At 50.9% G+C, this 57,671-nt stretch carries 56 protein-coding genes and 1 tRNA gene (1 of these 57 running past the window's edge); 17 read left to right on the top strand and 40 right to left on the bottom strand.

Annotated elements, in window-relative coordinates; translation table 11 throughout:
• Positions 1 to 50: 50 nt before the first annotated feature.
• The 5 genes from hyi to C0081_RS14300 all read right to left on the bottom strand — a co-directional run bounded on the left by hyi (position 51) and on the right by C0081_RS14300 (position 5,029).
• Positions 51 to 830, bottom strand: coding sequence for a hydroxypyruvate isomerase (gene hyi / locus C0081_RS14280; protein ID WP_101534521.1), 780 nt, complete (start codon positions 828 to 830; stop codon positions 51 to 53).
• A 140-nt stretch (positions 831 to 970) separates the two neighbouring features.
• Positions 971 to 1,756: an aldolase/citrate lyase family protein gene (locus C0081_RS14285; protein WP_245417957.1), complete on the bottom strand. Its 786-nt coding sequence runs from the start codon at positions 1,754 to 1,756 to the stop codon at positions 971 to 973.
• Between the two features lie 115 nt (positions 1,757 to 1,871).
• On the bottom strand, positions 1,872 to 3,401 hold the full coding sequence (locus tag C0081_RS14290) for a tripartite tricarboxylate transporter permease (protein ID WP_101534522.1): 1,530 nt from the start codon (positions 3,399 to 3,401) through the stop codon (positions 1,872 to 1,874).
• Positions 3,402 to 3,404: 3 nt separating this feature from the next.
• On the bottom strand, positions 3,405 to 3,854 hold the full coding sequence (locus C0081_RS14295; protein WP_101534523.1) for a tripartite tricarboxylate transporter TctB family protein: 450 nt from the start codon (positions 3,852 to 3,854) through the stop codon (positions 3,405 to 3,407).
• A 206-nt stretch (positions 3,855 to 4,060) separates the two neighbouring features.
• Positions 4,061 to 5,029: a Bug family tripartite tricarboxylate transporter substrate binding protein gene (locus C0081_RS14300; RefSeq protein WP_101534524.1), complete on the bottom strand. Its 969-nt coding sequence runs from the start codon at positions 5,027 to 5,029 to the stop codon at positions 4,061 to 4,063.
• A 691-nt stretch (positions 5,030 to 5,720) separates the two neighbouring features.
• On the opposite strand from C0081_RS14300, the gene C0081_RS14305 reads away from it, so the two are divergent.
• Positions 5,721 to 6,437, top strand: coding sequence for a FadR/GntR family transcriptional regulator (locus C0081_RS14305; protein WP_101534525.1), 717 nt, complete (start codon positions 5,721 to 5,723; stop codon positions 6,435 to 6,437).
• A gap of 113 nt (positions 6,438 to 6,550) precedes the next feature.
• Here C0081_RS14305 and C0081_RS14310 read toward each other — a convergent pair whose 3' ends face one another.
• From C0081_RS14310 to C0081_RS14330, 5 genes are all read right to left on the bottom strand, one after another.
• Positions 6,551 to 7,762, bottom strand: coding sequence for a M20 metallopeptidase family protein (locus C0081_RS14310; protein WP_101534526.1), 1,212 nt, complete (start codon positions 7,760 to 7,762; stop codon positions 6,551 to 6,553).
• 163 nt (positions 7,763 to 7,925) lie between these two features.
• The gene (locus C0081_RS14315) at positions 7,926 to 8,879 is read right to left on the bottom strand and encodes a TRAP transporter substrate-binding protein (RefSeq protein WP_101534527.1); all 954 of its coding nucleotides are present in this window, start codon (positions 8,877 to 8,879) and stop codon (positions 7,926 to 7,928) included.
• Between the two features lie 29 nt (positions 8,880 to 8,908).
• The gene (locus C0081_RS14320; RefSeq protein WP_101534528.1) at positions 8,909 to 9,724 is read right to left on the bottom strand and encodes a creatininase family protein; all 816 of its coding nucleotides are present in this window, start codon (positions 9,722 to 9,724) and stop codon (positions 8,909 to 8,911) included.
• 22 nt (positions 9,725 to 9,746) lie between these two features.
• The gene (locus C0081_RS14325) at positions 9,747 to 11,024 is read right to left on the bottom strand and encodes a TRAP transporter large permease (RefSeq protein WP_101534529.1); all 1,278 of its coding nucleotides are present in this window, start codon (positions 11,022 to 11,024) and stop codon (positions 9,747 to 9,749) included.
• Positions 11,025 to 11,028: 4 nt separating this feature from the next.
• Positions 11,029 to 11,529, bottom strand: coding sequence for a TRAP transporter small permease (locus tag C0081_RS14330; protein ID WP_101534530.1), 501 nt, complete (start codon positions 11,527 to 11,529; stop codon positions 11,029 to 11,031).
• Positions 11,530 to 11,635: 106 nt separating this feature from the next.
• On the opposite strand from C0081_RS14330, the gene C0081_RS14335 reads away from it, so the two are divergent.
• A complete protein-coding gene (locus C0081_RS14335; protein WP_101534531.1) occupies positions 11,636 to 12,529 on the top strand; it encodes a LysR family transcriptional regulator in 894 nt (297 codons plus the stop codon).
• Positions 12,530 to 12,604: 75 nt separating this feature from the next.
• On the opposite strand, the gene C0081_RS14340 is transcribed toward C0081_RS14335, so the two are convergent.
• On the bottom strand, positions 12,605 to 13,498 hold the full coding sequence (locus C0081_RS14340; protein WP_180966906.1) for a LysR family transcriptional regulator: 894 nt from the start codon (positions 13,496 to 13,498) through the stop codon (positions 12,605 to 12,607).
• 103 nt (positions 13,499 to 13,601) lie between these two features.
• On the opposite strand from C0081_RS14340, the gene C0081_RS14345 reads away from it, so the two are divergent.
• Positions 13,602 to 14,549, top strand: a complete 948-nt coding sequence (locus C0081_RS14345) for a carbon-nitrogen hydrolase family protein (RefSeq protein ID WP_101534533.1) — start codon at positions 13,602 to 13,604, stop codon at positions 14,547 to 14,549.
• Positions 14,550 to 14,679: 130 nt separating this feature from the next.
• Here the strand turns inward: C0081_RS14345 and C0081_RS14350 are convergent, their stop codons facing one another.
• The 14 genes from C0081_RS14350 to C0081_RS14420 all read right to left on the bottom strand — a co-directional run bounded on the left by C0081_RS14350 (position 14,680) and on the right by C0081_RS14420 (position 28,071).
• Entirely contained in the window at positions 14,680 to 16,251 is a 1,572-nt protein-coding gene (locus C0081_RS14350) for a GMC family oxidoreductase (protein ID WP_101534534.1), read from the bottom strand.
• A 14-nt stretch (positions 16,252 to 16,265) separates the two neighbouring features.
• A complete protein-coding gene (locus tag C0081_RS14355) occupies positions 16,266 to 16,790 on the bottom strand; it encodes a Twin-arginine translocation pathway signal (RefSeq protein WP_101534535.1) in 525 nt (174 codons plus the stop codon).
• 74 nt (positions 16,791 to 16,864) lie between these two features.
• A complete protein-coding gene (locus C0081_RS14360) occupies positions 16,865 to 17,260 on the bottom strand; it encodes a VOC family protein (RefSeq protein ID WP_101534536.1) in 396 nt (131 codons plus the stop codon).
• A gap of 89 nt (positions 17,261 to 17,349) precedes the next feature.
• The gene (locus tag C0081_RS14365) at positions 17,350 to 17,643 is read right to left on the bottom strand and encodes a ribbon-helix-helix domain-containing protein (RefSeq protein WP_101534537.1); all 294 of its coding nucleotides are present in this window, start codon (positions 17,641 to 17,643) and stop codon (positions 17,350 to 17,352) included.
• A gap of 284 nt (positions 17,644 to 17,927) precedes the next feature.
• Positions 17,928 to 19,094 (bottom strand): M20 aminoacylase family protein, encoded by a 1,167-nt coding sequence (locus C0081_RS14375; protein ID WP_101534539.1) that lies wholly within the window; start codon positions 19,092 to 19,094, stop codon positions 17,928 to 17,930.
• A 3-nt stretch (positions 19,095 to 19,097) separates the two neighbouring features.
• Positions 19,098 to 19,565, bottom strand: a complete 468-nt coding sequence (locus C0081_RS14380; protein ID WP_101534540.1) for an L-2-amino-thiazoline-4-carboxylic acid hydrolase — start codon at positions 19,563 to 19,565, stop codon at positions 19,098 to 19,100.
• Between the two features lie 14 nt (positions 19,566 to 19,579).
• Positions 19,580 to 20,887, bottom strand: a complete 1,308-nt coding sequence (locus C0081_RS14385) for an NAD(P)/FAD-dependent oxidoreductase (protein WP_101534541.1) — start codon at positions 20,885 to 20,887, stop codon at positions 19,580 to 19,582.
• 162 nt (positions 20,888 to 21,049) lie between these two features.
• Positions 21,050 to 21,766 (bottom strand): ABC transporter ATP-binding protein, encoded by a 717-nt coding sequence (locus C0081_RS14390; protein ID WP_101534542.1) that lies wholly within the window; start codon positions 21,764 to 21,766, stop codon positions 21,050 to 21,052.
• Positions 21,766 to 22,521: an ABC transporter ATP-binding protein gene (locus tag C0081_RS14395; RefSeq protein WP_101534543.1), complete on the bottom strand. Its 756-nt coding sequence runs from the start codon at positions 22,519 to 22,521 to the stop codon at positions 21,766 to 21,768. Before C0081_RS14395 ends, C0081_RS14390 begins: the two co-directional genes overlap by 1 nt.
• A complete protein-coding gene (locus C0081_RS14400) occupies positions 22,518 to 23,516 on the bottom strand; it encodes a branched-chain amino acid ABC transporter permease (protein ID WP_101534544.1) in 999 nt (332 codons plus the stop codon). The genes C0081_RS14395 and C0081_RS14400 overlap by 4 nt, the downstream gene beginning before the upstream one ends.
• Positions 23,509 to 24,423 (bottom strand): branched-chain amino acid ABC transporter permease, encoded by a 915-nt coding sequence (locus C0081_RS14405; RefSeq protein WP_101534545.1) that lies wholly within the window; start codon positions 24,421 to 24,423, stop codon positions 23,509 to 23,511. Before C0081_RS14405 ends, C0081_RS14400 begins: the two co-directional genes overlap by 8 nt.
• A gap of 63 nt (positions 24,424 to 24,486) precedes the next feature.
• A complete protein-coding gene (locus C0081_RS14410) occupies positions 24,487 to 25,599 on the bottom strand; it encodes an ABC transporter substrate-binding protein (protein WP_101534546.1) in 1,113 nt (370 codons plus the stop codon).
• Between the two features lie 169 nt (positions 25,600 to 25,768).
• Complete coding sequence (locus C0081_RS14415; RefSeq protein ID WP_101534547.1) at positions 25,769 to 26,281, bottom strand: L-2-amino-thiazoline-4-carboxylic acid hydrolase; 513 nt, start codon at positions 26,279 to 26,281, stop codon at positions 25,769 to 25,771.
• 65 nt (positions 26,282 to 26,346) lie between these two features.
• Entirely contained in the window at positions 26,347 to 28,071 is a 1,725-nt protein-coding gene (locus C0081_RS14420) for an aminotransferase class V-fold PLP-dependent enzyme (RefSeq protein ID WP_101534548.1), read from the bottom strand.
• Between the two features lie 495 nt (positions 28,072 to 28,566).
• Between C0081_RS14420 and C0081_RS14425 the strand changes: the two genes are divergently transcribed.
• Genes C0081_RS14425 through C0081_RS14435 form a run of 3 tightly spaced genes read left to right on the top strand, consistent with a single transcriptional unit; the run spans position 28,567 to position 31,550 of the window.
• Positions 28,567 to 29,571 carry a beta/alpha barrel domain-containing protein gene (locus C0081_RS14425; protein WP_101534900.1) on the top strand — a complete coding sequence of 335 codons (1,005 nt, stop codon included), beginning with the start codon at positions 28,567 to 28,569 and terminating at the stop codon, positions 29,569 to 29,571.
• Between the two features lie 2 nt (positions 29,572 to 29,573).
• Positions 29,574 to 30,530, top strand: coding sequence for a MurR/RpiR family transcriptional regulator (locus C0081_RS14430; protein ID WP_101534549.1), 957 nt, complete (start codon positions 29,574 to 29,576; stop codon positions 30,528 to 30,530).
• A 3-nt stretch (positions 30,531 to 30,533) separates the two neighbouring features.
• Positions 30,534 to 31,550: a carbohydrate kinase family protein gene (locus C0081_RS14435; RefSeq protein WP_101534550.1), complete on the top strand. Its 1,017-nt coding sequence runs from the start codon at positions 30,534 to 30,536 to the stop codon at positions 31,548 to 31,550.
• Positions 31,551 to 31,718: 168 nt separating this feature from the next.
• On the opposite strand, the gene C0081_RS14440 is transcribed toward C0081_RS14435, so the two are convergent.
• A tRNA-Ser gene (locus C0081_RS14440) sits at positions 31,719 to 31,808 on the bottom strand.
• A gap of 389 nt (positions 31,809 to 32,197) precedes the next feature.
• Between C0081_RS14440 and C0081_RS14445 the strand changes: the two genes are divergently transcribed.
• Both C0081_RS14445 and msrA read left to right on the top strand, forming a co-directional pair.
• The gene (locus tag C0081_RS14445; RefSeq protein WP_101534551.1) at positions 32,198 to 32,518 is read left to right on the top strand and encodes a hypothetical protein; all 321 of its coding nucleotides are present in this window, start codon (positions 32,198 to 32,200) and stop codon (positions 32,516 to 32,518) included.
• Positions 32,519 to 32,572: 54 nt separating this feature from the next.
• Positions 32,573 to 33,226 (top strand): peptide-methionine (S)-S-oxide reductase MsrA, encoded by a 654-nt coding sequence (gene msrA / locus C0081_RS14450; protein WP_210200517.1) that lies wholly within the window; start codon positions 32,573 to 32,575, stop codon positions 33,224 to 33,226.
• Between the two features lie 8 nt (positions 33,227 to 33,234).
• Here msrA and mepA read toward each other — a convergent pair whose 3' ends face one another.
• A complete protein-coding gene (gene mepA / locus C0081_RS14455; protein ID WP_101534553.1) occupies positions 33,235 to 34,308 on the bottom strand; it encodes a penicillin-insensitive murein endopeptidase in 1,074 nt (357 codons plus the stop codon).
• A gap of 111 nt (positions 34,309 to 34,419) precedes the next feature.
• On the opposite strand from mepA, the gene C0081_RS14460 reads away from it, so the two are divergent.
• Both C0081_RS14460 and C0081_RS14465 read left to right on the top strand, forming a co-directional pair.
• Positions 34,420 to 34,992, top strand: a complete 573-nt coding sequence (locus C0081_RS14460) for a DUF2799 domain-containing protein (RefSeq protein WP_101534554.1) — start codon at positions 34,420 to 34,422, stop codon at positions 34,990 to 34,992.
• 289 nt (positions 34,993 to 35,281) lie between these two features.
• Positions 35,282 to 36,220 (top strand): diguanylate cyclase, encoded by a 939-nt coding sequence (locus tag C0081_RS14465; RefSeq protein WP_101534555.1) that lies wholly within the window; start codon positions 35,282 to 35,284, stop codon positions 36,218 to 36,220.
• 108 nt (positions 36,221 to 36,328) lie between these two features.
• Here the strand turns inward: C0081_RS14465 and lepA are convergent, their stop codons facing one another.
• Together lepA and C0081_RS14480 are read right to left on the bottom strand one after the other, a co-directional pair.
• Positions 36,329 to 38,134: a translation elongation factor 4 gene (gene lepA, locus C0081_RS14470; protein WP_101534556.1), complete on the bottom strand. Its 1,806-nt coding sequence runs from the start codon at positions 38,132 to 38,134 to the stop codon at positions 36,329 to 36,331.
• A 166-nt stretch (positions 38,135 to 38,300) separates the two neighbouring features.
• Positions 38,301 to 39,404, bottom strand: coding sequence for a TRAP transporter substrate-binding protein (locus C0081_RS14480; RefSeq protein WP_101534558.1), 1,104 nt, complete (start codon positions 39,402 to 39,404; stop codon positions 38,301 to 38,303).
• A gap of 305 nt (positions 39,405 to 39,709) precedes the next feature.
• On the opposite strand from C0081_RS14480, the gene C0081_RS14485 reads away from it, so the two are divergent.
• From C0081_RS14485 to C0081_RS14500, 4 genes are all read left to right on the top strand, one after another.
• The gene (locus C0081_RS14485; protein ID WP_101534559.1) at positions 39,710 to 40,201 is read left to right on the top strand and encodes an Lrp/AsnC family transcriptional regulator; all 492 of its coding nucleotides are present in this window, start codon (positions 39,710 to 39,712) and stop codon (positions 40,199 to 40,201) included.
• A 258-nt stretch (positions 40,202 to 40,459) separates the two neighbouring features.
• Positions 40,460 to 40,699, top strand: a complete 240-nt coding sequence (locus C0081_RS14490) for a FeoA family protein (RefSeq protein ID WP_101534560.1) — start codon at positions 40,460 to 40,462, stop codon at positions 40,697 to 40,699.
• Positions 40,700 to 40,798: 99 nt separating this feature from the next.
• Entirely contained in the window at positions 40,799 to 43,135 is a 2,337-nt protein-coding gene (gene feoB / locus C0081_RS14495; RefSeq protein ID WP_101534561.1) for a Fe(2+) transporter permease subunit FeoB, read from the top strand.
• Entirely contained in the window at positions 43,132 to 43,368 is a 237-nt protein-coding gene (locus tag C0081_RS14500; protein ID WP_101534562.1) for a FeoC-like transcriptional regulator, read from the top strand. Before feoB ends, C0081_RS14500 begins: the two co-directional genes overlap by 4 nt.
• A 41-nt stretch (positions 43,369 to 43,409) precedes the next feature.
• Here the strand turns inward: C0081_RS14500 and C0081_RS14505 are convergent, their stop codons facing one another.
• From C0081_RS14505 to infC, 6 genes are all read right to left on the bottom strand, one after another.
• On the bottom strand, positions 43,410 to 44,072 hold the full coding sequence (locus tag C0081_RS14505) for a nucleotidyltransferase family protein (RefSeq protein WP_180966908.1): 663 nt from the start codon (positions 44,070 to 44,072) through the stop codon (positions 43,410 to 43,412).
• Positions 44,073 to 44,209: 137 nt separating this feature from the next.
• Positions 44,210 to 46,633: a phenylalanine--tRNA ligase subunit beta gene (pheT, locus tag C0081_RS14510; protein ID WP_101534564.1), complete on the bottom strand. Its 2,424-nt coding sequence runs from the start codon at positions 46,631 to 46,633 to the stop codon at positions 44,210 to 44,212.
• Positions 46,630 to 47,712: a phenylalanine--tRNA ligase subunit alpha gene (gene pheS, locus C0081_RS14515; protein ID WP_101534901.1), complete on the bottom strand. Its 1,083-nt coding sequence runs from the start codon at positions 47,710 to 47,712 to the stop codon at positions 46,630 to 46,632. The genes pheT and pheS overlap by 4 nt, the downstream gene beginning before the upstream one ends.
• Before the next feature lie 196 nt (positions 47,713 to 47,908).
• Entirely contained in the window at positions 47,909 to 48,268 is a 360-nt protein-coding gene (gene rplT, locus C0081_RS14520; RefSeq protein WP_101534565.1) for a 50S ribosomal protein L20, read from the bottom strand.
• 37 nt (positions 48,269 to 48,305) lie between these two features.
• On the bottom strand, positions 48,306 to 48,503 hold the full coding sequence (rpmI, locus tag C0081_RS14525) for a 50S ribosomal protein L35 (RefSeq protein WP_101534566.1): 198 nt from the start codon (positions 48,501 to 48,503) through the stop codon (positions 48,306 to 48,308).
• A gap of 354 nt (positions 48,504 to 48,857) precedes the next feature.
• The gene (gene infC / locus C0081_RS14530; protein ID WP_101534567.1) at positions 48,858 to 49,394 is read right to left on the bottom strand and encodes a translation initiation factor IF-3; all 537 of its coding nucleotides are present in this window, start codon (positions 49,392 to 49,394) and stop codon (positions 48,858 to 48,860) included.
• A gap of 404 nt (positions 49,395 to 49,798) precedes the next feature.
• Here infC and focA point away from each other — a divergent pair, with 404 nt between their 5' ends.
• Positions 49,799 to 50,653: a formate transporter FocA gene (gene focA / locus C0081_RS14535; protein ID WP_101534568.1), complete on the top strand. Its 855-nt coding sequence runs from the start codon at positions 49,799 to 49,801 to the stop codon at positions 50,651 to 50,653.
• Here the strand turns inward: focA and C0081_RS14540 are convergent.
• A complete protein-coding gene (locus C0081_RS14540; RefSeq protein ID WP_101534569.1) occupies positions 50,622 to 51,803 on the bottom strand; it encodes a glycosyltransferase family 4 protein in 1,182 nt (393 codons plus the stop codon). The two genes, focA and C0081_RS14540, sit on opposite strands and share 32 nt — an antisense overlap.
• An 86-nt stretch (positions 51,804 to 51,889) precedes the next feature.
• Between C0081_RS14540 and C0081_RS14545 the strand changes: the two genes are divergently transcribed.
• Positions 51,890 to 52,693 (top strand): alpha/beta hydrolase, encoded by an 804-nt coding sequence (locus C0081_RS14545; RefSeq protein WP_101534570.1) that lies wholly within the window; start codon positions 51,890 to 51,892, stop codon positions 52,691 to 52,693.
• Here the strand turns inward: C0081_RS14545 and C0081_RS14550 are convergent.
• Entirely contained in the window at positions 52,649 to 53,611 is a 963-nt protein-coding gene (locus C0081_RS14550) for a 5'-nucleotidase (protein WP_101534571.1), read from the bottom strand. The two genes, C0081_RS14545 and C0081_RS14550, sit on opposite strands and share 45 nt — an antisense overlap.
• Before the next feature lie 99 nt (positions 53,612 to 53,710).
• The gene (locus tag C0081_RS14555; RefSeq protein ID WP_101534572.1) at positions 53,711 to 55,087 is read right to left on the bottom strand and encodes a tryptophanase; all 1,377 of its coding nucleotides are present in this window, start codon (positions 55,085 to 55,087) and stop codon (positions 53,711 to 53,713) included.
• A 449-nt stretch (positions 55,088 to 55,536) separates the two neighbouring features.
• Here C0081_RS14555 and C0081_RS14565 point away from each other — a divergent pair, with 449 nt between their 5' ends.
• On the top strand, positions 55,537 to 56,607 hold the full coding sequence (locus C0081_RS14565) for an acyltransferase family protein (RefSeq protein ID WP_101534574.1): 1,071 nt from the start codon (positions 55,537 to 55,539) through the stop codon (positions 56,605 to 56,607).
• A 53-nt stretch (positions 56,608 to 56,660) separates the two neighbouring features.
• On the opposite strand, the gene C0081_RS14570 is transcribed toward C0081_RS14565, so the two are convergent.
• Positions 56,661 to 57,101 (bottom strand): MmcQ/YjbR family DNA-binding protein, encoded by a 441-nt coding sequence (locus C0081_RS14570; RefSeq protein ID WP_101534575.1) that lies wholly within the window; start codon positions 57,099 to 57,101, stop codon positions 56,661 to 56,663.
• 34 nt (positions 57,102 to 57,135) lie between these two features.
• Positions 57,136 to 57,671, bottom strand: the 3' portion of a protein-coding gene (locus tag C0081_RS14575; protein WP_101534576.1) for a LysR substrate-binding domain-containing protein. 373 nt of this gene lie beyond the right edge of the window; 536 of the gene's 909 nt are visible here — the last part of the coding sequence; the start codon falls outside the window, past its right edge; it ends in the stop codon at positions 57,136 to 57,138.

The raw sequence follows: 57,671 nt of genomic DNA on the forward strand, positions 1-57,671 counted from the left end.
ATTTTGCTCATGTCAAAGTTCCTTTCATACTGCGCGCGTCGCGCATCTATTCAAGATTGATAGGGAGCCAACCAACCGAGCCCAGCTTCGGTGCCATTGGCAGGCGCATATTCGCAGCCGATCCAACCGTCATAACCAATTTGATCGAGGAACCTGAACAGGAATGAATAATTGATTTCACCAGTCCCCGGTTCATGCCGCCCAGGATTATCAGCTAGTTGGATATGCCGGATGAGGGCCAGATTGGCCTGCATGGTATTGGCCAATTCCCCTTCCATACGCTGCATGTGATAAATGTCATATTGCAAAAAGAGATTGTCCGAGCCAACCGCACTGATAATCGCTAGTCCCTGTGTGGAGGTGGTGACAGCAAAGCCTGGAATGTCGAAATGATTGATAGGCTCGACCAACAGCTTAATGCCTGCTTTGGACAATTCTTCAGCGGCAAATGTCAGGTTGGCAACCAATGTGCTGTGTGCTTCTTCTGGGCTCACTCCATCTGGAATTTTTCCTGCAAGGCAGTTGAGTTGGGGGCATCCTAGGGCCTTGGCATAGTCGATTGCCTGCCCAACACCATCCTTGAATTCTCCCACTCGGTCGGGCAAGCAGGCGATTCCTCGCTCTCCAGCCGCCCAATTACCGGCTGGGAGATTGTGTAGAACCTGTTTCAGGCCATTGGCCTTCAAGAGGCCTGCCAGTTCGTCTTTATCAAAGTCATATGGAAATAGATATTCAACACCCTTGAAGCCGGCTTTGGCTGCTGCTTCAAAGCGATCGAGGAAATCAAGCTCGGTGAACATCATAGATAGATTTGCGGCAAACTTTGGCATGATTGCTTCCTACTCCTGTGAGGCAGGTAGATGGACCCTTTCCAACACAGCAATGTGAGCTGAAAAGGATCTGTTCCATTAGTTGAAAGGTGGGGTTCTTAACCGAAGAAAACACGGCAACGGGAGTAGCCCGTTTCCAATTAGGCTTTCTTGAATGCGGCCAATTTCTCTGTTGCCGCAACCCGCATCAAACCGAGATCGGCTCCAACCGCAACAAAGTTATACCCCCAGTCGAGATATTTTTCGGCATTGGCCTGCGCAGGTGCCAGCGTTCCAATAGGCATACCCAGTGTGCGACAGGTGTCGACGCAATGACGCATTAAACTCTGCACGTCTTTGTGACCAGGGTTTCCCAAATGCCCCATGCTGGCAGCAAGATCGGCGGGCCCAATAAAGATGCCGCTAAGATTTGGTACTTTGCAAATCGCTTCCAGTCGCTCCGCAGCACTTTGGGTTTCCACCTGAATGATGGCACATGCCGTTTCATTGGCGGTGGCAAAATAGTCTGCGTTTGCGCCAAACGAGCAAGCGCGATGCAACGTAGCGACACCGCGCACGCCTTCAGGCGGATAACGCATGGCGGCGACTGCAGCTGCGGCTTCTTCTTCATTTTGAACATACGGAAATAGAATTGTGCGGAAACCGATATCCATAAAACGCTTGACCAATACGTGATCATTCCATGGGGTGCGTACGATCGGTTCACTAAATGAGCCACGCAATCCCTGGAGTTGAGGCAACAGGGTTCCAAGGTCATTTGGGGCATGTTCCGCATCCAACAACAACCAGTCATAGCCAATCTCACCGATCATTTCCGTAGCAAGATTGCTGGTCAGAGAGCACCACAGACCAATTTGGGTTTCGCCGTTGGCGATGGCTTTTTTAAAGCGGTTTTCTGAAAGCATTTTTGTGTTGGAAGTTGACATTGTGAACCTCAATTCGAAAGTTAAATTGCATGTAAGGCGGATCAAATCGGATGAAAATGATCGGCGTTAAACACAAGGCGTGCAGCGACTTGAAGACTGCGGCACGCCTTGTCCGCTATTTGTCAGCGCTGGAAGCAACAGGGCTCTTCTTGGGCTTCCTGATCGCCAGAAAGTAAATGAATATCATCGTCAATATGATGAAGAACAAACTGTCCAGATTGGTAAAGAAAGTCATTGGATCGCCGTTCGAAAGCGCCAGTGATCTACGAAGGAATTCTTCAAGGTTTGGCCCCAGAATATAACCCAACAGCATAGTAATGACCGGAAAGCCGTTGCGGCGGAGATAAAAGGCAAAAACGCCCATCCCCAGCGCCATAAACATCTGGAAGGATGAATAGGTGGAGACATAGCTTCCAACGACTGCGAGCAGTGCGATGACGCCGTAAAGCACATCCTTACGGATCGCCACGATCTTGATGAAGTACGGGCCAAGCAGAAACAGGGTCAACGGGATCAACACAACGGCACTGAATAGAAGCGCGGCCAGCATCGGGGCGATCAACTCGGCTTGACCCGCCATCAATTGCGGTCCCGGCTGAATACCATTGATTACCAGCACACCCAACATGATTGCTGTGATGGGGTCGCCTGGAATTCCGAAGGTCAGCATAGGAACCATAGCGCCGCCACACACGGCGTTGTTTGCACTCTCTGCGGCAGCAATTCCTTGCGGGTTGCCTTTACCGAAAGTTTCGGGGTTGGGGGAGGTGCGCACAGCTTCAGCATAGGCAAGAAAGGCACCCATCGACCCACCGGCACCAGGGAGAGTTCCAACAAAATAGCCGATCAAGCTTGACTTCAAATAACACGCCAAACCAATCTTGCGGATATCTGCAAGCGGCGGGAAGAAATTTTTCCGTTTGATTTTTACCTTATTGAACGCTTCCGTGGCTTTAATTGCGTCAAACGGAGAGTTGGCCTGAATCAAGACTTCGGCAATGGCAAATGTTCCAATAATGACAGGCATCAAATCGACACCTGCGGTCAGATCACTGTAGCCAAATGTGAACCGCGTTACCGGTTCCATTGTATCCAGTCCGATTGTCGACAGCATCAAGCCAACACAAGCCGCCAAACCGGCTTTAAGCATACGTCCCTGTTGTGCGATGACGATAACAATAATCGCAAAGGCCAGAAGGGAGAATTTCCCCGTTGTCTTAACCAACAAGGATGCTTGGGCAACGAATGGTGCCACGGCGATCAACAATAGAGCACCAATGGCTCCTCCGATCATAGAACCGATAGCGGCATGCCCCAGTGCCAAGGCCCCTTTGCCCTGTTGCTGCATGGGATAGCCATCCAGAGCTGTCATCATGGATGATGGTGCTCCGGGAATATTAATCGTCGTTGCAGTGATGCTACCGCCGCACATTCCAGCCATGTAAATACTTGAGCATGCCATCAGAGCCGTCGTAACGTCGAGCGTATAGGTCATCGGCAACAGCAGTGCCATTGCAAGCGTAGCAGTCAAGCCGGGAATTGACGCAAAGATGGTTCCGATCAAAAAACCAGCGACAATATAAATCAGGTTTAGAGGATCGAACAGCAAGGAAAAACTGCTTGCAACTAGATAAATGAAATCCATGATTCAACCCCATAGAGCCGGAAGACGGACACCAAACAACTGTTCAAACATTGCGTAACCCAACACAACGATCGTCACAGAAATGGCAGCCTTGTGAATGTATTTTTCCCAAGAGGAGAAAATTATTATCACCGCGAAAACAAAAAACGCCGAAGAAATGAAGTAACCCAACATTTTGAATGCAAAAATATAAGTAAATATTGCCAATATCACCCAGAAATGCGCTCGACTTTCCTTTTTCTCATCAGCAACAATCAGCCCAGATGCGATAAATTCTTTATACAGCAAGATAGAACTAAACGAGACTGATGCACCTCCTAATAAAATTGGGAAAAAGGAGGGTGTCAATCCGCCGTCAGATATAGGAACACCAATATTAATGGCTGTAATCAAATATCCGACAGAAACAGCAAAGAGAAAAGAAAGGAAAACTATTTTTTTATTCAAGATCATCGTCGTCTCCAAGATCTCAGGATCGATGAGATTTTCCGCAGTGTGATCTAATTGGCTCTCTGAAATTAAGGAGGGCCCCCTCGCCCGTGCCTTACGCAGGCGTCACATAAGGAGAGGACACTCAATCAAAGACCACCTGGATAAGCCAAGAAAACCTCAAAGCAACACACCTCCGCCATTGGACGGAGGTGTGTTCCATTTGTGCGTTACAGTTTCAAGTCATCCATGAGTTTGAATGTGCTTGCCTGTAAACCATCCATCCAACCTTGGACTTCGCCAGACCCCAGCCAATCGGGTGTTACGCCGACTTTTTTCAGCCATTCCTGGAACTCTTCGCTGTCATAGGCAGTTTTGAACGCGGCTTCCAGAGTGGCAATTGCCTCTTTGGGTGTGTCTTTTGGAGCAGATAACACAATGAAGCTACCTGTTGCCAAATTATAGCCCTTGGAGCTGATCGTTGGCACGTCGGTGTAGGTCAAGTTCTGTACAGACGTCAATTCGACGACACCCTTAACGTCACCTGATTCAATAATACCGCTGAAATCACCCAGACTGGAAATCGCTGCGTCAAGTTCACCGGACAACAAAGCTTCAGCTTCAGCGCTGGAAGAACCGGCATAGGTGATAACGTTGAATTTAACACCCAGCTGCTGCTCCAACTGACGTACCGACAGATATGGCCCAGATCCTTTAGGAGCAACACCAATGCGCACGGTATTTGGCTTGGCTTTTGCTGCTTCAATCAACTCTTCAAAGCTGTTGATGCCAGAATGCTTGGACACAACAATTGCATCAGCTTCACTGGTAATACGAGCGATAGGCGTCATATTGTCCAGAGAGTAACCATTGACCATGTTCCCGCGTGGCAGAGTAATCACGCTATCATATGTCAGAACACCCACAGTATGCCCATCAGGGCGCGAACGTGTCATCTGGATAAGACCAGTCGCAGTCACTGCGCCAGCAATATTTTCAACATAGATGGATTTTGGCAGTTGTTTTTCAGCAATATTACTAATTTTTCGCGAGATAGAATCAGCACCACCGCCAGCAGGCCATGGAACGATCAAACGAATATCGCGCGTTGGAAAATCCGCAGCTGCGGCAACCGAGGCACTTATAAGGCAAGCACCAATTGCCAAAACAACTTTATTTCTTAAACCTTTGGAAAACATCGAACTTCCTCTCCCTTGTTGATGTCATCACTTGAGAATTCAAGCAATCAAAATAACAAGTATACTTCATAAAAAGCATACCTCTCATAGCTAATCTTAGAAATCATCAACCAAATAGAATAATTCATCATTCAATTTTTAATATTGGTGATTTCTGAGCTGATTTAGCCACCATTTTGATTTTATATATTGAGTAAAGCACCTCCCGAACATCGCGCATTACTAGACCAAGGCCAAGATTCGTTACGACAGTGTTGCCGTTAACGCCCTCCAATCTCGACACGGCTAAACTTAAACACGCCTGCCAGCAAGAGACTATTGATGACCTTTTGTAGATTTCAAAAGTTACGCTAACAATTTTTACAAATCAATTCTTTTTTACTAATTTTAACAAATTGATCTTTATACCTACCTCAAATGCGGCTAAATACGTAACATACTTTTACAAAGCCTGTTTAGTTGTAAATATATTTTACTAATTGATATTGACGGCTGGATATGGGCAAATGCGATAAGACACGCAAAAAGAGCTTAAAAACCCGCGCTTTGACGGTCAAGAATGCGACAAGACCGGCAGCATAAGGGGTTCTTGAGTCATTCAAAGGTTGCCTGTAGAGTGGTTGTGCAATACGCCTTGGGCCAAGAAACGAGCAAGTTGTTTAAAATATCTATTTAGGCGGTGATAGAAATAATGAATCCTAGTAACACGCGAACGGATTTGCCCCGGCAGTCCTTGGGTGCAGTTGTTTATGAGCGGATACTTGCTGGTATTATAGACGGCACCTATGCACTGAATTCAAAGCTTCCCCCAGAGGCGCAGCTATCCAAGACACTGAGTGTTTCACGCCCGATTTTGAGGGAAGCACTGTCGCGATTGCGAGAAGATGAACTGGTTGCCTCCCGGCGTGGATCAGGGACCTATGTCATCAAGAAGCCTGATAATATTGTACTACAGCTTTCTCCGCTTTCCAGCATCTCTGATATTCAACGATGTTTTGAATTTCGTGCCAATATGGAGGCTGAAGCGGCTGCATTGGCGGCGGATCGTCGCACGAACGCGCAATTGGCAACCATCATTGATGCCTATGAGAAGATGAATATCGCCAACGAGACCAGTCAGCTGGCAACCAGCGAGGATTTTGTCTTCCACCTGGCCATTACCGACGCGGCCAACAACCGGTTTTTCAGCACCGTTCTAGAATCATTGGAGAGCAGCATTAAAGAAGGGATGAATATCACGCGGAATTTGTCCCTACGCCATTCTGATTCTCGTCTGCAACTTGTGCAGAATGAGCACGCGGCGATTATCGCTGCCATCGAAAATAAAAATCCGGCGGCGGCTAGAAATGCAATGAAAGACCATTTGAACAAGGCACGTATCAGAATGTTTGAAGGTGACTTGGCGTAACGGCCCGATTGCCAATTATTTCGAGCGGTGCTGCTAGGCACTCGCCATGCCATATCGTTTCCTTCCTCGGCAACAAAACCAAATCTGTTCACCGAGGATGGAAACGCCTTAGTTCAAGCCACCGAAGCTGCGTGACTTTCTTCGAGCATCAGGGAAATCATCGCTTCACAAAGAACCTGCACCGCGGTCGGAATACAGTTTTCATCGAGATCGAAATCACTGCGATGCAACATTGTATTGAGGGCTTTATGTTGAGACCCTATGCGCAGGTGAGCTGATGGCTTGAGGTTCGAATATTCAGCAAAATCCTCGCTGCCCATAGTGCCTTGTGGCAACTCGATGACATTTTCGGAACCAAGTGAATGTCTGGCGGTCTCGACCACTTTGGCGAGGACCTCCGGTGTATTGACGACAGGTGGAACCCCCTGAAGAAATTTGACCTCAATTTCCATGTCAAACTGTTGTGCGATCCCTTCGGAAATCCGGAAAATGGCCTGCTTAACAAGTTGGCGCACATCCTCAGACTGCGTCCGAACGGCGCCTTCCAGGGTCACAATGTCTGGAATTTGATTGCGCGCTGTCCCACCATGGATAGACCCTACCGTGACGACAGCAGCATTGAGCGGGGCCACTTCTCTGCTAACGATATTTTGCAACCCAGCAACCAGTGCGCCTGCTGCCACAATGGGATCCTTTGCAAAATGAGGATGAGCACCGTGGCCAGACTTGCCTTTGACAACAATATCAAACGGATCAGATGAAGCGAAAGCCGTCGTTGGATGCCAACCGATGGTACCAGCGGGCAGTGGTGGCCAATTGTGATACCCAAGGACGACATCAGGATCACAGTAACGGAACAGACCATCTTCGAGCATGGCTCGAGCGCCTCCCAAAACTTCCTCTGCCGGCTGGAATATGAACATCGCCTTGCCGGGTAGCAAATCAATCTGTGACAAGATACGAACCACGCCCAAAATGATGGCCGTATGGGCATCATGCCCACAGGCATGCATTTTTCCCGGAATTTTAGATTTGTAAGCAGGATTACCCGTCTCTTGGAAAGGCAAGGCATCAAAATCGGCACGCAGAGCAATGCAAGGCCCTTTGCCACCGTCGATCGTTGCACAAACACCGGTTTTACCAAAGCCCCCTTGCCATGATACACCGGCCTTGTCCAGTTCATGCTGGATCATGCCTGAGGTTTCAATTTCTTCAAAACCCAGTTCCGGATTCTCGTGCATCCATCTACGGATGGCAATCAAATCCGGGGTGATTTGACGATTCAGTTTTTGAATTATTGCGACAATTTCTGGAGGACAAGACATTTATCAAACCAATTGCATAAGCGGCCTGTTGGTGGATAACGACCAACCATCAAGCGTCAGATTTATATAGAAGATTGGGAGGCCTACAGCGGTCGAGACCTGCGGCCGTCATTGTGCAGCAGTAGGGCGCCACCACTTGCGCGCGACGCCCTCTTTTGGCTGATTAGTATTGCGCACCAATTGCTTTGATTTGTTCGTAGATTTCTTTACCCCAAGCTTTCACGCCGAGTTCATCGCGCACGGACTGAGTGGCATCCATAAAGGGCGCTTTATCCGGGTAGGAAATGGTAACACCGGCATCCTTCATCACCTGAATGTATTTTTCCTGCTGGATGGGCAAAAGCTTTTCGACAACGGCAGTTGATGCGTCATTTGCTTCGATCAAGACAGCTTTATCAGCTTCAGACAAAGCATCCCAGAAAGGGGCAGAAATCGTTACATAGGCCGGTTTTGCGATGTAATCGACCATCGCGACACCTTTCTGCACTTCGTAAAACTTTTGAGCATAGATTGTTTCGATCGGGTTTTCCTGACCATCAACGACACCAGTCTGTAGTGCGGTATAGACTTCAGCAAATGCCATCGGAGTCGGGTTGGCACCCAGTGCAGACAAGGATTTTACATAATAATCACGCTCAGGCGCGCGCAATTTCAGACCTGCTAGATCTTCCATGCTCTCGATTGGCCGATTTGCACTGATCTGACGAGGGCTTCGTGGCATAAAACCGAGAATACGAACCTTACGGTCGTTGATCAATTCTTGGTTCCATTCCTCTGCGAAATCGGTTTTCAGGACGGCCTGATAACTTTCGATGCCGTTGAGCAAATAGGGCAACGCAAGATACTCAATCACTTTGAGTCCGGGGTCGCCGGAGGCAAGGACCTGCGTTGTGCCGAAAGCCATCTGGGTATAGACCTCTTTGGGTTTACCTAGCTGATCTCCCGGAAAGATCGTCACGGTATGATCCGTTTTTTCTTCCACCACACGTTTGAATTCTTCAGCACCGGCGTACTGTGCTTCGCCCTGTTTGGCCCAAGTGGCATAGCGGATTTCGTCGGCCTGAGCGGCGGGCGCAAGAAACGCAAATAATGCTGCGAGTTGAATAATTCTTTTCATAAGGATAATTCCTCTTCTGGTTTTGGTGATTATTTTTTTGGGTCGGAAGGATCAGTGTTTCGGAAGTGGGTAACAAAATCGGTACAAAAGCCAATCAGATGCTCAGCAATCTTCTCGCCCTTGTCCGCGGAAGAGCGATTGGGATCTCCAGCGACAATCCCGTCAGGGCACCGGTCGTCAACATTGATTGGCATTCCAATTTCAATATCTTTAAATTTAACGCCACTAAGGCCCATGACCGGAAGGCCCACCATTTCACCCGGAGTTTCAGGCAATTTGGCTCGGTCTGCGTGTGTCAGTTCCGGGAAATAATGCATATAGGTCGAGGTGACCGGATCTCCACCGTGAGAAAAAGCCTTCTTGCCATATTCACCATGGATTTCTGCCCAGACCTCATCAGGGATTGAGCGCCACAAATTGATGCAGGGAACGATGAGTCCCGTTTCGCGACGAACGGCACGAATGACTTGATCAATTAGGGAGTAGTTGCCGCTGTGGCCATTCAGAATGACAAGACGCTTGAAGCCATGGTTGAGAAAATTATCCAGAATGTCGCGCAGAACTCCTTTGAAAGTATCTGCTGAAAGGGCAATGCCTCCTGGTACGGATCGAAAATATTCGGCATAACCAAATGGCATGGTTGGCGCAGCAACTGCGTTGGATCGTTCTGCGACCTCTTCGGCAATTTTTCGCGCAAGCATAAAATCGCCCATTGGCACGACTGGGCCTTGAATTTCTTGCGAGCCAAGAGGGATTAGAATAACCGGGCAGTCATCCTCCTCACTCCATTGGCGAAACTCTTCGAAGGTCATATTTTCTAGGAGATGATTTTTTATATGAGACATTATTTGTGGTTTCTCCACTTAATTAGGAACCGAAGACGAGATTGGGCAAGAACAGACTGATCTGCGGGAACAGAACGAGAAGAATGACTGCGATAAAGATGGGCAGATAATAGGGGAGCATCGCTTTGACCATCTGGCCGTGATTGATTTCTGCAATATCCTGAGCGATGAACATCAACACGCCAACTGGCGGTGTTGCACCACCAATGATAAGCGTGAAGACCATCAGAACACCAAAATGCACGGGATCAATGCCGAACTGCAGAATCACAGGGACCAATATTGGTGTCAGGACGATTTCCGCAGAAGAGGCGACCATCAAGAGCCCCACAACCAGCAGCATGCCAATAATGAGGAAGAAGGCGATTGTCGGATCTTCCGAAATACCAGAAATTGTGTTGGCAATGGCCAGTGGCACACCCTCCCGAACCATGATCCAGGAAAAGGCAGAAGCAACGGAAATAATCGCCAAAATACGTGCAGAGCCCAGTCCTGTTTTGACAAATGCGTCAGCGATATCCTTAAGCTGCACATTCTTGTAAAGGAAACCTAGACAGAGGGCATAGAGCACAGCGACGGCTGCCGCTTCCGTGGGGGAGAAGATTCCCCCCAAAATCCCCCCAACAATGATGACCGGAAAAAGAAGCGCTGCCCCTCCTGCCTTGACTGCACCACATGTTTCTCGCAGCGAAGCTCGCTCGTATCTGGGGAATTTTTTGTAGCGGGCGTAGAAATAGGTGAAGATCATCTGGGTGGCGATGATAACGACGCCGGGCATAATCCCCGCCAATAACAAGCGCCCGATGGACACATCAGCCAGAGTGCCATAAATCACCAACGCCACCGATGGCGGCACCATCGGCCCAACCATAGATGAAGCCACGGTGACCGCGGCAGAGAAAGCCGCTGGATACCCTTCTCTCTTCATTGCCGGAATTAGAACCGAGCCAAGGGCCGTGGTGTCCGCGGTGGGAGACCCGGACATGCCCGAAAAAATCAAACTGGCAAATATATTGACCTGAGCCAGCCCGCCATGAATATGCCCGACAAGCGCACGGGCCAGATTGATTATGCGATCTGTCAGTTTGCAAGCGTTCATCAACTCGCCCGCCAAGAAGAAAAAGGGAATGGCGAGAATGAGAAAAGAATCTATGGCCCCGCTCATGCGCTGTCCCATCAGCGCCAGATTGATATCGGCCATCCAGAAATAGGCCATCGAGGAAATGCCTATGGAGAAAAACAAAGGCAGCCCGCAAGCGATCAAGACCAGCAGCAGCAAAACAATCGATACTGTCAACATGGGTTTACTCCGTGCCTTTTGATGGTGTCAGTGGATCGCCGTTATCAGAGCTGCGATATTCGGGAGCGCGCGCATAAAAGATGCGCAGCAGAACAGCGGCAATCATCAAAAAGCTTCCCAACGTCACAGCAAGGCGCAAATGCCCCAGAGTGAGCGGGAGAGCGGAGAGATCGTACATCATGTCGATCTTTACCAATTTGATGGAGGTCCATCCCAAAACCGTCAAGAAGCCGAAAGAGGCGATTGCATTGAACCAATGTAAGACACGTTTGATTGGCGCTGGAGCTTTTAGCAAGAAGACATCGACATTGAGATGCCGTCCGTCGTAACAGACGACTGCCGCGCCCAAGAAAGTCATCCATACGGTAACAAACCGGACAAATTCCTCGCTCCAGATTAATGGCGCATTGAATAGGTAGCGAAGCGCTATCTGCAATAGCGTTACACTAACAACGACCGATAGCATCGATGCGGTCAACCACCGCAAGGGTAGAAAAAGATCCATGGTTTCACTCTGGTTGGGTTATTTTTGTTTTTTTTAAATAAAACACTGGCAATTAAAGTTGTCCAATATATTAATCAGCACAATTATTCTGTTTGGCGACATAATCATGCATGGCATCGAAATAAGACATCTAAGATATTTTTTGCGCGTGGCAGACGAACTGCATTTTGGACGTGCAGCCGAAATGCTCGGCATAAGTCAGGCCCCTCTCAGTCAGCAAATCCGACAATTGGAGGATAGGCTGGGTGTGCGCTTGTTCGATCGCACCACCCGCAGTGTTCAGTTGACACCGGCCGGCCGGATCTTCGCGAACAAAGCAGAGACGCTGATGGCGTCTTTTTCCGATGCAATAGACGAAACGCGCATGGCCGGTGGTCTAGGCTCGGGAGTCTTGCGGATCGGTGCCATGGCACCAGCGGTGCATTCAGTCCTGCCAATGGCCTTTTCGACTTTTAATCGCAAATTCCCTTCAGCACGACTGGATATGCGTCTGCATACAACAGAAGAGCAACTGGAATTACTGGCTTCCCGTGCCATTGATATTGCGCTTATGCGCCCTCCAAGGGTCGCCAGTGGGTTGGAGACCCGGGAGATTTTCCGCGAAGGTTTTGTCGCAGTCATTCATGAAACGTCCGATCTGGCCAAATTGAAACAGTTGACCGTAAAGGACCTAAAGGAAGAGAGCTTTATCAGTTACACCGAAATTCGCGGCATCGGGTATCAAGATATTGTCAACCAGCATTGTAGGAAGGCAGGCTATCTGCCGCGGGTGGTCCAAAGGGTTTCCCACACGATCGGTGTCATCACGTTGGTGGCTGCAGGGTTGGGCGTTGGCATTGTCCCAGCCTGGGTCATCAACGAGCCCGTGAAGGGTGTGTGCTATCGACCTTTGACCGAATTGCCCCGCGCGGTAACGCTTGTCTGTGCTTGGCGCTCTGATACAATGAATCCACTCGTAGCCCCCTTTGCAAGAGAGCTTTTGTTGGCGTCCGATAACTGAGGCTACAGGCTGGAAACACATTTCATAAGATAATCAAAACAAGATTTTCAAGCCTCCCAAAGGGACAGGTGGCAGTTAGTGCAACAGGCTTTTCTTAGCAAATGTGCGTTCAATTAAGAGGCGCATTTCTGCCATCACCTCATTGCGGAGTGTTTCATATCGCCAACTCAGCTCTACCGACGTAGCGGGAAAAGGCACGGGACAGGGCGTGTTACGTAAGCCGTAGATCCGTGCAAGCGTTGTAGCTGCATGAGAAGGCAATGTGGCGATAATATCAGTGCCTGCGACATAAGATGGCACCATAGAAAACTGTGACGTTGCAGCAATGATATTCCGCTGATGGCCAATTTCCGAGAGAACTTCGTCAACCACACCTACAAGGCCGTTGTAAGAGATCAAAAGATGCGGCCGCGCCAGATAGTCCGGCAAAGAAATAGGCTCCGAAGTATCTTGCGAGGCATTAGCAAGGACACAGCCATACCCAGACTGACCCAATGTGGTTTTGCCGATCCGCCGATCTGAAATTCCTCCAGCAGTCAAAGCAAAGTCAAACATACGGTCAATCAAACCAGCTTCGACAAGAGCGCTGTTGGTCTGTTGAAATATAATACGAACACCCGGAAGCACCTCGGTTTGCTCTTTAATCAATTCTGGGCCGAAGGCCAGTTCCAGATCATCTGATAAACCAATCGTCACAATTTGCTTCAGGTCGACGCCAGCGTCAGTGGATGGCAACGTTGATTGCATGAGCGCAAGTGCGTCCGCGATTCTTGGATGTAAAAGGATAGCCTGCGCGGTTGGTTTCAGTCCCCTCTGGGTCCGTTCAAACAAAGGGTCGGCATAAATACGCCTAAGCTTGCGCAAGGAAGCGCTGACAGCAGACTGACTGATGCCAAGCCTTTCTGCGGCAATGGTTGCATTTTGTTCGCTATAAAGCAGGTCAAAGACTTTTAGCAGGTTCAAATTCATCTTGATATAATTATAAGTGATATCTGAATTTCCTGTAAGTTGTTTCAGTTCTGGAAGATGGCCTGCTACGCTGTTTCTGTCAATTATAATGAGAGAGAAGCCCATGCCTGTTATTGCCGCCCTCCAAATCGGAAGTCATCCTGACGGAACCCAAGCCACCCTTAACCGGATTCAGTCTTTTATGGGTGAACTCAAAAATGCAGGCACCGACGTCGTCGTCCTGCCCGAAGCGACCCTTGGCGGCTATCCCAAGGGGGCTGATTTCGGAACCAAAGTCGGATTTCGGAAACCTGAAGGGCGCGCGGAATTCCGCTCTTACTGGGAACAGGCAATTGCGGTTCCCGGGCCGGAAACGGATGCGTTGGCAGAATTATCCGCAAGTGTCGGATCAACGATTGCCATTGGCGTAATCGAGCGTGATGGCCACACCCTCCATTGTGCAGTGCTGTTTTTCGATCCAATGAATGGCCTTGTCGCCAAACACCGCAAATTGATGCCAACAGGAAGCGAGCGGCTGATCTGGGGTAAGGGTGACGGATCGACCATGCCAGCAGTGGAGACCTCTGTGGGCAGGATCGGCGCTGCGATATGCTGGGAAAATTATATGCCGCTCTTTCGCACGGAAATGTATTCCAAAGATCTATCGGTCTGGTGTGCACCTACGGTGGATGAACGTGAAATTTGGCAAAAAAGCATGGCGCATATTGCATATGAGGCCCGAACATTCCTTGTCAGTGCGTGCCAATATGTTCCTTCTCCCAAGGAGTTTGGCATCGAAGTCGCCGATTGGGAAGCTGATCGTCCATTAATTCGTGGGGGCAGCGTTGTGATGTCGCCTTTGGGGGAAGTGATTGCCGGACCTCTTTACGGGGAAGAGGGACTAGTGGCTGCAGAAATCAATTTGGCCGAGATCGCTGAAGCACGGTTTGATCTCGACGTGAACGGGCATTATGCGCGGCCTGATATCTTTACGCTGCATGTAGATCGTCGTGAAAAAAAGAATGTGGTCGCCATTGAGGACCCTATTTCTGTGGCGCCGTCGGAAAACTGAGAAGACAATATCCCTGATGCAGTGAGACAAGAAAGTAAATCACACGGCATGTTGGTTTCTGGTATTTAAAATACAAAATGGCGCCCCTATGTTGAGGCGCCATTTTTTCTTACGGGAACAAGAGAAATTCCTATAGGTTGCCTGCGCTCATTTCGCGCGCAATGTGATCGGCCTGACGGATGGCCAATGCCACAATGGTCAATGTTGGGTTTTCCGCGGCACTTGTTGTAAATTGCGATCCATCAGAGACAAAAAGATTGGCAATATCATGCGCCTGTCCCCATTTGTTGACCACACCATCACTTGGATTTTCCGACATCCGGTTTGTACCCAGATTGTGGGTTGAAGGATAAGGTGGTGTCGGATAGGTCTGCGTCGCTCCTACGGCATCATAGATTGCCATACCTTGTTTGAAGGCATGATCGCGCATGGCACGGTCATTAGGGTGATCGTCATAATGCACATCCGGCGCAGCCACACCATACTGATCCTTGACAGTTTCACTCAGTGTGATCCGGTTGGTTTCTTGCGGCAGATCCTCACCGACGATCCACATGCCAGCCATATTCTCATAGCTGTCCAACGCAGATGCGAACTCACGACCCCAGCCACCCGGATTGAGGAAGGCGGCCATGAATGGAAGTCCCAAGCTCAGTGTTTCAAGCTCATAGCCACCAACAAACCCGCGTTTGGGGTCATGGCCCGCTTCATCTTGAACGATACCGGCCATAGTCGTGCCACGCCACATTTTGACAGGTTTATCAAAGACAGCATAAACTGATCCTGTGGTATGGCGCATATAGTTTCGCCCGACCTGACCTGAACTGTTGGCGAGCCCGTCTGGGAACATGGTGGAGGCAGAGTTCAACAAAAGCCGCGGGCTTTCAATCGAGTTCCCGGCAACACAAACAATTCGGGCTTTTTGGAATTGTTGTTTGCCATCCTGATCCACATAGAGCACGCCAGTCACCTTACCCGCATCATTGTGCTCAATCTTGAGCGCATGGCTTTGGTCGCGCACTTCAAGATTTCCTGTGGCTTCGCCTTGAGGGATATCGGTGTAAGCGGCTGACCATTTGGCACCCCATTTACACCCTTGAAAGCAAAACCCCGTTTGCTGACAGGCGAGGCGATCATCTCGTTCCAGACTGTTGATTGCCATGTTGCCGGTGTGAACTTCCTTATAGCCCAGCGTTTTTGCGCCTTTTTCCAACACTTTGTAATTGTTGTTGCCCGGCAGACCCGGACGATCGCCTGTCCGTGTCACGCCAAGTTTTTCTTCTGCTTTATCGTACCACGGTGCCATTTCGTCCTGATCAATCGGCCAGTCCAGCAGATTGGCTCCCTCGACATCACCATAGGTGCTCTGCGCTTTCCATTCATGTTTCTGGAAGCGAAGCGATGCACCGGCCCAGTGAATAGAAGTGCCGCCCACGGCCTTGACAATCCAAGCAGGCAACCCGGGGAAATCTTTTGCAACGCGCCAGTCGCCAGAAGTCGTGCGAGCATCCAGCCATGACAATTGGCCAAAGGCGTCCCATTCGTCATTGATATAGTCCTCAGGGAGGAGGCGCTTGCCTGCTTCCAGAGAAACAACTTTGACGCCTTTTTGCGCCAACTCATTTGCAAGAACACCACCACCGGCACCCGTGCCCACGATAACGACAACAGAGTCGTCATTCAGATCAAATTTTGCAACCATTTCAGACGCCTCCCTTAAAGCCAATTGATGTCATCAAAACCGCGTTCGATATATCCGCCTTTGCTGAAACTCTCGCCCTCATAGCCAAACAATGGCCAGATTGCTTTTTGATTGTAGAGTCCAGTAACAAGCCCACCGCGCACTTTCTGGAAAAACGCGCTGCCTTCCATAGCACGCAGAATTTCGACCCGATCACGCTCCCAGCCCATATCAAGATATGAAGCATGTCCCTTGTCACGCGCGGCGGCATTGAGTGCCGCAACCCCTGCTTCAATGTCGGACGCGGCTTCAGCCGTGTCATATGCTTTGACAGCAATGGCATAATATTCGTCTGCCAAACGGTCATGCGGATAGATGTCGCGCGCCATTTGGACGAGCGTTGCCATCGAAGCAGGTTTGATTGCGGTTGTGCTCATGGCCCATGCAGCGTCGATCCCTGCGATAAAGCTCGTCCCCACAATAAAGGCTGTGCCTGCTGCCACGGATCGTGAAAGCAATTGACGGCGGGTCATTGCCTTTTGTTTTTCTTGAGATGTCATAGTGGTCCTCCCTTGGTAACATCTTTAGCGTCGACCAGTCCGGTTCCTCCTCCCGACTGGAACGCGAACTTCGGTTAGAGATAGCGACCGGTGCGTTGGAGTATCTCGATTTGGTATCCGTCCGGATCTGCTATGAAAAAGAAACGTGCGATCACCTCACCTGAGGGCGCGAAGTCGACAAGTTTGCGTGGGTTTAGACCCAGCGCTTTCAGACGTGCGTGTTCACCATCCAGATCTGAAACTGAAAACGCCATATGCCCGTAACCATCACCCAGTTCGTAGGGTTCCGTTTGGGTCTTGTTGACGGTCAGTTCGAGCTCAAAGCCTGTTTCTGAATTGCTCAAATATATGAGGGTGAACGCGTCAAAATCCAGTCGATCGGCCACGTCCAGACCAAACGCTGTTTTATAAAATTCTACTGATCGCGCTTCATCAAGCACGCGAATCATCGTGTGAATGGCTTTGGCCATGCTAGCTCCCGTATTGCTAAAACACATGACGACAAGTCTGAAGTCAGTGGGGGCTAGCTGGGTAGTAGATTTATACTACGGTTGATTTTTCATTCAGCAGCGAACAATTCGTCGCCCTCAATGCTGTTATTTTCAAGATAAACAAGGCAGCAGCAACGCAATAGAGACGCGAAATTTTTTGGCTCTCCATGCAGTTCCAGCACTTCAGAGTGCAGTTTGGACATAAAAACAGGCGGCGTCATACCTTGCGATGCTGCCAGTTCATCGAGAATTGCCCAGAATTTTCGTTCAAGTCGAATCGACGTACTTTGACCATTTAATCGGATCCGCCGCGTGATTTGCTCATACCGCGCTGGATCCTGGCCTGCAAACATTTCACACATCTTGGTTCCTCCCCCATTTGGCTTTTCAATGATTGGTGCACCAAACAAGCGGTCAGTTTGCCGTATTTTTCACCCTTTTGCCAAGGCCTGTTGTTTGATTACTCATAAAGTCTGAGGTGCGTTCAGCCGAATTGGTCTCGCAAATCGTTTTGAATTCACTCAAACAAAGAGCCGCAGCTGATGCTGATTTTATCACTTGAAGATCAAGAAGTATCACGCCCATATCGCCATCCGAGCGGTCTGCCTTTTGATAAAACCGCAGGCAGACCGTCCAGAGTTTGCTATCAGGCAGGCAAGCGATCACGCACCAATTGCGCCCAGTAAGAACAGCCCCAACCGATCACTTCGTCGTTGAAATCGTATGCGGGGTGATGCAGTCCTGCAGAAGGGCCATTGCCGATATTGATCATTACGCCGGGGACCTTGTTGAGCATGAAAGCAAAATCCTCACCGCCTAGCGTTGGCACCATCTCAAGGCTGACATTGTCATCGCCTGCAACAGTCCGTGCGGCCTTGGCGGCAAATTCGGTCTGGGCTTCATGATTGACGAGCACCGGATAGCTGCGAATATGTTCGATTTCTCCAATGCAATCGTGCCCGTCAGCGATCTGGACCACAATCTTTTTGAGTCGGGCTTCCACATAGTCGCGAACGTCTTCATTAAGGGTTCGCACCGTTCCTTTGATTGAGATTTCTTGCGGAATGACATTGTGGGCGTTGCCGCCTTCAATGGCGCACAGCGAAACAACATGGGACTCGAACGGATCAACGCTGCGCGCACTCATGCCATGGATGGCCTGAATGATGCCAGCGAGAGCGGGGAATGGATCAATGCTCTTGTGTGGCTGAGCGGCATGCCCCCCTTTGCCCTTGATCGTAATGTTGAGAATGTCCACTGCGCCCATATTGGGACCGGATGCTGTGGTGAAGTGGCCCACCGGAAGGTTTGGCATATTGTGCATGCCGTAGACTTCATCACAGGCCCAACGATCAAACAATCCGTCATCGATCATCGCCTGCGCACCTGCGCCCCCCTCTTCAGCGGGTTGGAAAATGACAATGACGGTGCCGTCAAAGGCGCGCGTTTCGGCCAGATGCTTGGCAGCCCCCAGCAGCATGGTGGTATGTCCATCATGGCCACAAGCATGCATCTTTCCCGGTGTTTTCGAGGCATAAGGAGCGCCCGTGATTTCATCGATAGGCAAAGCGTCCATATCGGCACGCAACCCGATGATGCGGCCAGACCTATTGGTTTTGCCGTGAATAACGCCGACAACGCCGGTTTCACCCAAGCCTTCAACCACTTCATCCAGGTGTGCGGCACGCAACGCTTGGGCCACTTTGGCCGAAGTACGATGCACATCATAAAGCAGTTCAGGATTTTCGTGCAGGTCGTGACGAAACGCGGTCAACGCCTCAATTTCGCGTGAGACCCAATTTTCAACGGCCATAGTCTAGTTGTCCTTCATTTTATAACGAAAATCACAGTGGGACGCACCCTTCATGATTGTCTGACTGCGCGTCAGTTCAATGTCAGGATTGTAACCGATACAAAAGTCACCATCCCGGTTACAAGACAAAAGATGTCCAATGTCGCCCATGCCCATTTCTTTATACATTTCAGCATAACGACAACGGGTGACATTAAATTCCATACGCTCGGGTTCGGTGACCAGCGTCTCGATTTCAAGCGCATCTTCTTTTGTCCAGTTGGGCAGAATGTCGGCGAAGTCACTAAGATTTGGTGCATGACCCAAGTCAGCAGCAAGGGCTTTCCCCTGCTCAATGGCAGAGCGAGAACAGGTCTCCCCGATTACCTCTTCGGCTTCTTGCTGCCCGGAGCGTTCACAAATAACCTCGAATACATGTTTGAGGATCATTGCCTCAATGCGACGACGTTCGATGATGGGGATGTCTTTCATGAGGTGGTCCTTTCTCAGAGTTTGGGCTCGACATGGTCTTTGAGTTTCATCCAGGCAAGATAATAAGGGGCAATGCGCCGTGCGATCGGGTGAAACGGCAATGCATGCGATTTGGTGACTGGAAGGGCCAAACCTGCGGTATCCTCACCATCGACGGCGCGCGCCATTTCGCGGCCGAGTGCGCTGCCAAGGGCAACACCGCGACCATTGCAGCCAATCCAAGCCCAACCATTGGGGCCAAGCGAGTGAACACGCGGAAACCGATCCCAATTCATAGATAGAAAGCCGTTCCAGACATGGGTCATTTTGGGAGGGGATTTGAGCTGTGGGAAGCTCGCCATCAGATTGCTGGCCGCTTTCTTGGCCATGCGCTCTTGGACGTTCCATTCTCCCAGAATGGCTCCACCAGTAATCAGCCGGTTGTCTCTGTCATAATGGAAAAAACGCAGATCGCCACGGGTGTCCGATACCGCCTGACGCCCCTTCAGAATGGTGCTACGAACTTCATCGCTTAAAGGCTCAGTCGACATTTGCCAAGAGACGACCGGTACGATGGAATGGGCGATACGTTTTGCAAGGCGAGGTGCCAATTCGCCCGTATAGGCGTTGGTGGCAAGGATCAATGCCCGAGCTGTCACCGTGCCATGCTTGGTTTTGACCACCCATTTTATGCCGTCATGTACATAGCTTTCAACGCAGCTCTGCTCATGGATGGTGCCGCCGTGGCTTTCCACTGCTCCAGCAAGGCCGCGTGCAAGCGCCAACGGATTAACATGGCCACCGGACGGCGCCAGCATACCGCCGAACCAGCGATCCGAACCGAGTAGATCCGTTGTAGCCGTTCTGTCGAGATAGTGGGCTTCCAAGCCAAAACGTTGCCAATTATCCGCACGCAACTGGCTCAGCTTTGTCCGTCCGGCAGAATGCGCAGGCTGGAACCAACCGGTCTGCTCGGCATCTGCCTGAATGTTTTCAGCCCGAATGGTATCAAACAGCATACCGGCGGACGCGCCGATCAACTCGGCAAAACGTCGTCCTGTGTCGCCATAGCGGGCGACCCACATATCCGGTTCCGCCGCTGTCAGGGTCGGGATAACCTGACCATTGTTGACTCCGGAGGCACCCCAACCGACAGCTTGCCCCTCCAGTACCACGACATCACGGCTGGCCTTGGCAAGGTGCAACGCAGCAGACAGGCCGGTGAAACCAGCACCGATTACGACTGTATCGGTGACAACGTCCCCCGTTAATGGCGCAGCAGGCACGCGAGGCGGGGAGGTCACGGCCCAAATGGAGGGGGGAAAAGTGACGGGGCTGTTCATGTCGGATCTTTCACTAAAATGGGCGGGCCAGCGGCTGTGGGCTTTGCCTTTTTGGGGCGACGTTAGCCATCCATCCGAAGGTCGGAAAATGGGATTTGGAGGGCAGCCCCAACTGACGTGATCACGTCGGGACCGCCATGCGAACGCTTCTTGATGCGGTGATCAGCTATCCTCGTGGACATGGCCACCAAGATAGGCTTCAGCCACACGCGGATCATTGGCAAGTTCTTGCGCATCACCCTCGATGACAATCTTGCCATGCTCGATGACATAGGCCCGATCAGAAATGCGTAAGGCAGCTTTGACATTCTGCTCAACCAAAAGCACCGAATAGCCTTCCTCGCGAATTTTGGTCACCAGCTCGCAGATGAACCCGACAAGACGTGGCGCCAGACCCAGCGACGGTTCATCTAGCAACAAGACCTTTGGTTTGCGCATCAGGGAGCGACCTATGCAAAGCATCTGTTGTTCGCCACCAGACATAGAGCCAGCCTGTTGTTTCAACCTTTCCCTGAGCACCGGAAACAACGCCAAAACATGGTCCAGCTCCTGCCGCCCCAGTGGTCCGCCACCGATGACCAAATTCTCCAAAACACTCATGTTTGAAAAAATCTGGCGCCCTTCCGGAGATTGACAGATGCCTCGATCGACGATCTCATGGCTCCTGAGCTGTGAGATATCTTGGCCTTCAAGACAAATTTCCCCACCAGTGGCGTGATAGATGCCAGAGATGCAGCGCATCAGAGAGGTCTTGCCGACCCCGTTTGCTCCAAGCACCGAGACGATGCCTTTTTCCGGTAGAGCGACAGAGATGTCATGCAAGATATCTTGCACGCCAATCTTAAGAGACAGATTCTTGATTTCGAGAATATTGCTCATCAGTCATCGCCTCCAAGATAGGCTTCTAGAACGGCAGCATCCTGACGCACCTTGGCGGGCACATCATCAGCGATTTTTTTGCCAGAGGCGAGCACAACCAGCCGTTCACAGATTCCCATGACCAAGGTCATATCATGTTCTACCAGCATAACGGTGAGGCCATCGTCATTGATGCCGGTGATGAAACGCGCCAATTCAGCGGTTTCTGCATCATTCATGCCTGCAGCTGGCTCATCAAGGATCAACAGTTCCGGTTGCATGGCCAAGGCGCGGGCAATTTCGAGATATTTACGCTTGCCGTAAGACAGGTTGGCGGCCAAATCGTCGGCATGATCGATCAAACCAACCTTTTCAAGCATTTCCCAGCTACGTTCGGAAATCTCCTTGGCCTTGGCCCTCCCCCCAAATATGGCTGAGAAAGGATCGACGCCGATCATTCCGAGGGCCCCGACAGAGATATTGTCAAACACGGTCATATTGGGAAAGACCCGCAAGTTTTGGAAGGTCCGGGACATACCTTTACGAGCGATTTGATGCACCGACATTCCTGTGATGCTCTCCCCATTGAAACGCACATCACCTGATGTGGGGGGGGTAAAACCTGATATCAGGTTGAACAGGGTTGTTTTGCCTGCACCGTTGGGGCCAATCAGACCAAACAATTCGCCTTTATTGACCGTGGTGGTGACATTATCGACAGCTTTGAGTCCACCAAACAGGCGGGTCAATGCGTCCAGTTCAAGGATAGCCGTCATTTCCAACCAACCCCTTTCTGGCCTTTTTCATCGGACCAGCCCGCACCAAGCTGTCGGCGGGCAAAATTGAGAGCCGTAATCTCGCCAAACAATCCTTTGGGCAAGAAGAGGATCGCTCCAAACATCACACATCCAACAATGATGTTGCGAATATCCCCCACCGAGCGCAGCACTTCGGGCAGCAGGATCAACAACAAAGCACCAATCAGAACACCGGGCAGAGAGCCAAGTCCACCAACAACCACCATCGCGAGAATGAGAATCGATTGGGAGAAGTTGAAATCATTGGGGGAGATATAACCGATGGTGTAGGCCCATAGAGCACCTGCAATACCTGCGAAAAAGGCAGAGATCACAAAAGCCTGAATTTTCATCACCGTCACATTGATGCCCATGGCAGCGGTGCACTGATCGTCTTCACGCAAAGATCGCAACGCATTGCCATAATAGGAATGGCTCAAGCGATCAATCGCCAGTATAGAGGCCGCCACGACGACGGCAACGACATAGTAGATGCCCAACTCGCTGTCGATTTCAAACCCAAACAGCCCAATGCCAGAGAAGAGCATGACGCCGTTCGGTCCATTTGTTAGCCCGACCCAGTTTTGGAACAACAAAAAGAGCATCTGTCCAATGCCCAATGTCGCCACGGCAAAATAAATTGACATCAGGCGCATGGTTGGCAATGCAACAAGAAGTGCAATGGCGGCAGACCCCAGCCCAGCCAAAGGCAGCCCCCAAGTGAAGCCAATGCCATATTTGGACCCCAGCAAAGCCGCCACATAGGCCCCGACCCCATATAGAGCCGCATGGCCAAGATGAAGCAGGCCGGCAACACCGGTGACAAGGTGCAGAGAGGCCGCAAGCAGCATGAACACGAAGCACAGCGTCGCAATCTGATAATAATAGCCTTTGCCGAACCCCACCAACACAGCGGGAATCACAGCGAAAACAAGGAGTGCCAGCAGCCCCTTGATGAGAAGCGATTTAGACACGGTCCCTCCTTGCCCCGAACAGGCCTTGCGGGAAGAAGATGAGGGTGGCGAGAAGGAAAGCATAAGCCACCATGTCGGACCAGACCGAGGACATAAAGCTGGTGGACAGGCTTTCGGCCAGTCCCAAAATGAGCGCACAAATGACCGCTCCGGGAATGGAAGACAGGCCACCCATGACCATGGCAACAAAGGCTTTGATGCCCGGTGTGAAGCCCATGGACGGAAAGAAGGCGCCGTAATAGAGCCCAACAAGAATACCGGCCAAAGCCCCCATTGCGGAACCGATCACGAATGTGAAGATAATCGTGCGATCGGTGTTGATGCCGCAATATTTGGCGCCAAGGGAATTGTTCGAAACTGCACGGATCGACAGGCCAATGGGACTGTATTTGAGCAACCATTGCAGTCCGGCCAACATCACAAGTGTCACAGCAAAGATGATCAAGTCACCATTTACGATGGTGATGGGCCCAATGTTGATGGGTTTGTTAATGAGATAGGCCAAATCCACCGATTGAAATTGTGAGCCAAAAATCATTTCCATGGCTTCACGGGCGATGATAGACATAGCCAGTGAGGACATCAGGGTTGCTTCACGCATGGCTCGGGATTTAAGAGATGCTTCGTCCGAGAAACGGCGGAATGGACGAAAGGCCAGACGTTCCAGCCCAAAACCGGCCAAAGCCCCAGCTGCCAAGGCGATGAAAAGCACCACAAAAACCGGTGGTGCAAAAGTGGTGATTGCCATCAGACCAGCAAAAGCGCCGATGGTGTAGACTTCACCATGGGCGAAGTTTACGACATTCAAGACACCGAAAATCAGTGTGAATCCAATGGCCATAAGCGCATAGATCATGCCCAACGACAGGCCAATAGCCAGTTGTTGCAGGATATAAGGATCGAACACATCGTTCCCCTTTTCAATTGACCCCACTCGCCCGAGCCGACGCCCAGGCGAGCAGAGGAAGGGTTATTTTACTTCGACAAAAGCGCCATCTTTAACAGTGGCTTTGGTGAGCTCTTTGAGCGGCTCTCCATTTTCATCAAAGGATGTGTTGCCGGTAACACCGGGGAAATCCTTGGTGGCAGCGACGGCATCACGCAAGCTGTCACGGGTGATGTCCGGATAGGCTTTAACAACTGCAGCAAGCATGATGTTTACTGCATCATAAGCCTGAGCGGGGAATTGGCCGGGAGCAAGATCGTGGGTCTTTGACCACTCGCTCACAAATTCCTGAACATGCGCATCTGCGCGGTTGGGCAGGAAGGTTGCCGTTAGAAACAGGCCATCTGTCGCGTCGCCCGCCAGCTCAATCAACTTGTCGTTATAGGCCGCCGAGGTCGAAAAGACAGGAATATCAGCATTCAGCTGTGCCATCTGCTTGAGGAACTGTGCGCCATCTTCATAAAAGAAGCCGGTGTAAACGGCGTCAGGTTTCTTTTCTTCCAGCTTGGTGATGATGGAACGGAAGTCGGCCAAGCCGCGGTTGAAGAATTCAGTGTAAATAACTTCGCCACCCAATTCTTCGAAAGGAACAGCAAAGCCTTTCACGACAGATTGACCCCAGTCGGTCTGTTCGGCGATGACGGCAACCTTTGTGATGCCTTTTTCCATCATCCACTTGGCGTTAACGGCCCCTTCTTGATTTTGCGTGGTGATGTTCCGGAATTGCCATTTGGAAATTTTGGCAAAATCGGGATGTGAGGCGGTCTGCGACAGTTGCACCATGCCGGCTCTTTTGTAGACCTGGGCAGCAGCCATTGAAACGGTGGAGGTGAAATCCCCCAGGACGCCGACAATTTCATCATCATCGACAAATTTACGGGCAATGGTCACGCCTTCTTTGGCGTCTGAACGCGAGTCCTCATAGATGATTTCTACAGGTACAGGAAGCGTGCCGGATGCATTGAATTTGGTCAGGGCAATTTCGGCAGCATCTTTGAAATTCTGGCCATATTGCGCCGTGTTGCCAGTCAGGGGAAGCTGATAGCCAATTTTAATGCTGTCCGCAGCATAGGAGGCGGCCGGAATGAGGGTAGCTGCGACGGTAAGGGCAAGAACCGTTCTACGGGTAAGTTTCATTGGTCTGTTCCTCAATGGGTTGGTGATCAGGTGTTGATGCGCCCGGCCTTCGCCGGGTCTTGGAAGGGTGATGCCCGTTTTAACGGGTCTATGATATGTCCGGTACTCTGGACTTATAAGTTAGACGTCCAGTTTTCTGGATCAGTCTGTATAATAATAATTTTTGCTCCTAAACAGCTGAGGTCTCAGAACCAGGTTTTACAATCAAACGACAGCAACCAGTCCTGCCCGGTTTCCATGTTTCGCCTTCAAAGGTGAAGCCTGCGCTTTGGAACATGCCTGCATCAATTGCCCCGGCGGAGCGACAGAGCATCTCGAGAGCTTCGCCTTTACGGCCAGCGGCTTCCCAGTTGTCTTTCAGCGGGCAACGATGGAACTGGATCTCCATGCCTTCGCTGTCGCATTTGCGCAATTCGGGAGAGAACAGATGATCGCGACAAGGAATGCCATTCAAAAATTGCTCGGTAAGCGCCTCAATGTTGGCTGGCCCATGGGCCTTGAGCTTTTCACCCATTTCTGCGCCAAGGCGATAGGTGGCCTTACTCATTAGCTCGATGGCCTTGTCATTTTCATATTCCTCGCACAGAACATCAAACATATACATGTAGAATTTGGCGCGCATCGCGTAGGCACCAGATAGCTGTTCCAGTGTAATTTCAGGTGTGGATGGTTCATCAGTCATGGGCTTCTCCTGGTCTGGTCCGATTGGTCCCGCTCGGAATAGACCGAGTGGTTAGGGTTAAATATTCAGTGGTTCTCCTGAGGTGGCAACGACGCATCGACAGCTGTACCAACCCCATCAAGAATGCCATTAGCAAACTCCAGTGCATCCTGTGGTAACCAGAAAGCGCGCATGGCTTCGTCCTCGGCATTCAAGACGGTGGCCGGTTTGAGACAGGGAAGTGCACGCTGGTCTGCTAGGTCTTGGGCGACGGAGAGAAACGGTTTGACACCAAGCCGCTCAGCCACTCTGCTCTCACCGTGGCAGGTCCAGAAAGCTTTCAGAGAGGCTGGTGCGCAAGGTCTGCTTGAGCGATGCTTCCAGTTTCCGTTTTTGACGTCGACTTCATAGTCGCACAGGAACCGCGTGCCGTGTTCACTAACAAACAGAATCGCATCGGTGATATAGTCGACGGTTTCTTCGTCGAAAAAATAATTGTAGCCAAGGCGTACCCAACCGGGTCGCATAACGCCCCTCCCATTGCCGATTGCCTTTTCAAACTTCAAAGCATCTTCCAAAGAAATATCAAGCAAAGCATGAGCATAGGGTCCAGCACAGGAACAACCACCGCGGGCCTGAATACCGAATAGATCATTCAAAAGCGCAACGACAAAACCATAATGAAGCCTTGACCCGTCAATGCGAATATTGAATGACAGGACACCAATCCGCTCTTTATTGGAGGGTCCAAGAATTTCGATATTTGGAGCTGCTCTAAGACGGTCAAATGCGGTGTTTGTTATGGCTTGTTCCCGCCGCTCAATCTCGAGCGCTCCGACCGCTTCTTTTAGCGCCATCACAGCCCCTGCCCGAATGTCGCCGATAATATCAGGGGTACCTGCCTCTTCACGGCGCTCAATATCGCGTACATAGGTATGATGATCAGCCGTGACGTAGCTGACCGCTCCACCGCCGGTAATGCCGGGGCGGCCGTTTGTAAAAAGGGATTTATCAGCAATCAAAACCCCCGAGGCGCCTGGGCCACCAATGAATTTGTGGGAAGAATAAACGATGGCATCGATGCATGCATCGGGGTCTTCTGCATCAAGCTGTAGTTTCATTTCGATGTAAGGCGCGGCAGCTGCAAAATCACAAACAAACAGCGCGCTATTTTGGTGCAAAAGACGGGCAATTGAGACGAGGTCTGTGCGCACCCCCGTGACATTGGAAGCCGCAGAAAACGCACCGATTTTCAGATCACTATCAGAGTAGGCAGCAAGGCGTTCGGCCAGAGCATCAAGGTCAATCTGGCCATCACTGCCCAGTGGAACGCGCTCAATGGTCGCGCCTGTTTCACGCCAAGGCAAATCGTTCGAATGATGCTCATAGGGGCCAACAAAAACGACAGGCTGACGTCCGTCTTGGATCAATTCCTGTAAAGCCATCGCACTGACAAGACAGTCAACCGCGGTCGTTGCACCATTGCCAGCGAAAATCACCGCATGATTTTCCCCCGCACCGACGCTGGATGCGATGGTCTGGCGCGCTTCTTCTCGCAAGGCAGTGGTCTGGCGTCCGGTGTGTGAGGTTTCGGTATGGGTGTTGCCATACACCGGCAAAACGATTTTTTCGATCGCCGCTTCGATGAAACCCAAAGACCGGCCTGAAGCGACATAATCAGCATAGACCAGAGGTCGGGGTCCAAAAGGACCGGAAATAACACTGCGCTCGCCAATCACGCTATCGCGGATCAAAGAAATCAGGGGCTCTTCAGGCGAGATACTGCTGGAAGATGCAGACTTTAAGGGCATTTTTGATTGCCTTGGGTTCTGGTTTTGAGTGTGGCGGTTTATTTAAGGCCACGATGCCGAATATATGGCATCAGCTTTGCGTCAATTTTTCTGGTAAAATGTTGTCTAAAAATCAATAAATACGCAACAAAAAACTATTATTTAATTAATAAAAGCAAAGCCATGCTATTTTTCCTTATAAATTCAGAATTTGAACAGTTAAATATTTCCAATAATGAACTAGCCATAAAAAATTGTTCGCCACCTTCTAATACTAAATTCTAATACGAAGTCGGAAACAATCCAAGCAGCTCGCCTTGTGGAATTGCGCAACTGGGGAAACCGATTGCATCTATCTTAATGCGTATTATCGGCAATAAAATTAAATTCTTTTTTGAATATGTTTTAGAAATTGATTTTTTTACCACCGGGTGTATCATCAACTCTAAGCAGATGACGGCGAGGCGATTGAACCGAATCCGACCAACATCTGCCCTAGCAAGGGAGTTAATGGCCATGTCTTCACCTAAACGTCTCGATCAAAAACTGGCACGCATTGAAAAAGGCGACTATACCCCGTCCGATTTCATCATTGCAGATGCCAAAGATGCTGATATGGCGGGTGGGATTGCCGCTAATGGGCCTCGATTGGATGCCTCTGGACAACCAACCAGCATGATGCGGCCAATGCAGGTGTATCGGGATGATATGGTGGCAATGATCCAGTCCGATCTTGTTGACATCATGCTCACGTCTCTCTCCTCTGCCGAATATCTCAGCTCAGCAGGCCATTTTGCGGGTAGCGACATCACGCCGACCGTGCGGCTTAATGACGGCAGCGACATTTGGTTGATGCGCGGGGCTGATTATAAGCGCCTGCCCTGTCAACCTTTCCGCACGGCACGGCTAGACCGGGTCAGACCCGTCGCCGATCTGGGGCTCTATGCCATCACTTTCTATAATGATCTCGAAAAGGATTATCGCACACTAGAGGCCTATGCTCAATTTCGCGACGAGGCGAACGCTGCTGGTATTCGCCACTTTCTGGAGGTGTTCAATCCCCATTTCGATGTTGCGACACCCGGCACGGATTTTGCCTCCTATAACAATGACGCTATCGTCCGAACCCTTGCCGGTGTTTCCAGACTCGACGGGCCTATTTTTCTGAAAATGGCCTATAACGGCCCACACGCAACCGAGGAGCTTGCCAGCTATGACCCAAGCAGGCTGATCGTCGGTATACTCGGCGGCGCTTTTTCTACTACACGGGACACACTCGAAATGGTCAAGCAGGCCGAGCGCTATGGTGCACGGGTTGCTCTGTTTGGACGCCGGATTTTCTTTGCAGAAAGTTCGACTGGTATCGTGCGGACTATGCGCAGAATGCTCGAGGAAGACATCAGCTCGGAAGAGAGCTGTAAAACCTATTATGACGAACTACTCAAAGCGGGCATAAAACCCAAACTCAGTCTTGCAGAAGATCTGGAGCTTACCGATCCGGTATTGAAAGCGGGATTCTGAGCATGGAAGGCTCTTCCCAGACCCCACCGAAGAGCGATGTTTCTGACGGCCCCGTCATCGATATTTTTCAAAGGATGGTCGCGACAGCCCGATCCGGGGACCAAACCATGTCAGCCTTGGCCAAATGGATTTTGAACCATCAGGACGCGACTCGCAAACTGACCATTTCCGAGCTGGCCAACCAAACGGACGTCAGCCAGACAACGGTTTTCCGCTTTTGCAAACTGCTCGGGTTGAAGGGCTATAAAGACCTACGTCTTGCGTTGGCTGAAGGGCATGGCTTGGCATTGGGCACCCAACTGGCCGGAGAGGCCGGTTTGTCTGATGGCGGGCTTGATCATTCTCTCAAAAGCATCATGCTTCGCGTGGTTGAGGCCAATGTGGAGCAGCTCTTAAGGACAGCCAGAATTGTATCTCACGAGGCACTCACAGAGGTAGTCAACTTACTGCTTGATGCAAGCCAGATTCAAATCGTCGGCTTTGGCAGCTCGGCCCCCATCGCCATTGATGCCTGTCGTCGCCTTCTCTCTTTAGGGTATACGGCCAGCGCGCACAGCGATCCCCATATTCTTGCCGTGGTCACAGCAAATGCAAAGCCAGGCACGGTTTTTGTCGGAATTAGCAATTCCGGGCGCACGCGCGATCTCATCGACTGCTTTACAACGCTGGGCAAGCGCGGTGTTAAACGCGTTCTTCTTACCAGTGATCCGGATGCCGTAGGAACCAAGCAGGCGGATCTAGTGCTGGTCTCGGCGGTGCGGCGCATGCCCCCTTCTCTGGACGTCATCGGCACGCGCGTCTCTCAATTGGCAATTATAGAGGCACTCTGTGTGGCATTGGCAGAGAAGGACCCTCGAGCATCAAGCGCCGTCTGTGATACCGGACAGTTGGATGCGGAAATCGCCAAAAAGAGATTGCCCCAAGCAGCCCAGCGAAATCGCGGGAAACAGGAGGAATGAGCCATGAACCGACAAGGCATCATTTGTGCGGGTAACTGGATCGTTGATATCGTGCATGAAATTGACCAATGGCCGAACAAAAGCGAGCTTGCAACGATTTTGAGAGAAAAAAACGGGGTTGGCGGGGGTGCCGCCAATGTCGTCATGGCCCTGTCGCACCTTGATTGCGATTTTCCTCTTGTACCATTTGGTGCGATCGGACAGGACGACCATTCCAGAATTATACTCGATGCCTGTATGGCACTCGATTTACCCATAGATCATCTGATCCGCCGTTCCGACATTCCCACCGCCCACACCCATGTTATGTCAGTGCCGGGAGACAGTCGCACCTTTTTCTATCATGGGGGAGCGAACGACAGCCTGTCACAGCAAGACTTCACGACGGGTTTCTTCGCACAGTCAAATGCCAGAATCTTTTATCTGGGTTATTTGATGCTGCTTGAGCAGCTCGACAGGATCGAGAATGGCACGAGCGGGGCTGCACAAATTCTCGCCCGGGCACAAAAGGCGGGGTTAACAACCTGCGTCGATCTGGTTTCTGCAAGCAGTGAGAATTTCTCAACCATCGTCTCCTATGCCGCCCCCTACATCAATTACCTGATCGTAAATGAAGTCGAGGCGTGCCGTGCCAGTCAAATCCCTCTTGCCACCGACACAGTGCCACCAGACGTGACTTTGATCGAGGCGGCGCGCACCCTTCTCGCATCCGGCATCAACGATGCTGTCATTATTCACTGTCCGGAAAAGGCTCTGTGGTTGGGCCAAAACGCCGAGCCCATTCTGATGCGGCCTGATCGGCTACCCCCAGAAGCTATCGTCAGTCCGGTTGGGGCTGGAGATGCCTTCTGCAGTGGCATTCTGTATGGGATCCATGAAGGTTTGTCGCCGGATAAGACGCTGATCTTAGCACACACCATCGCCACTGCATCCATGACAGGCGTCACTGCAACCGAGAGCATCCCGCCCCTCAAACAATTGATGCCAGAAGTCTTTGACCAAACCCAACCACACGACTGAACCGCATAGCAGACTCTAGTGATGTGACTGTCGGGAGCTAAATGAGGAAACTCTTGAAATCGCATCAGACAACGGGATGAGATAGCGTAGCAAACAATAACAAGAAGAGATCAATAATCATCTGGATTATTGAAGCAACGTAACAAATTAAAAATTTTTGAAAGTTTATGGCGGAGAGACAGGGATTCGAACCCTGGAGACGGTTACCCGCCTACACACTTTCCAGGCGTGCGCCTTCGACCACTCGGCCACCTCTCCGTACCAAAACGTGGCCGAACTATAGCCAAATGAAACCGGAACGCAAGCCGCTAAACCCACCTGTTGACAGAAAAACGATCTCATTGCCTTTTGGGTTCTTCATGTAAATGATTTTAATGGTTATTCCATGCGCAAAATATCAGTCAAAGCTGGATATTGATGACGCTTTGTTGCTGTTGGCATCCACGACAGATAGCCAACAGGGTTGAAAGGGCTGAGATTTTCAGGGCCTCCATATCCGGTTGACCGCTTTGATTGCTCGTTCCTTGGCTAGGATAATGCATGACCAATTCGCGTCATTTGTGCTAAAGCAGTTGTATATTTCCATAGTTTCTCTTATGTGCACGGCACTCTCGCTGTCTGGAGCAGAGAACTGAAAGGTCCGATTTATGAAATTTGTCCGTTTTGTCTTCACCATATCCGGATTGTGGACTTGTGCGTTGGCGCTGCTTGCGCTGGTCTTGGATGGCGTGCGCTCGATTGCGGCAAACGAACTGGTGATGAAATCACTGGGGGCGACATGGTTCGAGCTCGATAGTGCAAGCCTCAATCTGACTCAAGCTGTTATTCAACGTAATGTGCATCCGCTCGTCTGGGATCCACTGGTGCAGTGGATTTTGACCATGCCGGCTTGGCTTGTAGCCGCAGTGATCGGAGCTGGCTTGATTTATTTGGGTCGAAAACGTCGCCCCAAAGTGATCCGGATTTAGTTCCTCGCCCTACGAATAAAGCAGCGGTATAACCAGCATGCAGCCACGAGGAGAATGACAATGTTCGGATTTTCGCGAAAAAAATTGGAAATGCCAACGCAGGAAACGGCCCTTGAAGGGCGTGATATGCCAATTCCTACCGCCGAAACACATTTTGTTCTTGGAACAGCCCTCAAAGCCCCCTTCCCGCAAGGCTTTGAGCAAGCGATGATTGGAATGGGCTGTTTCTGGGGGGCGGAACGCATTTTCTGGCAGCAGGACGGCGTCTACACGACAGCCGTTGGATATAGCGGCGGGATCACACCAAACGCGACCTATGAAGAGGTCTGCAGCGGTAAAACGGGTCATAACGAAGTGGTTGTTGTGGTTTTTGATCCCACCATCATTCCCTATCTAGCATTGCTGACTCTATTTTGGGAACATCATGACCCAACGCAGGGCATGCGGCAGGGTAACGATATCGGCACACAATATAGATCCGGTATTTACACCTACTCTGATGCGCAGGCCGTTGAGGCAAAAGCATCTCAAGCAGCCTATCAATCAGCCCTTGCGGCACGCAACTATGGCCCCATCACCAGCGAAATAACTTCTGCAGGGCCGTTTTATTATGCCGAGGCGCACCATCAGCAATATCTGGCGAAAAATCCAGATGGCTATTGTGGGCTGGGTGGCACCGGCGTTTCGTGTCCGGTGCCTCACAGCTAACGCATATATCAGTTTTGCAGCGGTCTCGATCGGGGCAAGGCAAACAATTGAGAAATTGGCTCAGATGGTGCGAAGCGTGACGGATTGGCAGATGTATTTTGTAATCCGGTAACGGGCGCAGCGTCCAACACCGCTGAACAGGCTTGCGGCAGATCGCTCAAGGTGATTTGCCGTTTTTTCTTTGGTTTCACCTTTGGAGCTCCCTTTTTGGGCTTTTTAGGTGTCCAAGGGTCGTCAGATAGCCACCATGACAGCTCTTTGCCACACCCATCTCCGGCGGGTGGAGGTGCCTGATTTTTACAGCCTGTACTACCCGCAGGGCAGCTCATACGAATATGGAAGTGGTAATGATGTCCGTACCACGGGCGCACCTGTCGCAACCATGCCCGATCAGAACCGGCCCGATCACATAAGGCTTTCTTGATGCCGGGATGAACAAAGATCCGCGCAAGACCTGGGGTTGAGGCAGCGCGCTTGATCAGACGGAAATGGGCCATGGTGAATTTCTTTGGGTCAATCGTGCGGGTGCCTTTCTTCAACATAGAAATGGCCGAAATCTCTTCCCGTTCCTTGCGCGTAAAGCGACGATCGGGCATTGGGCGCAACCAAATATCGGCATCAAGACCGATTTGATGAGACGCATGTCCCGAAATCATTGGCCCCCCTCTGGGTTGGGCCAAATCGCCAACCAACAACCCGTTCCAGCCATCGTATGTTTTGGCATCCACTGCGAGTTTTTCGATAAATGCTATAAGGTTCGGGTGGCCCCAGTTGCGATTACGAGACAGGCGCATTGCCTGCCATGCAGGGCCGTCAATAGACAGCGCGCGAGCCCCCGCGAGGCACCCTTTGGCGTAAGAGCCTATTGCTCGGGCCTGCAAATTGGCCGGAGCCGTCTTTTTGCCAAACAATTGTTTGGCCGCTGTTTGTGCGTAGGCCGGATCAGCTGTGAAGCCACCCATCACCACCAGACTGATCACGCAGCCGATAAAAGCCCCCCCAAACTCGTGCAGAAGGGTCCGTTCAAGAGAATGGTTCTCTTTGATCTTGTGTTTGGGCGTATGCGCTTTGAGGGGCGACATGACCTTGCTCCGATTAATCACAGTTGGCGTGGTTGCGACTCTATGCACGAATTGTTAACCATAAGTGGATAGCGAACGCTTTTTTCAGAGATTCAGCAGGATGCGTAACAAATGCGTTTATTTCCGGGCTTTTTGATTCTTTCGACCCTACTAACAGGATGTGCAAGTTTAACCGAAGATGAGTGCGCGGTTGGAGAATGGGCGAGGATCGGCGCCAATGACGCAGCGCAGGGGCTCAAAGCATCCCGACTCACAGATCACAAGAAGGCCTGTGAACGGTACAATATCGAACCAGACCAAACCACATATATGGAAGGCTACCGCCGCGGACTGGTCGCTTACTGCACCCCGACCAACGGCTTCAATGTCGGGCGCAATGGCTACACTTATCGCACCATTTGCCCGAGGGATACTGAAACCGGTTTTCTCAGCGGCTATAAGCGCGGCACGACGTTGCACAACATTGAGACATCAATAGCTCAAGTGCGCGACAGCTTGCGCGAGGTCCGAACCCAAATCGGAGAATTACGAGCGGCACCATCCAAAGAAAACCGCGATGCGCGGATGCGGCTTTACAGCGAGGAAAATCGTCTGGAAAATGAAGAAGCCCGGCTAGGTCGCCAACGAGATGCAGCGCTTGTGAATGCAGACATCTTTTTGCAGAACATCAATCCCGATATTTAAGAGGCAATGTAGTTTGGTCTCAAGCAACGCAAATAGGCTGAACATACCATCATAGATTGAACATCTTCCCAACATAAGCTAAGAGTTGGCAAGAGAGGATTGACAAGGGATCGTTAACCCTATCCTAGAATGCTGCATATGAATGACAGTTTTCTGTTGGTTTGAAGACTCCGTTAAGGCTCTTGGATTAAGATCGGCCTTGTCATCGACTACAATCTGACCGAGCAGGCGTTAAAAATCGTCATGGGGAGCCCGGACCCGGATATAGTCACAGACGTCTGGGGACATAATGAAAATCGTTTTGGTCGAAGCCAATAGCGTGGATCGCCGCGCTATCAAATCCATGTTGGAAGAGCGCCGGGAAACCGTGTTTTCTTTTTCAAATGGTCAGGAAGCTTGGTCCTTCATCCAAGACACTCCGGGCATCGACGTCATTATTACCTCTCTTAATGTGCAGGGCATGTCTGGTTTGGAGATTTGCTGGAACAGCCGCATTTTGGCTGAACAGCGCAAGGCGATGTATGTGATCGCAATTTCCAAGCAAGAAGAATCGGACATGCTGGTTGAAGCACTGGACAGCGGTGCTGACGATTATCTGCAAAAACCATTGCATGAAGAAACGATGCTGGCGCGCCTCCGTGTTGCCGAACGCATGATCCGGTTGCAAAAACAACTGGTGCAGTTGGCAAATCACGATTCTATGACCGGTCTGTTTAATCGTCGAGCCTTTTTTGAAAAGGCAAATCAAAGACTCAACCAATGCGTTGGATGTAAAACCTTGAGCGCCATTATGTTCGACATCGATCATTTTAAACGGGTCAATGACAATTTCGGCCATGATGCAGGCGACGAAGTGATCAAAACCGTAGCCAAGATTTCATCATTGGAAGGCAACTTGCTCTGTCGGCTTGGAGGCGAAGAGTTCGCACTCATTTTGGAAAATCACAGCCTTCTGTCTGCCGCGCGTGTGGCTGAACGCTTGCGAGCCACAATTGAACAAACGCCGATAGTGGTGAATGGTCACAAAATTCAAATCACATCCAGCTTTGGTGTCGCCATTTGTCATAAGGGCGATAGCATAGATGATCTTCTCAAGCGATCAGATGTTGCGCTTTACCATTCCAAACATAATGGCCGCAATCGTGTATCAATTGAGCGTTTGGTCGTCCAAAGTCAAAATGAGACAGACGCATCCCAAATACACGCCAGACAAAAAAGCAGGGCCTGAGCCCCGCTTTTTACATTGGTCGTCAAAATGGACCGCACCCTTTTCAGGCTAGCGATTTCCCTGCAGCTGCAGTTGCCAGAAACCCGAACATTGCCTTGCAAAAGTGCTCTAATTGTCCATTTTCAGTGCAGCAATGAAGGCTTCTTGCGGAATCTCCACCTTGCCGAACTGACGCATCTTTTTCTTACCTGCCTTCTGCTTGTCCAACAGCTTGCGCTTGCGTGTGGCATCACCACCGTAACACTTGGCCGTAACGTCCTTACGCATAGCTGAAATGGTCTCGCGTGCAATCACACGACCACCAAGTGCAGCCTGAATCGGGATCTTGAACATGTGACGCGGGATCAAATCCTTGAGCTTCTCACACATAGACCGACCACGAACCTCAGCCTGAGACCGGTGTACAAGCATTGACAATGCATCCACAGGTTCATCATTGACGAGAACAGACATTTTAACCAGATCACCAGCGCGATAATCGGCAAGCTGATAATCAAAACTGGCGTATCCTTGGGTGATGGATTTCAAACGATCATAGAAATCGAAAACCACTTCGTTGAGCGGCAAGTCATATTGAACCATGGCGCGCGATCCAACATAGGACAAGTCGGTTTGTATCCCGCGCCGTTCCTGACACAGCTTCAGGATCGGACCGAGATAGTCATCCGGCGTCATGATAGATGCTTTGATCCAAGGTTCGCGGATTTCCTTGATTTTAACCACATCCGGCATGTCAGCAGGATTGTGCAATGTGATCTCGTCACCGTTGTTCATGCCCATCTCATAGACCACACTTGGTGCCGTTGCGATCAATTCAAGATTGAACTCACGGCTCAGACGCTCCTGAATAATTTCCAGGTGCAACAAACCGAGAAAACCACAACGAAAACCGAATCCGAGCGCGGCAGAGCTTTCCATTTCATAGGAGAAGCTAGCATCGTTCAAACGCAATTTTCCCATCGCAGCGCGCAGTTCATCAAAGTCGTTGGCATCAACAGGGAAGAGGCCGCAGAAAACCACGGGCTGGGCTGGGCGGAACCCTTCAAGGGGAGCATCACAGGGTTTGCGTTCATGCGTGATGGTATCCCCCACCCGCGTGTCGGCCACTTCTTTGATTGAAGCGATCAGGAAGCCGATTTCGCCAGGCTCAAGGGTTTGTCTGTCGATCATTTTGGGTGTGAATGTACCCAGGCGGTCAACATCGTAGGTGGCTTTGGTGCCAATCATACGGATCTTGTCACCCTTTTTCAGCACCCCATCCATGATACGGACGATAACAACAACGCCGAGATAGACATCATAATAACTGTCAACCAGCATCGCCTTCAACGGCGCCTCAAAATCTCCCTGCGGCGGAGGAAGGCGTTTAACAATGGCTTCCAATATGTCTTTGATGCCGATGCCCGATTTCGCGCTGGCCTCAATGGCGTCAGAAGCGTCAATGCCGATGACATCTTCAATCTGCTCGCGCACGCGATCCGGTTCGGCTGCGGGCAAGTCAATCTTGTTGAGGACCGGAACAATTTCATGATCTCTGTCAAGCGCCTGATACACGTTCGCGAGGGTCTGGGCCTCCACTCCTTGCGAAGCGTCAACGATCAGCAGCGAGCCTTCACAAGCAGCAAGCGAACGGGATACCTCATAGGCAAAATCGACGTGCCCAGGAGTATCCATCAAGTTGAGTGTATAAGTCTCGCCATCATCCGCAGGATACTGCAATGAGACAGTCTGCGCCTTGATGGTGATACCACGCTCTTTCTCGATATCCATACTATCGAGCACTTGCTCGGACATTTCGCGATCGCTCAAGCCCCCGGTGAATTGTATCAACCGATCGGCGAGCGTGGACTTCCCATGATCGATATGAGCGATGATGGAAAAGTTGCGGATTTTATCAAATGCATGTTTGGTCATGGCGCGCTTATACCCTTGCTGTCTCAAACAAAGAAGAGACTTTGTCGCCTTTCTCATGTCAGGCGGGAAAAATCCAGTCAGAAATGCAAAACCCGGCCTTTTCAGACCGGGTTTCTACAGATTCTAACGTTCGGCAGCGTCTTGCGACCCAAATTAGCGATTCGGGCTAAAGCTCAAGCGCCATTTTGCGAGTCCGCAGGGCTTCCCACTCGGACTGCATGACATAGCGCGAAGAAATCTCACGGAAATCGACAAAACTTTTGTAAATTTCGCCCGCGAGCGGCGTTTTGTCTGCAATTTCTTTAACAACGACAGCTGATTCTCTGGCAAGAGCCATGGTCATATCATCCGGCAGACTGCGAACGGTTACGCCTTCCTTCTCCATCAATGGACCAAGCGAAGCAGCATTGTTGTAAGCAAAGTCCGCCATGGTCTCAAAGGAAGTTGCCTGAGCCGCAGCTTTAACAATTGCCTGCAGGTCTTCGGGCAAAGCCATCAGTTTTTCGGTGTTGACGATCACCTCCAACGCAGCGCCCAATTCATGAAAGGCGGGCATGTAATAATTGCCAACAACTTTGTAGAGACCAAAGGCGAGATCATTCCAAGGACCGACCCATTCCGCAGCATCAATGGTGCCCGATTGCAAGGCAGCGAAAATATCCGTTGGTGGCAGCATGACAACAGAGGCCCCCAAACGGCGCAACACTTCTCCACCAAGTCCGGCTATTCGCATTTTCAGGCCCTTGAAATCTTCCAGAGTTGTGAGCTCTTTGGCAAACCAGCCACCGGCCTGTGTGCCAGAAGATCCTGCGTAGAATGGGGTGACACCAAAGGGCTCATAAGCTTTTTCCCAAAGCGCTTGTCCGCCACCAAACCGCAACCACGCTGCATGTTCGATCTGGGTCAGTCCAAAGGGCACACCGGTGAAGAAATGGAAGGCCTGATCTTTGCCTTGCCAATAATAGGGCGTGGCATGACCGATTTCGGCAGCACCGCTGGCAACAGCATCAAAGACTTCAAGTGGCGGCACCAACTCGCCTGCACCAAACACCTTGATGCGCAGGCGGCCGCCTGACATTTGTGTCACGCGCTCGGCAAAGCGAACGCCATTGATACCAACGCCCGGCACCTGCTTGGGCCAAGACATTGGCATTTTCCAAACGATGGTTTCATCGGCTTTGACAATTGCTGGACTTGCCAAGCTAACGGCTCCACCCGCAGCCAGCCCGGTCAACACCGAGCGGCGATCTACTGATCCAGTTTTCCGCATTCGAATAATCCTCTGACTGTGAAATAGCGATTTTAGTTATCTTGGTCGGCATGCTCGCATGCCCAATAAACCGGCGCAATAGGTCGAATGTGCCAGTCCAGGACCACCTCCCATGAGCATGGTCGATTGGAGAATTCTGATAGCAGGTTTTAGCCAACCAGTCCCCAAGAATAGATAGAATACCCTATTTTATGCGCCAGATAACTGATTTGAATTTACTTGCAAAACACCTCATATTCTGCAAAAACGCTATCGTTCACACTATTTTATTTCGTAATTTGCCCATTTAACAGGGGATCAAGACTTTGCCGCGGAAAAGCTCCAAACTAGATCGGATAGATTTGCGCATTCTTGATGAGCTGCAAAAAGATGCGCGCATCACCAATAAAGCCTTATCTGAAAAAGTTGGTCTGTCGCCAAGTCCCTGTCTACAACGGGTCAAGCGACTTGAAGATATTGGACTGATTGGCGGCTATCTTGGCCTGATCAATCTCGAAGCCCTGTGTCGCCATGTCACCGTTATGGCCACCATCACCATTCGCGATCATGACCACTCCATTTTTTCCACCTTTGAGAGCGCAATCGCGACATTGCCAGATGTAGTGGAGTGCCTGAAGCTGAGCGGATCCTTTGATTATCTGGTTCGGTTTGTTTGTACAGATATCCAACGCTATCATGCGGTTACAGAAGATCTTTTGGTTCAGGTGGGCGGCAAAATGCAAATCGCCAGCCATGTTGTCTTGGACCAAACCAAACAATATCGCGGTGTTGCGCTTGAAGAACTGATGCACGGTTGATCAAACCGGTGGATTGCTAGCTCTGCCTTGCCCACAGCTTCATACGATCTACTACTTATATTGCAAAATATAGAAAGTCGCTTTAGTTATATTCCTGTATTCTGGGGTCAAGTTTTTGAGCGATTTTGATTTCGGTCAATCTCAGGGCGATCAAAATGCGGTAGGTGATATTGCAAGTCATTCTCATTAATTCGAACATCTGCCGATGGGGCCAGCCACGACAGACCGTCCGATCCACCTTCGTTACGGAGTTTAAACATGATTGCCACCTTGCGTGATATGAATGTTGGAGATCGAGGTCGCATTACCCGGTTGGACATCGCCAATCGGGCTTTCAAACAACAATTGCTGGCCATGGGCCTGACACGAGGTGCAGAGTTCACGGTTCTGCGTATTGCCCCGCTTGGCGACCCTGTCGAGATAACGGTCCGTGGATGCGCCCTGTCATTGCGCAAGTCCGATGCTTCTGGTGTCGGGATTGAAGCTGCTGACCACTAGGGTCTGAAGCGCTTCTCGCGTTCTACTTGTGTCTTTTTTGCTCCCAGATTTGTTGGTCAGCGCGCTTTGGCGCCCTGCAACACTGTGAATTGGTTTCTCATGGCTGAATTTCGTCTCGCCTTTGCAGGCAACCCCAATTGTGGCAAGACCACACTCTTCAACGCCCTTACAGGGTCCCGGCAACGGGTGGGCAATTGGCCCGGTGTCACCATCGACCGTAAGGAAGGCAACTTCGAGTATCGCGGGCAATCCTTCGTCATTGTGGACTTGCCTGGCACCTATTCCATGGATACCGGTTATAGCAGCGGGCTTGATGAGGCCATCGCGCGGGACTATATCCTGTCAGGCTCTTCCGATCTGGTGGTCAATGTTGTGGATGCGACCAATCTGGAACGCAACCTTTTCCTTACGACACAATTGATCGACATGCGGGTGCCGATGGTGGTGGCACTGACCAAAATGGACAGCGCACGCAGACAGGGCATGGAGATTGACATTGATCTTCTGTCTAAAGTCTTGCAGATACCGGTAATCCCCCTTTGCCCAAGAGATACCAACAGCCTAACCTTGTTCTCAGAGAAGATCTGTCAAGCCAGTCAAAACCCAAGCGTCAGTGCTGTATCTATTGCGTATGCCCCTGCTATCGAGGCAGCATTGCCCGCGTTGGTGGAACAAGTCACACCAGATGCGGCCCAGCATTGGGTTGATCCGCGCTGGTTGGCTGTCAAATCTCTGGGGGGGGACAGCAAGGCTTTGTCATTTCTAGACAAAGACTCGCGCGCGGCTGTTGATGCTATTCTGATCCATCTTGAGCAAGAAAGCGGTGAAGATGCTGATCTCTTGATCGCTGACGGTCGTTATGGTTTTGCCAACAGTTTGGCCCGAGATGTAATCCGTCATGTCGGGCGGCTATCCAAAAGCTGGACAGAACGCATCGATGCTGTGATCCTGAACCGCATTTTTGGTATTCCGATTTTTCTGCTCATTATGTATTTGATGTTCCTGTTGACGATCAATTTTGCCGGCGCCTTTATTGATTTTTTCGACATTGCCGCGGGCACCGTGCTGGTTGATGGCCCTGCCCATTGGCTGGCTCAATGGGGGGCTCCGGATTGGGTGATCGCCATGCTGCCAAACGGCATCGGCGTCGGCATTCAAACGGTTGCAACGTTCATTCCCGTGGTCGGCTTCTTGTTTTTGTTCCTGACTTGCTTGGAAGACAGCGGCTATATGGCACGCGCAGCTTTTGTGGTTGACCGTGCGATGTGTTCCATTGGCCTGCCTGGTAAGAGCTTTGTGCCCATGCTGCTGGGCTTTGGCTGCACCGTGCCTGCCATTATGGCGACACGCACGCTGGACAGCCGCCGGGACCGGATTGTCACCGCGATGATGTCACCCTTTATGTCGTGCGGTGCTCGTCTGCCAGTCTATGCGCTGTTTGCTGCAGCATTCTTTGCGAACGGCGGACAAAATTTGGTGTTCTTGCTTTATATCATTGGCATATTGTTTGCGATCTTCACCGGACTGGTTCTCAAAAATACTATTTTTGGTGGCAAAGCCCAGCCCTTTGTCATGGAGTTACCGCACTACCATATGCCGAACATGGGCTCTGCCCTTATCCGAACATGGGACCGTCTGAAACAATTCTGCCTTGAAGCGGGCCAACTGATCGTGATTGTGGTTTTTTGCCTCAGCTTTCTCAATTCCATCAGTCCTGATGGCAGTTTTGGCCACGAAGACAGTGAGCATTCTGTGTTGGCTGAGATCGGCAAGAGCCTCACACCGGTGGTGGAACCAATGGGTATATCAAGGGACAACTGGCCTGCAACAGTGGGCCTATTCACCGGAATCTTTGCCAAAGAAGCCGTGGTTGGTACACTTAACGCGCTTTACAGCCAGATTGACGCCAAGCTGGATGATGGCGAAGAAGATGCCGGTTTCAGCTTACTGGGTGGCCTGTCTGACGCGGTATCAACCATTCCTGCCAATTTGAAAGACATGGTGGGCAATCTCGCCGATCCATTGGGCTTGGACATCGGTGATATCTCCAGCGTAGAAGCAGCTGCGGCTGAGCAGGACGTCGACAATCGAACGTTTGCCGCGATGGTTTCGCGCTTTGACGGTAAGGTGGGTGCCTTTGCCTATCTGCTTATTATCCTTCTTTACACCCCGTGCGTCGCGGCGACTGCGGCGTTGTTCCGAGAGGTAGGGCGACAATGGGCCCTGTTCGCCATTGGTTGGACAACAATGCTGGGTTATTGTTCAGCGGTGATGGCTTATCAGATCGGTACTTTTTCTCGCAACCCTACCGGTGCAACCATCTGGATCGGATCTATACTGGCACTTGTGGTTCTGGTGATCGGTGTCATGCGCTTCATTGGGCGGCATCCTGATCGCAAGAATGGCTCAAAACCAGTGCTGGAGGCAAGTTTATGATTTTGTCTCAAATCAACAACTACTTGGCCGAGCATGGCCAAGTGAATACTTCGGACATTGCGCTGCATTTCGGGGTTGCCCCCGACGCGCTAAAAGGCATGTTGGAATTGCTGGAAGCCAAAGGTCGGGTGCGGGCCATACCTGCGGACACCCCGGCATGCGGCAGTGGCTGCCGTGGTTGTGCAGTCGCAAACTGCGGACCTCAGATGTGGGAAACTCTCGCCAGAAAGTGAGAAACTCCCTCATCCACTCGCTCAGCTAAAGGCCCCGTCTGTCAAAGAAACTCAGGTCGAACCGGTTTGCCGCTGTGCCAATCCAGCACTTTGAGTTGAGGCCAGAGCTGGCTCATGCGCTTGGCTTTTTGGCCATAATGGGTTTGGTTGCTCGGCAGTTTGGTGCTGGGCCGGATAGTCAGCGAAAAAATGTCGGCCAGCCCGAAGGGCGCCGCGATGGAAATCTCACCATTGTGTTCTAGACGCACCGCCACCGCATGGGTGGTGCACATGTAATTTTCCAAGCTTTCGTCCGTGCAGGACAGCTTGGGATAGGCTCCACCGAAACGATCCGGGTACCATAAATGTACACGTGCCTGATTGCGCACTTCGATGCGATCGCACCAATCAGGCAATGCAGTCGCCGCTTGTTTGATGACAGCGTCTTCCGCCTCATAGGAGAGATCGGATGCATCGAAATAGGCGACGTCATAATCCTTGATACCATACCCCTGTGGCTGGCCGGTTAGGACGTTCCAGACGGTTTGGTATATTGCGCCCGAGACCAATCGCCAGTCGGGGAAATCAAGAGTGCGCAAACCGCTGAGTAGCGCCATCAACTGATCGTCTTGACGAATGATGTGCATGAGCGCATCACGGCGGTCCTGTTCATCCAGCGCAGTGTCTTCTGGCTTATGTTTGAACAAGTGAGAACTTTCCTTCACGCGCATTTCTCCGATTGGCAAGCTTCAGCGTCGACGATTCGGCTGTCATGGTAAAGGTAAGGCCGGTGTTTGAACAAAAAGGCGAAGCCACCCGATTTGGGAGCCCCGCCTTTTTTAACTTACAACGGTGATTACGCTCAGGCGCGCAACTCGCCACCGGTTGCCTTGGTGACCATCGTAACAATCTTGTTTGAAATTGCTTCGATGTCTTCGTCCGTCAGCGTCTTGTCTTTGGGCTGAAGGGTCACTTCAAAAGCAACCGATTTTTTGCCCTCTTCCATCCGTCCACCTTCATATAGGTCGAACAAATTGACCGCAGTGATCAGTTTTTTGTCGGCACCCGACGCCGCCCGCAGAATGGTAGCGGCGGTCACGTCCGCATTGACCACAAAAGCAAAGTCACGGCGCACTGGTTGCAGATCAGACAGAATCAGAGCCGAACGCGACTTGGTGGCCTTTTTCTTGGGTGTCGGCACGGCTTCGATGGTAATCTCGAAGGCGCAAACAGGGCCGTCAACCTTCAGATCATCAAGAATTTTGGGGTGCAATTCACCGAAGGAGCCGATGACATTTTTTGGACCCAACTGGATTTTCCCAGACCGCCCGGGATGATACCAAGAAGGGCCACCGGAGACGATTTGCAGCTTGGAGCTGTCAAGCCCCATAGATTCCAGCACAGCCAGCGCATCGGCACGAATGTCAAAGACATCTGCAACATCGGCTGCATCGCGCCAGTGACGGCCAGAACCCGCAATCTGCACAGCGCCGCGGCGAATGCCTGTGGCGTGGGTAAATTGCTCGTCGGGTTGATCACCAAGGAAGATCTGACCCACTTCAAACAAAGCCAGATCATTCAAACCACGATCAACATTGCGCTGAACCGCTTGCAACAGGCCCGGCAGGAGGCTTGGGCGCATGTCGGACAGTTCAGCAGAGATCGGGTTGATCAAAGCCAGCTCGGGCTTACCACCACCGAACAGCTCAGCCAGTTTCTTTTCGGTAAAGGACCAAGTAACGGCCTCCACCATGCCACGGGCCGCTAGTTGTCGACGCGAGGCGCGGATGCGCTTCTGGCGTTCGGTCAATGGCGGCTGTGTAACAGCAGATAGGCGCGGCAGCGGTGTATTTGGCACTTGGTCCACACCAATGATGCGAGCCACTTCTTCAACGATGTCTGCCTTGCCATGCACGTCCGGGCGGAAGGTAGGGATGGCCACTTTAACTTCTTCGCCCGTACCAGAAACCCAGAAGCCAAGGCGTTTCAAAACGGTCTTGATTTCGATGTCAGACACTTCAAGTCCAACCAAGCGCTTCACCTCGGAGAGAGGGAAGTCGATGATCTTGTCTTCAAGCGGAGCCTCACCGGCGATCACCATATTGGAGGATTCACCACCACACAGATCGAGTACCATTTGAACAGCAGCATTCTGTCCGGGAAGAACAAACGCCGGATCACAAGTGCGTTCAAAGCGATAGCGCGCATCGGATTGGATGCCCAATGCACGACCGGCCCGCGCCGTCAGGATCGGATCAAACCACGCGCATTCGATAAAGACGTTGGTGGTGTCTGGCTGTGAGCCGGTTGTCTCACCGCCCATGATACCACCAAAGCCAATGGGACCGCTGTCATCTGCAATAACGCAAATGTCAGTACCAACCTTGATTTCATAGTCTTTGCCGTCGAGCGCACGCATTGTTTCACCCGGTTTACCCATGCGAACATGAATGTTTCCGGTAAGCTTGTCAGCGTCATAAACATGGAGCGGACGGCCACGGTCGTAGGTGATGTAGTTGGTGATATCAACCAACGCATTGATGGGCCTGAGACCAATGGCCCGCAGGCGCTTTTGCATCCATTCAGGGCTGGGGCCGTTTGTAACACCTTTGACGTACACACCAGTGAAGATCGGACAAATGGTGCTGTCACCATCTTCAAACTTTAAGGTGACATCAACTGAGCTGTCGAATTTTCCAGAGACGGGCTTGGGGGTATTTTCTTTCAGCGTGCCAATACCGGACCCAGCCAGATCACGCGCCACGCCATAAACGCCTAGCGCATCACCACGGTTGGGTGTGATGGCAATGTCGATGACAGGATCGTCAAGGCCAAGTAACGGCGCAAACGGCTCGCCGATCGGAGCATCGGCAGGTAATTCCATGATGCCATCATGCTCGTCGGACAGGCCCATTTCGCGCTCGGAGCACATCATGCCGTTGGATTCAACACCGCGGATTTTAGTGGGTTTCAAAACCATGCCATTGGTCGGTATGACAGATCCGTTCTGTGCCAACACCACTTTGATGCCCTCACGCGCATTGGGCGCACCACAAACGATCTGCAACACTTCTTTGCCGGTGTTGACCTTACAGACACGCAATCGGTCTGCATCCGGATGCTGTACCGCCTCTTCAACATAGGCAACGGTGAAGTCTTTGAGCAGATTGGCAGGATCGATGACTTCTTCGACTTCAAGGCCGATGACAGTCAGTTTATCTAGAATTTCCTCAAGTGACGCGTCGGTGTCGAGGTAATCCTTCAGCCAGGACAGTGTGAATTTCATGAGGAAAGCCCTCCTACCAGTCCGGGAATATCAAGGGGACGGAAACCGTAATGGTCGAGCCAACGCTTGTCGCCGTTAAAGAAAGCGCGCAAGTCTGGCATGCCATACTTCAGCATGGCAAGACGGTCGATACCCATACCCCATGCAAAACCGGTGTATTTGTCCGGATCAAGATTACAATTGCGCAGCACGTTGGGATGCACCATGCCACAGCCGAGGATTTCGAGCCAATCATCGCCCTCGCCGATACGCAATTCATTGCCCACGCGCTGACAGCCAATGTCCACTTCCATGGACGGCTCGGTGAAGGGGAAGTGCGAGGCACGGAAGCGCATCTTGACATTGTCGACTTCAAAGAAGGCTTTGCAGAATTCTTCTAACACCCATTTCAGATGGCCCATATGGATGCCTTCTTCGATGACGAGGCCTTCCACCTGATGGAACATCGGTGTGTGGGTCTGGTCGCTGTCACAGCGATAGGTGCGGCCGGGGCAAATGACGCGGATTGGAGGTTCTTGACTGGTCATAGTGCGAATCTGAACCGGAGACGTATGGGTCCGCAGCACCATTTGCGTTCCGTCTTCTTTTTCGGGCAAGAAGAAAGTGTCATGTTCCAGACGCGCGGGATGATCGGGCGGGAAGTTTAGCGCGGTGAAATTGTAAAAATCGGTCTCAATGTCTGGCCCTTCGGCCACAGCAAAGCCCATATCAGCAAAAATAGCCGTCAGCTCGTCGGTGACCTGTGCAATTGGGTGCACGCGGCCATCAAAGGTAGCTCCTATCCGGGTTGGCAAAGTAACATCAACGGTTTCGCTCTTGAGGCGCGCGTCAAGAGCCTGAACTTTCAACACCTCTTTGCGGGCGCCAATGGCGTCGCCGATGCGGGCTTTTAGCCCGTTCAGAGCCGGCCCCATTTCCTTGCGTTCTTCCGGGGTCATCTTGCCCAGCGTTTTCATCAGATCCGAAATCTTGCCCTTTTTTCCAAGGGCAGAGACCCGGACATCTTCCAGTGCAGTCTCATCGCTGGCCGCTGTGATAGCTGCCGTGATTTCCTGCTCGAGTTCATTGAGTTCCGACATAGACATTCCGTGTGGACAGGTTCGGTCGAGCGGTGCTTGCTCGACAAGACATTCAGTTGTAGCGGTTTTATCAGATTGACCAACACAATCCAGCAAGTTTCTTGTAAAAACCGTCTTCTATGACCAATCAACCAAAAGAAAACCCGCACCGATTGCTCGACGCGGGTTTTCAAACTTGAAAATTAGTCTTGCCGAGTTAGGCAGCAGCGGCAGATTTGGCCTTTTCAACCAAGCTTACAAAAGCTTCTGGCTGATGAATTGCCATATCAGAAAGAACCTTACGGTCAATTTCGATGCCGGATTTGGTCAGACCATCAATGAAACGACCATAAGTCATGCCCTGTTCGCGAACAGCAGCATTGATACGCTGAATCCACAAAGAACGGAAATTGCGTTTTTTGGTTTTACGGTCGCGATATGCGTACTGACCCGCTTTTTCAACCGCCTGTTTGGCGACGCGGATCGTGCTCTTACGGCGGCCATAATAGCCTTTGGCTGCCTTGAGTACTTTTTTATGACGGGCGTGGGCGGTTACACCGCGTTTTACACGTGACATTTGTAAATCTCCTAAAGAATGCGCTCAGCTCGACTGCTTATTTGTAAGGCAGGAACTGTTTGATGGTACGGGCATCCTGGGCAGACAAAGTGGTGGTGCCACGGGCATTGCGGATGAATTTGGTGGTGCGTTTGATCATACCATGCTGTTTACCAGCCTGGCCTGATACAACTTTACCAGTACCGGTCACTTTGAAACGCTTCTTGGCGCCGGACTTCGTCTTCAGCTTGGGCATTTTGCTCTCCTAAAATCCTTGCGGATTGGTTGTTTTTGATGTCGCTCGAAGCCGGATTATCAACCACCTGAACAGGTGTGCTAAAAACCGTCTCGGATTGAGCATTCTGACTCACCACGGCAGCCCTTACACTTGGCCGGAAGAGTCGAGATTGGCGGGTTATAGCCATGGGGGCGTCAGGAAGCAAGGGGAAAGGCGTAGAATGTCTAACAAAGCTGCAATTGCCACCAATTCATCCCGTTCTCGCACACTATTGAACCACAAAGAAGCAATAAGGCACCCCTGAATCGAAAAACCCGAGCCAAAGCCCGGGTTTTCAAAATAGTCAGCGCTGCGGAAGCGATACAATCTAGCTCATTTTGGAGCCAAGATCATGATCATCTGACGGCCTTCCAGCTTCGGCTCAAGCTCGACCTTTGTACGTGGGGTCAATTCCGCTTTAACCTTTCTGAGCAATTCCATGCCCAGATTTTGGTGGGCCATCTCACGTCCACGGAAGCGCAAGGTAAACTTGACCTTGTCACCGTCGTCGAGAAAACGATTGGCACCGCGCATCTTAACTTCATAATCATGGGTATCAATGTTAGGACGCATCTTCACTTCCTTAACATCAATCACCTTCTGCTTTTTGCGCGCTTCGGCGGCCTTTTTCTGAGCCTGGTACTTGTACCGCCCATAATCCATGATTTTGCAAACTGGTGGTTTTGCATTTGGTGAAATTTCCACCAGATCCAGACCTAACTCAGCGGCCATTTCCAGTGCTTGACTGGTTGGCACATCGCCATGATTGTGACCTTCGCTGTCGATGAGCTGAACGTCGTCTGAACGGATTAGGTTGTTAATGCGCGGTCCCGTCTCCCGGGTTGGCTGCGCTCGATACGGTCGGCGAATGGTCGTAGTCTCCTATAAAATTGCAATTGTCTCGTCTGCTACATATGCCGCAGCTTGCGCTTTCTTTCAAGCCCTGCATATGGCTCATTAGCGATATAACCTTGAGAAAAGCTTATACTTTCACAATCCTGCGACATTTTGGTACATTCCACGGCATTTTACTGTCATGGATCCGGGCTCCCATGGGACCACCTATACCCTAGACGCATAGCTTGGGATGATAAATATCAACGATGTATCAAGTCGATCTGCTAAAGAGCGGTCAAATTACAACGCGCAATACAGCGCATCGGTCTGTTTGCCATGGGTAGATAGGCTATCTTAACGCAAGATATTTCACCAATGAGCCTTGGTTGCGAGATTTGGTTTAACTTTAAAAAAAGCGCACGCGCTGGAAAGTTTTCATGTCCCAAGTTGAATTTGATGCCCTGTTACCGCCAGAAATGGCCCAAAAAGCCGAGGATGTCGGCGTCGGAAAAGCCACAAAGCATCCACGCGTTACCCTCATGCTTGCCATTATGGCCGGTGCATTTATCGGCATTGCTTTTGTTTTTTATGCCGTTGTCACCACCGGCAACACCAATATGGGCTGGGGTGCCAATAAAATGCTGGGCGGCCTAGCCTTCAGCCTTGGCTTGATGCTGGTTGTGGTCAATGGCGGCGAGTTGTTCACAAGCACTGTGCTCACTGTTGTCGCCAAGGCCAGCAAAAAAATCAGCTGGGGACAATTGGCTCGCAACTGGCTACTTGTTTATTTTGGTAACTTCATTGGAGCGCTTTTATTGGTCGGCATCATGCTGCTTGCCAAACACTATGACCAAGCCAATGGCTCACTGGGCATCAGTTATATGTCAATTGCGCAACACAAATTGCACCATACGTTTCTTCAGGCCGTGGCATTGGGCACCATGTGCAACGTCATGGTTTGTCTCGGCGTCTGGATGACGTTCAGCGCGCGAACCCTGACGGACAAATTGCTCGCTGTGGTGCTGCCTGTGGCAATGTTTGTCGCTGCGGGGTTTGAACACTGTGTTGCCAACATGTTTATGATACCGATGGGCATTCTGACCAAAGCATCCGTTGGACCAGAATTCTGGCAAGCCACTGGCCGGACTGCTGCCGAGTTTGCCGATCTGACATGGACGCATTTTTTCATCAATAACCTGCTGCCTGTAACCATTGGCAACATCATCGGCGGTGGTTTTCTGGTCGGTCTTTGCTACTGGTTCATTTATCTTCGGCCAAGCAAGAACCGATAAGTCCGTCATAAATGGCAAGCGTGTCGTGGCCCATTGAGTCCAAGGAAAAGTGGGCTTCGACATGTTGGCGCGCCAGAGGTGCGCTGTTGGCGATTATGCCTTTGTCCTGAGCGAGCGCGGACGCAATGGCTTTTTGCCAACCGTCCGAATCATCATGGCGGATAACTTTAGCAATCCAGCCTTCAGCTGAGACACCGCTTGGGGGTGCAGCCACTTCCGGTTGGGCACCAAGATCGCCGACGAGCGTGATTTTCCCCATCGCGAGGGCTTCGGCTGCGCTGCGACCAAAGGTTTCAGCATCCTGAGACGGCACAATTACCAAATCAGACACCGTGTAGGCCGCAGCCATATCGCTGCAATGGCCAACACGTTTGACGCAATCATGCAAATCATACTGGGCGATCAATGCATCCAGTTCGGCCATGTAAGACTCACGGCCCTGATCATCGCCAATCAAGACCAACTGAAACGCCATGCCCTGCTGTTTCAGCGCTCCGACCACTGGCAGAATAAAGCTTTGCCCCTTCCATCGGGTCAGGCGCGAAGGCAAAATGATCACAGGACGATCATCGACGCCCCATTGGCTGCGAAGCTGATTGACTCTGTCCGCAGACACCACGGCAGGATCAAATGCGCTCATATCGACACCACGGTGAATGGTCACGATGCGCTTTTTTGCCTCGGGGCGACGGCTCGCTATCAAATCGGCGGTATAATGCGAATTGGCGATCACGACATCGCCCTTGGCCATGACCGAATTATAAAAGGCCTTGATGCGGCCCTTTTGGCTGTAGGCGCCGTGATAGGTGGTGACAAACGGTACGCCGGTGCGCCTTGCGGCAATCAACGCACTCCAAGCGGGGGCACGCGAGCGGGCATGGACCAGATCAACTTTGTGTTCATGAATCATGGCCTCTAGAGCTTTGGCATTGGAATGCAGAATTACATAAGGGTTCTTGCTGCGCCCCGTCAACGGCAACAACTCTCCACCAAGCGCATGCAATTGAGGCACCAAGCGCCCGGCTTCTCCGGCAACCAACGCACGTCCGCCAGCCTGGATGATGGCTGCTGCGATATCCACCGTTCCGCGCTCGACACCGCCTGAATCGAGCCAAGGGACAACTTGAAGGATGGTTGGGGCTTTTGTCATGTGATTCGCCACGCTACAAAGAGATTATGCCTGATTGCGCCACCCAAAGGGTCACCAAGCCTTTAAGACTGTTCGGAGACATAACAATGACCGCCACCCAAAAGCAAATCTTGTGTGTTGGAAATCAACCAAATGAACGTGAAGAGGCTCGCGCAATAGCCTTTCATCATCGCCCGTCAACACGCCCGGACGGAGTCAGTCTGTTGTGGATGGGAGGTTATAAGTCGGATATGGAAGGCTCCAAGGTTCTGGTGCTGGATGACTGGGCTGCCCACACCGGTCACGGCTGCACCCGGTTTGACTATTCCGGCCACGGTATTTCTGGCGGCGCTTTCACCGATGGTACCATTTCAAAATGGCTTGAAGAAAGCCTGGCAATTTTCAATGCCCAGACTTCGGGCCCTCAAGTGGTGATTGGCTCATCGATGGGCGGCTGGTTGGCGCTGTTGCTGGTGCGGGCGCACATCAAGTCGGTGGGAATTGAAAACAGCCGAATCAAAGGGCTCGTGCTCATCGCTCCTGCTGTCGATATGACCAAAGACCTTATGTGGGACTTGTTTGATGATGCCGCCAAAAAAGAAATGGCTGAAACTGGCCTCTTTTTACAACCAAGTGACTATGGCGACCCCTATGAAATCACGAGGGATTTAATCGAAGATGGCAAGCAGCATTTGTTTGGCGATGACTTGATTGAAACCGGCTGCCCCGTTCATATCCTGCAAGGGATCAAGGATGATGCCGTACCGTGGCAGTCTTCTGTGGATCTGGTGGCACGGTTGGCACAGGATGATGTAAGCCTGACTCTGGTCAAAGACGGCGACCATCGCCTCAGCCGCGATGAAGATCTAGCTTTGCTGGTGCGAACGGTTGAAGTGATGGCAGGGGCCTAAGTTATTTGCGAAGCCAAATGGAATGTGAACCAAAGCGACAGCCTCAACTCCTGTTTTCAAATGATCAATTTGATCATCAAAAAACATATGCGGTTTAAGGATCTCGAGAATTCTTTTCTTGTCCATCCCTCCAAGGAAAAATGTCTCGTGCGGGCTCACCTGCCACTTTTCCAAAGTCGTAATCATTCTCTCGTGCGAAGGAGCATTTCGGGCAGTAACAATAGCGGTGCGAATGAATTTTTTATATTCTGGGTCCACCAACACTGCTTGGTTCTCGATTTCCTGAAGAGCAAAGATTTTTTTGAAAAGACCCGCTAAAGGCCCATTCGCGTGAGGTTCGTGGGAGTGCTCGGTTTCGAATTTATGAAATTGTTCCAAGCCTTCTTGTTTGCCGACTTTCTCAGACTGATCATCTGCAATCACTCCGTCAAAGTCGAATGCAATTCGAAGCTCCAAGTCCTCTTCATTGGCGACATTTGCGGGAAGCACAAGACCTGCAGGAAAGCCCGCCTTTGTCGCCAAATCAATGTCTGATTTGTTCGCAGATAAAAATAATGATGCATTGAAAGCTGGAATGTACTTATAGGGAGATTGGCCTTCTAGGAAAGCTGCTCGGGAAATGCTTAGTCCATAGTGCTGTATCGATTTGAACACCCTTCTTCCCGTCACGGGCGAATTCCTTGACAGCAAGACCACTTCGGCTGGCTTTTTATCCGGAAATTTATCATTCAGCTTGAGGAACTGACGAATAAAAGGGAAAGCGACCCCACTTGGTAGCACCAACTCTGAATGTTTTTCTTGGTATTTTTTGTAAGCCTCGGGTCCATCGGCACGAAAGACCGCGTCAGATTCAGATAGATCAAACAATGCGCTGGAAGAAATCGCAATCACCAATTTTTCTTCTATCGGATACGGCATTATTGACCCTATTACACACTTCTATGCCTACATCATGCAGCTGAAGTAACGCGCAATTCAACTGCATGATCTTCTTCGCAGGTTCAGATGTCAACACGCCTATAGAGGCGCAAACTCACAGGTGAAGTGCCGCATGAGTTTTGGCTCTTTGATCACCTTGAAGCCGGTCAGGCTGTCTTTTTCAGCTTGTAGCATTTCAAAGGCTTCCACCACATAGTCCGCATGAGACTGGGTGTAGGTGCGACGAGGAAAGGCCAGACGCACCAATTCCATGGCGGCGGGCTTTTCACTGCCATCGGTCTGTCGACCAAACATCACCGAGCCGATCTCGCAGGAGCGAATGCCACCGAGTTCATAGAGTTTAACGGCCACTGTGTGGGCTGGATAGGCCAGAGGATCGATGTGTGGCAACCAGCTTTTGGCATCAACAAACACCGCATGCCCGCCCGCCGGTTTGACCACCGGAATGCCCATTTTGTCGAGACGTTCGACAATATATTCGTTGGTGCGAATGCGGTATTTGAGATAGTCCTCATCGATAATCTCATGCAATCCTTGAGCCAGCGCCTCCAGATCGCGACCGGCTAGGCCGCCATAAGTTGGGAAACCTTCGGTTTGGATCAAACGGACCCGCGCTTTTTCCGCCAGGTCATCGTCATTGAATGCCAGCCAGCCACCGATGTTGCCAAAGGCGTCTTTTTTGGCGCTCATGGTCATGCCATCGGCCACGGCAAAGCAATCACGCACGATGTCCTTGATGGAACGATACTGTTGGCCTTCTTCACGCTGTTTGATGAAATAGGCATTTTCCGCGAAGCGACAGCTATCGATAATGAAGGGTTTACCGAAGCGATGGGCCAACTGGGAGACGGCACGAATGTTGGCAAGACTGACCGGCTGGCCGCCACCGGCATTGTTGGTGATGGTTAGCATCACAATCGGCACGGCATCGCCATGCTCTTCTAAAAAGGCTTCCAGTTTGGCCAAATCCATATTGCCCTTGAAGGGGAATAAAGAGCTTGGGTCTTTGCCCTCTTCAATAACCAGATCATAGGCTTGCGCACCGCTGGCCTCAATATTGCCTCGGGTGGTGTCAAAATGGGTGTTGTTTGGAATGTGCTTTCCGGTGCCTCCAAAAATGGACACCAGAATGGCTTCTGCTGCGCGGCCCTGATGGGTGGGGATAATATGCTCGAACGGCATCAGCTCTTGCACACTGTCTTTGAAGCGATAATAGGAGGGGGAACCGGCATAACTCTCATCGCCGCGCATGATCGCAGCCCATTGCTCGGCGCTCATCGCACCGGTGCCCGAATCGGTCAACAGGTCGATCAGCACATCGTCGGATTTGAGCGCAAAAAGGTTGAAATGCGCGTCCTTCAACTTGGCCACACGCTCAGCACGTGTGGTCATGCGAATCGGCTCGACCGATTTGATGCGAAAGGGTTCAATAATGGTGGTAAACTGTGTCTTCATGGATAGCTCTCCGGTTTGATCAGCCCGAAGATCGTCCTTGAAAAGTCTTCAGGCTGCGCGCTGCGGTTGCCCTCCATCAAGTCCCAAAAGACCAACAGGATTGCCGCGCTCAACGCCGAAAGATTTACCGGATATTTATGCGGCAGAGCGGGAGGCGGGTCAAGGAGATTTCGGTTATTGACCATAGCCGAACGCAGTGAATCCTAAATTCAGCAACGTAACCTCAATCAATTTGACGCACTAAATATTGGCGCGCAGGTAATCCTTCACTGTTTGATTATGACGTGTCGTATTCACAAGCAGATCTATCGCACTTGCATCAAATCGGTTAGAGATGTGTCAGGTGTTGTGCCAAACCAATAAAGACTAAAAAAGAGGCCCCTTATGCCAATCCTTCGCTACGGAAAAGACCATCTAGGGATGTCGATTAAGGCATATTGGACCTGCCAATGATAAAAGACTATGGAAGTACAAATTTTATTACCGGCCTTCGAGCTATTGCTGCCTCGCTGGTCGTCGTAATCCACACCGCTGCTTTCCGTGATTTTGGGTGGGTGGGCAATAATATTACAGACGCAGGCTTGTGTGGTGTTTACATATTTTTTGTAATATCCGGTTTCAGCGTTACACAATCTTATTCGCAAGAAAATAAGTATACTTCATATCTTTATCGAAGGCTCCTTCGTATCGTTCCTCTATATTATATATGCATCACAATAACATTTTTTCTAATTACCACACAAATCATTCCCCCTTCGACATGGGCTGCTGATGGGATTAACAGCTACGACGCTCATAACCTGATTTTACATTATCTATTTATAAGCTACCTGGATGCAGGAACTGCGAATACAATACTCAATGTTGAATGGACATTGCCGATCGAGGTGTTTTGGTACTTGTTACTGCCATTGTTTTTTCCCAAAAACTTTAGGTGGATACATGTAATAGTAGGGGCTTTAATAATCCTATCTCTACCTTCGGCAATAAAATTTCTATTAAACGAATTTTCTATTGGGCCAGAGCTAATTTCTACCCAGTTTTTACCGTTCCGATACGGGATATATTTTCTACTCGGTGTAATTGCTCACACAATCCGCTCAAGACACCAACAAGCTCTCTCATCATACCTGACTCCGATCTTAGCGCTTGGCATTATATTGGCGGGTTTGAACTTATTGTTCTCAATTGGCAACACACCCAGAATGATGGCGTTTGCTACGTTTTTCGTTGTCATCGGTTACAATGCGCAATTCAGCTGGCTAGCTCGTGTGTTTGAATCAAAAATACTTTTGTTTGTCGGGACCTTAAGCTATGGGCTCTATCTTGTGCATTACCCAATACTAGAGATCCTGAGAAAAACAGACATTCCAGCAAACGGTTTGATCGGCTTTTCTATTATAATGGCCTTGTCTATTCTTACATCCTATTTGCTCACCCGCTTTGTTGAGCAGCCAATTATCGGTCTCCTCAAAAACAAGTTTTATAGGAAAGCCACAATCTCAAAAGGGGAAGATTAAAGCTGTCTATATGATATCAATTCACTCGCCCGGGTCAGCCACCTTCTTTTCCCTCAAATCTTCACACCCAATTCGGCTCTCACCTTTTTGGTTAGTTTTTTGGCGATAATCTCATAGGCAGCATCAAGGTGGAGTTTAAGGTCTTGTTCGCTCATGGCGTTAGGGTTGTTGATCTGTACCCATTTAGCGCGAGCCAGATAGGGAGCAGGGATAATGCCATGTTGCTCGGGCAACAGCTCATAGGCCAGATCAGAGCATTTGAAGCTGATACGCGGGGTGTGGACCTCCGGCTCGCTTCCAATTGATGCGTTTTTTGATTGGTTTTCTGAGCGGCCTTCCAGTTGATCTTCTGGACCTTCTTTCCCGTCACCCCAGTTGGAACAAATGGCAAAAATCTTGCCACCGATCTTCCAGACCGAGGCATTGCCCCATTGGATGACGTTGGTGGTGGCTTTCATGCCGCCGCAATAGGAATCAAATTGTTCGCGAGTCATATGGCGTGGCTCCTTTTTACCTAAATTCTCAGGACTACTGGGCAAGGTCTGCCAGATTTTGCCGTGCCTTGCCCAAATACTCAGCCAGCACCAACAGATCTTCTTTGCGCGCGGACGATTTACGCCAAACAAGCGCAATTTTCCTTGGTAACGACTTTGGCAACGCTATTTCGACCACCTTGTGGCCATGAGTGAGCCCGGCATCGATCGCCAGATCGGGGATAAGTGTCGAGCCCAGCCCTTCTTCCACCATGCCCAAAAGCGTCGGCAGGCTGGTCGCATCAAAGTCATCATTTTTGCCGATCAGACCGGGAAAAGCAGACAAGGCATGTTGCTGTAGGCAATGACCTTTTTCGAGCAACATCAACGGCTGTCCTTTCAACCCCTGCCCATCTGTCTGGGACTGGTTCGCCAAAGGATGCCCCATTGGCACCACGAGGTGATAGCCATCCTCGAACAGTTCAAGGGCCTCCAGCTCTCCGGTATCGTGAGGCAATGCAATCAAAGCAACATCCAATCGGCCCGTGCGCAGACCATCAATCAGCTGGTCGGTCAGTTCCTCTCGCAAAA

It is taken from the genome of Cohaesibacter celericrescens (genome assembly GCF_002866925.1).
Lineage (GTDB): Bacteria > Pseudomonadota > Alphaproteobacteria > Rhizobiales > Cohaesibacteraceae > Cohaesibacter > Cohaesibacter celericrescens.

Coding starts and splice junctions, on each gene's coding strand:
- hyi (WP_101534521.1), bottom strand. CDS start 830: ATGCCAAAGTTTGCCGCAAATCTATCTATGATGTTCACCGAGCTTGAT.
- C0081_RS14285 (WP_245417957.1), bottom strand. CDS start 1,756: ATGTCAACTTCCAACACAAAAATGCTTTCAGAAAACCGCTTTAAAAAA.
- C0081_RS14290 (WP_101534522.1), bottom strand. CDS start 3,401: ATGGATTTCATTTATCTAGTTGCAAGCAGTTTTTCCTTGCTGTTCGAT.
- C0081_RS14295 (WP_101534523.1), bottom strand. CDS start 3,854: ATGATCTTGAATAAAAAAATAGTTTTCCTTTCTTTTCTCTTTGCTGTT.
- C0081_RS14300 (WP_101534524.1), bottom strand. CDS start 5,029: ATGTTTTCCAAAGGTTTAAGAAATAAAGTTGTTTTGGCAATTGGTGCT.
- C0081_RS14305 (WP_101534525.1), top strand. CDS start 5,721: ATGAATCCTAGTAACACGCGAACGGATTTGCCCCGGCAGTCCTTGGGT.
- C0081_RS14310 (WP_101534526.1), bottom strand. CDS start 7,762: ATGTCTTGTCCTCCAGAAATTGTCGCAATAATTCAAAAACTGAATCGT.
- C0081_RS14315 (WP_101534527.1), bottom strand. CDS start 8,879: ATGAAAAGAATTATTCAACTCGCAGCATTATTTGCGTTTCTTGCGCCC.
- C0081_RS14320 (WP_101534528.1), bottom strand. CDS start 9,724: ATGTCTCATATAAAAAATCATCTCCTAGAAAATATGACCTTCGAAGAG.
- C0081_RS14325 (WP_101534529.1), bottom strand. CDS start 11,024: ATGTTGACAGTATCGATTGTTTTGCTGCTGCTGGTCTTGATCGCTTGC.
- C0081_RS14330 (WP_101534530.1), bottom strand. CDS start 11,529: ATGGATCTTTTTCTACCCTTGCGGTGGTTGACCGCATCGATGCTATCG.
- C0081_RS14335 (WP_101534531.1), top strand. CDS start 11,636: ATGCATGGCATCGAAATAAGACATCTAAGATATTTTTTGCGCGTGGCA.
- C0081_RS14340 (WP_180966906.1), bottom strand. CDS start 13,498: ATGAATTTGAACCTGCTAAAAGTCTTTGACCTGCTTTATAGCGAACAA.
- C0081_RS14345 (WP_101534533.1), top strand. CDS start 13,602: ATGCCTGTTATTGCCGCCCTCCAAATCGGAAGTCATCCTGACGGAACC.
- C0081_RS14350 (WP_101534534.1), bottom strand. CDS start 16,251: ATGGTTGCAAAATTTGATCTGAATGACGACTCTGTTGTCGTTATCGTG.
- C0081_RS14355 (WP_101534535.1), bottom strand. CDS start 16,790: ATGACATCTCAAGAAAAACAAAAGGCAATGACCCGCCGTCAATTGCTT.
- C0081_RS14360 (WP_101534536.1), bottom strand. CDS start 17,260: ATGGCCAAAGCCATTCACACGATGATTCGCGTGCTTGATGAAGCGCGA.
- C0081_RS14365 (WP_101534537.1), bottom strand. CDS start 17,643: ATGTGTGAAATGTTTGCAGGCCAGGATCCAGCGCGGTATGAGCAAATC.
- C0081_RS14375 (WP_101534539.1), bottom strand. CDS start 19,094: ATGGCCGTTGAAAATTGGGTCTCACGCGAAATTGAGGCGTTGACCGCG.
- C0081_RS14380 (WP_101534540.1), bottom strand. CDS start 19,565: ATGAAAGACATCCCCATCATCGAACGTCGTCGCATTGAGGCAATGATC.
- C0081_RS14385 (WP_101534541.1), bottom strand. CDS start 20,887: ATGAACAGCCCCGTCACTTTTCCCCCCTCCATTTGGGCCGTGACCTCC.
- C0081_RS14390 (WP_101534542.1), bottom strand. CDS start 21,766: ATGAGCAATATTCTCGAAATCAAGAATCTGTCTCTTAAGATTGGCGTG.
- C0081_RS14395 (WP_101534543.1), bottom strand. CDS start 22,521: ATGACGGCTATCCTTGAACTGGACGCATTGACCCGCCTGTTTGGTGGA.
- C0081_RS14410 (WP_101534546.1), bottom strand. CDS start 25,599: ATGAAACTTACCCGTAGAACGGTTCTTGCCCTTACCGTCGCAGCTACC.
- C0081_RS14415 (WP_101534547.1), bottom strand. CDS start 26,281: ATGACTGATGAACCATCCACACCTGAAATTACACTGGAACAGCTATCT.
- C0081_RS14420 (WP_101534548.1), bottom strand. CDS start 28,071: ATGCCCTTAAAGTCTGCATCTTCCAGCAGTATCTCGCCTGAAGAGCCC.
- C0081_RS14425 (WP_101534900.1), top strand. CDS start 28,567: ATGTCTTCACCTAAACGTCTCGATCAAAAACTGGCACGCATTGAAAAA.
- C0081_RS14430 (WP_101534549.1), top strand. CDS start 29,574: ATGGAAGGCTCTTCCCAGACCCCACCGAAGAGCGATGTTTCTGACGGC.
- C0081_RS14435 (WP_101534550.1), top strand. CDS start 30,534: ATGAACCGACAAGGCATCATTTGTGCGGGTAACTGGATCGTTGATATC.
- C0081_RS14445 (WP_101534551.1), top strand. CDS start 32,198: ATGAAATTTGTCCGTTTTGTCTTCACCATATCCGGATTGTGGACTTGT.
- msrA (WP_210200517.1), top strand. CDS start 32,573: ATGACAATGTTCGGATTTTCGCGAAAAAAATTGGAAATGCCAACGCAG.
- mepA (WP_101534553.1), bottom strand. CDS start 34,308: ATGTCGCCCCTCAAAGCGCATACGCCCAAACACAAGATCAAAGAGAAC.
- C0081_RS14460 (WP_101534554.1), top strand. CDS start 34,420: ATGCGTTTATTTCCGGGCTTTTTGATTCTTTCGACCCTACTAACAGGA.
- C0081_RS14465 (WP_101534555.1), top strand. CDS start 35,282: ATGAAAATCGTTTTGGTCGAAGCCAATAGCGTGGATCGCCGCGCTATC.
- lepA (WP_101534556.1), bottom strand. CDS start 38,134: ATGACCAAACATGCATTTGATAAAATCCGCAACTTTTCCATCATCGCT.
- C0081_RS14480 (WP_101534558.1), bottom strand. CDS start 39,404: ATGCGGAAAACTGGATCAGTAGATCGCCGCTCGGTGTTGACCGGGCTG.
- C0081_RS14490 (WP_101534560.1), top strand. CDS start 40,460: ATGATTGCCACCTTGCGTGATATGAATGTTGGAGATCGAGGTCGCATT.
- feoB (WP_101534561.1), top strand. CDS start 40,799: ATGGCTGAATTTCGTCTCGCCTTTGCAGGCAACCCCAATTGTGGCAAG.
- C0081_RS14500 (WP_101534562.1), top strand. CDS start 43,132: ATGATTTTGTCTCAAATCAACAACTACTTGGCCGAGCATGGCCAAGTG.
- pheT (WP_101534564.1), bottom strand. CDS start 46,633: ATGAAATTCACACTGTCCTGGCTGAAGGATTACCTCGACACCGACGCG.
- pheS (WP_101534901.1), bottom strand. CDS start 47,712: ATGTCGGAACTCAATGAACTCGAGCAGGAAATCACGGCAGCTATCACA.
- rplT (WP_101534565.1), bottom strand. CDS start 48,268: ATGTCACGTGTAAAACGCGGTGTAACCGCCCACGCCCGTCATAAAAAA.
- rpmI (WP_101534566.1), bottom strand. CDS start 48,503: ATGCCCAAGCTGAAGACGAAGTCCGGCGCCAAGAAGCGTTTCAAAGTG.
- focA (WP_101534568.1), top strand. CDS start 49,799: ATGTCCCAAGTTGAATTTGATGCCCTGTTACCGCCAGAAATGGCCCAA.
- C0081_RS14540 (WP_101534569.1), bottom strand. CDS start 51,803: ATGACAAAAGCCCCAACCATCCTTCAAGTTGTCCCTTGGCTCGATTCA.
- C0081_RS14545 (WP_101534570.1), top strand. CDS start 51,890: ATGACCGCCACCCAAAAGCAAATCTTGTGTGTTGGAAATCAACCAAAT.
- C0081_RS14550 (WP_101534571.1), bottom strand. CDS start 53,611: ATGCCGTATCCGATAGAAGAAAAATTGGTGATTGCGATTTCTTCCAGC.
- C0081_RS14555 (WP_101534572.1), bottom strand. CDS start 55,087: ATGAAGACACAGTTTACCACCATTATTGAACCCTTTCGCATCAAATCG.
- C0081_RS14565 (WP_101534574.1), top strand. CDS start 55,537: ATGATAAAAGACTATGGAAGTACAAATTTTATTACCGGCCTTCGAGCT.
- C0081_RS14570 (WP_101534575.1), bottom strand. CDS start 57,101: ATGACTCGCGAACAATTTGATTCCTATTGCGGCGGCATGAAAGCCACC.